This is a genomic window from Streptomyces phyllanthi (assembly GCF_009377205.1).
Taxonomy (GTDB): domain Bacteria; phylum Actinomycetota; class Actinomycetes; order Streptomycetales; family Streptomycetaceae; genus Streptomyces; species Streptomyces phyllanthi.
Genome location: NZ_VJZE01000004.1, coordinates 1 through 56384 on the forward strand (window position 1 = coordinate 1; position 56384 = coordinate 56384).

Here is a 56384-nt window from a genome sequence, read left to right on the forward strand (position 1 = left end):
CCCCTCCCCCCTCGAAGGAGACCCATGACCCACGACACCGCCTCACCACCCGCCCCGGGCGCGCTGCTGGTGATCAGCGCGCATGCCGGTGACTTCGTCTGGCGGGCCGGCGGCGCCATCGCGCTGGCCGCCGAACGCGGTCGGCGGGCGAAGGTGCTGTGCCTCAGCTTCGGCGAGCGCGGGGAGTCCGCACGCGCCTGGCGGGACGGCCTCGCCCTGGACGAGATCAAGGAGCTGCGCCGCACGGAGGCCACGAACGCCGCGGCGGCGCTGGGCGCCGAGATCGAGTTCCTGGACGCCGGTGACTACCCCCTCCTGGAGACACCGGAGCTGGTGGACCGCATCGTCCGGGTCCACCGCGAGGTGGATCCGGCGGTCGTGCTCACCCACCCGCCCGCCGACCCGTACAACGGCGACCACCCGGCGGCCTCCCGGATGGCGCTCCAGGCACGCGTGCTCGCCCAGGCGATCGGCTACGACGCCCCCGGTGAACCGCTCGGCGCTCCCCCGGTGTTCTTCTTCGAACCGCACCAGCCGGAGCAGTGCGACTTCAAGCCGAACGTCCTGCTGGACATCACCCCCGTCTTCGACAGGAAGCGCAAGGCCATGGAGTGCCTGGCCGCGCAGCAGCACATGTGGGACTACTACACCGACCTCGCCAGGCGCCGCGGCGTCCAGCTGAAGCGCAACGCCGGCCCGAACCTGGGCCTGTCGCACGGCACCATGGCCGAGGCGTACGTACGGCTCTATCCGCAGACCACGACGGAGCTGGCGTGACGGTGGAGCGGCACGGGGTGACCCGTATCTGGGTCCCCTTCCGGGGCACCTCCCTCTACGTGGACCTCCCGGGCGGCCCCGACCGGGTGCCCGAGCAGCGGGCCCTGCTGGCCGGTGCCGTGGCGTACGGGGAGATCACCCGTGACGCCCGCTACGGCGAGCCGATGTGGCGGCTCGACGCGGGCAACCTGCACGCCGTGGTGGAGGCCCTGTGGAGCACCGAGCAACCGGTGCGCATCCACCTCGACCAGGCCCCCGAAAGCCCGGCAAGGGCACCGGACGCGCGACGGATGACGTAGGCCGGGCACGACCTTGTGCCGTCCGGGTCCGGTCATCCGGGCGAAGCCCGGGACCTGCGGCGACGCATAGCGTCGAGCACGTCGACCACCCCCACCGGCAGTGCCGAGGAGATGAGCTCTGTGACCGACCCTTCAGCCGACACCCTCGTCGTCCTGTCCCGGCGGAACGTGGCCGACGGAGTCGTTTCCCTCGAACTCGGTCCGCGCCCCGGCGAACCGCCGCTGCCCCACTGGGAGCCGGGAGCGCACATCGACGTCGTCCTGCCCACGGGCGTCACCCGGCAGTACTCGCTCTGCGGGCCGACGGACGACACGACCCGCTGGCGCGTCGCGGTGCTGTACGAGCCCGACGGGCGCGGCGGGTCGCGGTGGATCCACGACAACGTCCGCGAAGGCGGCGAACTTCGGGTGCGCGGTCCCCGCAACAACTTCCCGCTGCGGCCGGCGGCGCGGTACCGGTTCATCGGCGGCGGTATCGGCATCACCCCGCTGCTTCCGATGATCGCCGAGGCCGAGGCGGAGGGTGCCGACTGGTCCCTGCTCCACGGCGGCCGAACGCGCTCGTCCATGGCCTTCCTATCGGAACTGGAGTGCTACGGCGAGCGCGTGACCGTACGCCCGCAGGACGAGTACGGGCTGCTCGACCTCGCCGCCTTCCTCGGCGATCCCGACCCCTCCGAGCTGGTGTACTGCTGCGGCCCGGCGGGCCTGATCGACGCGGTCGAGGCACACTGCGCGAGCCGGCCGGCGGGATCCCTGCACGTGGAGCGGTTCGCCGCGGTGGCACAGGGCGATTCCACCGACGGTACGGCCGAGCAGCCGGTCGAGGTGGAGCTGCGGGCCTCCGGGGTGACGCTGACCGTGCCGCCGGAGTTGTCGGTCCTCAAGGCCCTGGAGAAGGCGGGCGTCACCGTCCTGTCCTCCTGCGAGGAAGGCATCTGCGGTTCGTGCGAGACCGCCGTCCTCGAGGGCGAGGTCGACCACCGCGACTCCCTGCTCACCGACGACGAACGCGCCGCCAACGACACCATGCTCATCTGCGTCTCCCGCGCACGCGGCGGCCGCCTCGTCCTCGACCTCTGAACGCTCCCGCCCTCAGGAAGCCCTGGAAGCACTCACAAGCCCTCAGGAAGGAAGGAGAACCGCCATGACACCCGCCATGACACCCGCGACGACACCCGCCATGACCCAGCACGTGCGCAACGGCTGGTACCTGGGCGCCTGGTCCGACGAGATCGGCAGGACCCTCAGGCAGCGGTGGATCACGGACATCCCCGTCTGCTTCTACCGGCTGCCCGACGGGACCGCCACCGCCGTCGAGGACCGCTGCCCCCACCGCAGGTACCCGCTGTCGCTGGGGCACCTGGACGGCGACGGCACCCTCCAGTGCGACTACCACGGCTACCGCTTCGACGCCGCGGGCGTGTGCGTCGGGGTCGCCGAGCAGGCCGACCGGCCCAAGGCCGCCCTGCGCCGCTTTCCCCTCGTCGAACGGGACGGTGCCCTGTGGATCTGGCCCGGAGACCCCGACCTGGCCGACGAGAGCCTTCTGCCCGACACGTCGTGGCTGACCGACCCGGGCTGGACCCACGTGCACGGCGTCGTACCGCTGAAGGCCCGGCACCTGCTGCTGGTGGAGAACCTGCTCGACCTCACCCACGAGACGTTCCTGCATCCCACGAGCATCGGCAACGCCGCCGTCGCCGCGACCCCCATCGACGTGACCGTGCACGGAGACCGGGTCGACTTCAGCCGCCGGATGACCGGCATCGAGGCTCCCCCGTTCTACGAGAAGTCCTGCGGGCTGACCTCTCCGGTGGACCGCTGGCAGGACGGCGAGTTCCACCCGCCGGGCATCTTCGTCCTCCACATCCGCATCGCCCCCACCGGAACCGAGGAACCGGAGGGCTTCCACATGCGGGTGCTGTACGGGCTGACGCCGGCACGCGGCAACGAGACGCACGACTTCTACGCCCTGGGGCGCGACTACCTCATCGACGACGAGGAGCTCACGGAGTTCCAGCACAAGCAGCAGCTCGCGGTGATGCAGGAGGACGTGGACGCCCTGGAGGCGCAGGAGGTGATGTACGCGACCGACCCGGGCGGGACGGTCGAGTCGAGCATCAGGTCCGACCTCGCCGCGCTCCGCGGACGCCGCGCGCTGGCGAAGATGCTGGCCCGCGAACAGCGGGCAGGCCACGGGACGGTCTCCGCATGAGCGTCTTCGTCCTGCTCCACGGGGCCTGGCACGGCGGCTGGGTGTGGCAGCGCGTCGCACCGCTGCTGCGCGCGGCCGGGCACGAGGTGCACACCCCCACCCTGACCGGAGTGAGCGACCGCGCCCATCTGCTGAGCCCGCAGACCGGGCTCACCACGCACATCCAGGACGTCGTGGCGCTGATCGAGGCCCACGACGCCAGGGATGTCGTCCTCGTGGGGCACAGTTACGCCGGCCAGGTCGTCACCGGGGTCGCGGACCGTGTCCCGGACCGGCTGGCCAGGCGGGTCCACCTCGACGCCTTCGTCGGCGACGACGGAGAGGCGGCCATCGATCTGCTGCCCGCCCGGATCGCCGGGCACTACCGGGAATCCGTCTCGGGGCCCGGCTTCGGCTGGCTCGTCCCGGTGCGCTCGCTGACCGTGCTCGGGGTCGAGGAGCAGACCGACCTCGACTGGCTCGGCCCCCGGCTGACCCCGCATCCGTGGCTGACCTACACCGAGCCGCTCCGTCTCACCGGCAAGGCCGACCAGGTTCCCGGTGCCTTCGTCGAATGCACCGACTGGATGCGGGTGTTCACCCCGCACGCCGAGCGCGCCGCCGCCCGCGGCTGGCCCGTCCACGAGATCGCCACCGGGCACGAGGCCATGGTCACGGCACCCGGCGAACTGGCCGAACTGCTGCTGCGGATCGCCGCGGCGTGAAGGGACACCCTATGGAATTCCTCGTCCGCACCGAGAACACCCTGCCGCCGGACACCCCGGACGACGTCCGCGAGGAACTGCGTGCCCGGGAGCGCGAACGAGCGATGGAGCTCCGCGCCGCGGGCGTCCTCAGGCGGCTCTGGCGGGTTCCGGGCCGGGGCGCGACCATCGGCCTGTACGAGGCGGCCGATCCGGCGGAACTGCACGACGCGCTGGTCTCGCTGCCGATGTGGAAGTGGATGGACATCACGGTGGAGGCGCTCGCCACCCACCCGCAGGAGAAGGCCCCGTGACCGGCGGCCCGAACGGCCGGGGCCCACGGGTCGCGGTGGTCACGGGCGCCGTCGGCGGGCTCGGCCGGGCCATCGTCCGCGGGCTGGCGGCGGACGGGTTCACCGTCGCCGCGCTGGACATCGCCGAACCGGACGGCACGAGCGAGGTTCCCGGTGTCCGGAACTGGCGCTGCGATGTGAGCGACCAGGACGCGACCCGCCGGACGATGGACGAGGTCGCCCGGACGTACGGCGGTGGCAATATCGATGTGCTCGTCAACAACGCCGGTCTGCTCTCCGGCCGGGCCGGCCTGACGGAGACGACCCCGCAGGAGCTGCACCGCTTCTTCGACGTGAACGCCGTGGGCCCGCTGCTCATGGTGCAGGCGTGCCTGCCCTGGCTGACCAGGAGCGCGTACCGCGGGCGGGTGATCAATATCGCGTCCCGCACCTTCTTCACGGGGTCACCGGGACAGATCGCCTACGTGGCCAGCAAGGGCGCGCTCATCGGAATGACCCGGGTGATGGCGCGGGAACTGGGCGAGCACGGCATCACGGTCAACGCGGCGGCGCCCGCGCAGGTCGCGACCCCGGGGACCAGGGAGCACTCCGGCGACGACGTGTTCGCCGCGTCCATGCGCCGGCAGGCGATCAAGGAGTTCGTCACCCCGGAGCACTTCGCGGGGCTCGTCTCCTATCTGGCCTCACCGGGCGCGGCCATGGTCACCGGCCAGACCTTCGTCTGCGACGGCGGCGGACTCCTGCACTGACCAGTTCGCTGACCAGCACACGGGACGGACCAACGGGACGGGAAGGGAGAAGAACCGGATGTCCACCACACCCCAGGTCCCCGGCACCTACGTCTTCGACACGGCCGAGAGCCGCCGCGGCCGGGCGCTGAACCGGCTCTGCGGCTCGCTGAAGCACGCGGAGAACCGGGCCGGGTTCCAGGCCGACGAGGGCGCCTACTGCGACGCGTACGGTCTCACGGCCGAGCAGCGCGAGGCCGTCCTGACACGGGACTGGAACCGGATGATGGAGCTGGGCGGCTCCATCTTCTACGTGTTCAAACTCGCCATGCTCGACCAGAGGTCCATGCAGTACCTGGGCGGTGTGTTCACCGGCATGACCACCGAGGAGTTCACGGAGGCGCTCAGGGCGGGAGGGCGGAGCTTTGGCTGAGGTGATCTGGGGTCTGGCCACCTCGCACGTGCCGTCGATCGGCGCGGCCATGGACCACGGGAAGACCGCGGACCCCTACTGGAACCCGTTGTTCGACGGGTACGCGCCGGCGCGGGCGTGGATGGCACGGCACACCCCGGATGTCGCGGTGATCGTCTACAACGACCACGCCAACGCCCTGGACCTGACCGTCACCCCCACCTTCGGGATCGGGACGGCCGCCTCGTACCAGGTGGCCGACGAGGGGTGGGGCAGCCGACCCGTACCGGCCGTCACCGGCGCTCCGGCGTTCTCCGACCATCTCGTGGGCAGTCTGATCGACGACTCGTTCGACATCACCGTCTACCAGGACCTCGACGTGGACCACGGCCTGACCGTTCCGCTGTCGGTGTACTGCCCCGACCCCGGGGAGAGCTGGCCGTGCGCGGTGGTTCCCCTCCTCGTGAACGTCATCCAGTACCCGCAGCCGACCGCCGCGCGGTGTCTGGCCCTCGGCCACGCCCTCGGTGCGGCGATCCGGTCCTTCCCCGAGGACCTCAAGGTCGCGGTCTTCGGCACCGGTGGGATGTCCCACCAGCTCGCGGGCGAGCGCGCGGGGCTGATCAACCAGGAATTCGACCGGATGTTCCTCGACGCGATCGAGCACGACCCGGAGAAGCTGGCCTCACTCACGCGCGAGGAGTACATCCGTGAGGCGGGCTCCGAGGGCATCGAACTCATCATGTGGCTGGTCATGCGCGGCGCCCTGGGCCCGCGGATACGCCGCGTGTACGAGACGTACCACGTACCCGCGTCGAACACCGCGGCCGGCATGGTCCTGTTCGAGAACCTGGGCCGCTGAACACGCCGGCCCCCCGGCACCGCGCCGAGCCCGTTCGGTACAGCGTTCCTCCCCCTTACGAGTCACGTGCGTCCACAACAGGTGTCCCACGGGAAGGCAACGGGACACGTCGTCTCAGGACGGGACGAGAGGATGCGCCATGCACCCCACGGGTACGCACCCCACCGGTGCGGGGGAACCCGCCCCCGCGATGCCGTGCGGCGGGGCCGGGCACGACATCGCGGAAGCGGTGCGGCACGAACTGCGCGGGTATCTGGGCGAGCGGCTGGCCCAGGCCGCGATGGACGACACGTTCGCCCGTGAGGTCGCCGAGCGGGTGGTCCGCTTCACCCTCGGCGGCGGCAGGCGGCTGCGGCCCGCCCTGCTGTGGTGGTCGTGGCGTGCCTGCGCGGGACCGGAGCGGGGAGCCGGTGCCGAGGCGGCCCTCCGGATCGCCGCCGCCCTGGAACTCATCCAGAGCTGCGCCCTGGCGCACGACGACGTGATGGACGGATCGGCGCTGCGCCGCGGTGCGGCGTCGATCCACGCCGACTTCGCTCAGCGGCACACCGAGGCCGGGCTGCGCGGCTCGGCCGCGGCGTACGGGCGGGCCGTCGCCGTACTGGCCGGGGATCTGGCCCTCGTGTGGGCCGACGACCTGCTGGCCGACACCGCCCTCGCCGAAAGCACCCGGCGCGCGGTGCACGCCCAGTGGCGTGCCATGCGCACCGAGATGATCGGCGGCCAGTGCCTCGATCTGCACGCCCAGGCCTCCGCCTCCGAGTCGCCGGCGGAGGCCCTGCGCATCGCCTGCCTCAAGAGCGCCCTCTACAGCGTGGCGCGGCCGATGGCCCTGGGAGCCGCGCTGGCGGGTGCCGACGAGCGGACCACCGGTGCCCTGTGCTCGGCCGGGCGACGCGCCGGGATCGCCTTCCAGCTCCGCGACGACCTGCTGGGGGTCTTCGGCGATCCCGGGCAGACCGGCAAGCCCGCGGGTGACGACCTGAGGGAGGGCAAACTCACGTACCTCGTCGCCGTCGCCCGGGTACGGGCGCGCGCCGCGGGCGACCAGGATGCGCTCGGCATCCTCGCGTCCCACCTGGGTGACCCGGGCCTCGGGCCCAGGGACCTGGGCCGCCTGCGCGACGTACTGACGCGGACCGGCGCCCGTGACGCGGTCGAGGCCGAGATCCACCGGCTGGTACGGCACGGCATGCGCTCCCTCGACAGTGCCGTACCCGAATCCGCCGCGCGCCGGGAGCTGGGCCGGCTGCTCGCGCTGGCCGCCGGTACGGACGTTCCCGCACACGACCGCGCACCCTCCCCCGGGCCGTGCGGCCCCCACGCCCGCGTCGCCGCCGCGTCGGAAGGAGTGTGCCGGTGAAGACGGTCAAGGGCCCAACAGAGCATGTGGTGGTCGTCGGTGCCGGGCTGTCGGGGCTCGCCGCCGCACTGCATCTGCTGGGCGCGGGACGCCGGGTCACGGTCGTCGAGCGGGGCCCGGGGCCCGGTGGCCGGGCGGGAGTCCTGGAGCGCGGCGGTTACCGCATGGACACCGGGCCGACCGTACTGACCATGCCCCACCTGGCCGACGAGGCCTTCGCCGCGGTCGGCGACTCACTCGCCGCACGACTGGATCTGGTCGCCCTGCGTCCCGCCTACCGTGCGGAGTTCGCCGACGGCAGCCGGCTCGACGTCCACACCACGGCCGAGGCGATGGAGGCCGAGGTCCACCGCTTCGCGGGGCCCCGCGAAGCGGCCGGCTACCGGCGGCTGCGGCGTTGGCTGACGGATCTGTACACCGTCCAGCTGCGGCGTTTCATCGACGCCAACGTCGACTCGCCGCTCCATCTGCTGCATCCCGACCTCGCCCGGCTCGCCGCGCTGCGCGGCTTCGGGCGGCTCGACACGCAGATCGGCAGGTTCCTGACGGACGAGCGGCTGCGCCGGGTCTTCTCGTTCCAGGCGCTCTACGCGGGGGTGCCGCCCGCCCGTGCCCTGGCCGCCTACGCCGTCATCGCCTACATGGACACCGTCGCCGGGGTGTACTTCCCGCGCGGAGGGATGCACGCCCTGCCGCGCGCGATGGCCGACTCCGCCGCGGAGGCGGGCGCCGTCTTCCACTGGAACGCCGAGGTGACCCGTCTGGAACGGGCCCGGTCCTCGGACCGGATCACCGCCGTGCACACCGCCGAGGGCGAGCGCGTCGCCTGCGACGCGGTCGTCCTCACTCCCGACCTGCCGGTGGTCCACCGGCTCCTCGGGCGGGCTCCTCGGCGCCCGGTCCCGCTGCGCCACGGGCCGTCCGCCGTGATCCTGCACGCGGGCACCGACCGCACCTGGAGCCGGCTGGCGCACCACACCCTGTCCTTCGGGGCCGGCTGGCGCCGCACGTTCCAGGAGATCACCCGGGACGGCTCGCTCATGAGCGATCCCTCGCTGCTGATCACCCGGCCGACCACCCACGATCCCTCGCTCGCGCCCCCGGGACGGCATCTGCACTACATCCTCGCGCCCTGTCCCAACACCGACGTCGGCCCCGGCTCCCGCCGGTGGGAGGACCTGGGCCCCCGCTACCGCGACCGGCTGGTCGCCGTGCTCGAACGCCGGGGCCTGGAGGGCCTCGGCGCTGCCATCGAGGAGGAGTGCCTGGTGACCCCCGCCGACTGGACACGGTGGCAGTACGCGGCCGGTACTCCCTTCTCGGTCGCGCACACCTTCGCCCAGACCGGGCCGTTCCGCCCCCGCAACCTGGTGCGCGGCATCGACAACGCGGTGATCGCCGGGTGCGGCACCACCCCGGGTGTGGGCGTCCCCACCGTCCTGATCTCCGGGAAGCTGGCCGCCGCGCGCATCACGGGGATCCACCGGCCGGCGGCGCTGTTCGCGCCGACCGCCGGAGCCACCGCTTCCGCCGTCCCCGGCGGGCTCGGCTCCCCGAAGTGCGGTGCCCCGTGACCCGCCCGCCCGCCCGGCCCGTGACACAGCCCGTGCGGTGGCCGACGGCACCTCGTACCGGCCGAGGTGCGGCCCCGATCACGGCGGTACGGGAACTCGACGCGGCGGGCATCACCGACCCCGTCCTGCGGGACGCCTACGAACGGTGCCGCCGTATCAACGCCCGCCACGGCAGGACGTACTTCCTCGCCACCCGTCTGCTGCCACCGGCGAGACGGCCCGCCGTGCACGCCCTGTACGGCTTCGCCCGCTGGGCCGACGACATCGTCGACGACCAGGGCGCCCCCGTGCCCCACGACGTGCGCGCCCGGGCGCTGCGCACCCTGTGGAAGCGGCTCGACGCCGGGCTGCGCGACGGAGGCGGCGCCGACGAGCCGGTGGTCCGGGCCCTCGCGCACACCGCCGCGGTGTACGGCATCGAGCACCGCCACTTCCACGACTTCATGGTCTCCATGCACAGCGACCTGGAGGTCACCGGCTACGCGGACTACGACGAGCTGCTGGCGTACATGCACGGCTCCGCCGCCGTCATCGGACTGCAGATGCTGCCCGTCCTCGGCACCGTCGTCCCGCGCGAGGAGGCCGCGCCGTACGCCGCCGCGCTCGGGATCGCCTTCCAGCTGACCAACTTCCTCCGCGACGTCGGCGAGGACCTCGACCGGGGTCGGATCTACCTGCCGGCCGACCTGCTCGCCGCGCACGGTGTCGACCGGGAACTGCTGCGGTGGAGCCGGGACACCGGGGCCCGCGATCCACGGATCCGGGCGGCCCTGGCCGCGGCGGCCCAGCTCACGCGGGGCGTCTACCGGGAGGCCGGCCCCGGCCTCGACATGCTCGACCCGGTCTCCCGGCCGTGCATCAGAACCGCCTTCGTGCTCTACGGAGGCATCCTCGACGCCATCGAGGCCGACGACTACGCCGTACTGCACGGGCGGGCCGTGGTCTCGCGCCGCCGCCGGGCCGCCGTCGCCCTCGACGGCCTGGGGCGCGTGGCCGCGGCACGGCTGCACGCCAGGACCGCGCCACGGGGCTTGGGTGCTGCGGCGGGCCCGGCCGGCAGGCGCGGGACCACCGCCCGGGGGGACCTGGCATGAACGGCGGCACACGGGGACGGGAGCGCTGGCGCCCGCCGTTGCGGCTGCGGCGCACCGCACGCCGGGAGGACCAGGAGCCGACCTGGCGCGAGGCGAGACCCGCCGTGATCGCCGAGGCCCTCAAGCGTGCCGTCGCCCGGCCGTCCGGCAACTGGTACGTCCTCGGGGCGAGCCGGGACGTGCACGGCGCGGCACCGCTGGGGCGCATCGTGGCCGGCACCGAGGTCGTCGTGTGGCGTGGCGGCGACGGGCGGCCGAGGGCGGGACCGGGCGCCTGCCCCCACCTGGGCGCCCCGCTCCGGAACAGCCAGGTCCGCTGCGGCACGCTCGTCTGTCACTGGCACGGCCTCGCCCTCGACGGCTCACCCTTCGCGGGCTGGGAGCCGTATCCCGTGTACGACGACGGAGTGCTGGTGTGGGTACGGCTGGACGCGGTGGGCGGCGAGGAGCCCCTGGACCGGCCCGTCGTACCCGAGCGGCCCGCCCCGGCTGGCTCGGTGGCGGCGGTCTACACGGGCGTCGGCGTCTGCGAGCCCGAGGACGTGGTCGCCAATCGGCTCGACCCGTGGCACGGGGCCTGGTTCCACCCGTACTCGTTCGTCGACCTGTCGGTGGTACGGACCCCCGGGGACGGGTCCGGCCGTGGTGACGACGGCTTCACCGTGGACGTGTCCTTCAAGGTCGCGGGCCGGGCCGTCGTGCCGGTGCGCGCCGAGTTCACCTCGCCCGAGCCCCGTACGGTCGTCATGCGCATCACCGACGGCGAGGGCACCGGCTCCGTGGTGGAGACCCATGCCGTGCCGTTGTCCCCCGCGGCCTCCGGCGCGCCGCGCACCGCCGTCGTGGAAGCGGTCGTCGCCACCTCGCGGCGGCGCGGCTTCGTCCTGGCACGCTCGGCGGCACCGCTGCTCCGGCCCCTGATGCGGGCGGCGGCCGGACGGCTGTGGCGCGACGACCTGGCGTACGCCGAGCGCCGGTGGCAACTGCGCCGCGAGGGCCGCTTCCCGGGCTGAGCTTGTCGTTTAACCCCGTCAGGGGGCGACTACGTCGCCCCCTGACGGGGTTAAACGACAAGCTGACGGCGCCGGGGCCCCGTGGTGCGGCTGTGCGGGAGTCAGGAGCCGCCCAGCCGGGCCAGGGCCCGCAGGGGTGCGCTGCGGCCGTGGGACGGCACCGTCCACAGTGTCTGGCCGCGGACTCCCCAGCGCTCCAGCAGGGCGTTCGCCGCCTGGAAACCGGTTGTCGCGGCGCGTTCCATCAGCGCCACGGGCAGATCGGTGCGCACGTGGTCCCCGGCCAGGGTGACGGCGGGGTCCGGGGTCGGCACCGGCGGCCGGTCGCGGAAGCCGCCCACGGCGAACAGCGGACAGTCGTCGCGCCACTCGTGGCGGACGTCGATCAGCCGGGCGTGCCGTGTCTCCGGGTAGACCCGGCGCAGTTGGGCGAAGAGGAGCTCCTGCTGGGCCAGCCGGTCCGCCTCGGGGGCCACGGCGTAGGCGTGGAGTTCCACCACCGACCCGCCGGTGCGAGCCGCCCAGCGGGCCGCCTCACCCTCCCACCGGTCCGGCACGCTGACGTTGTCCAGCGGACCGAGGCCGCTGGTGCCCAGGAATCCGGGGCGGTCCGCCGCGACCGGCCGGTCCAGCCAGAGCCGGGAGACCAGGAACGGGGGCGTGGTGCGCAGCCGTCCGACGCGGGCGCGCCAGCCCGCGTCCCCGAGCCGCGGCGATTCCTCGACGAGCCGCCGGAGCCCGGCCACGTCCAGCGCCAGCACGGCCGCCTCGTACGGTTCCACCCGTCCCGTGGACGTGACGAGCTCGACGCCGCCCGCCGCGGGCTCCACGCTGCGCACCGGGGACCCGGTGCGCAGGTCCGCCCCGTGGCCGCGCAGATAGCGGGCCAGCGGCTCCCACAGGGCCTGCGGATACGGCTCTGCGGGGACGTCGAAGAGCAGGCCCTCGCTCGATCCCAGGAAGTAGATGTGGAACATCAACGCCAGTTCCGCGGCGGACAGTTCGCGCGGGTCGGCGAAGAAGCTGCGGGAGAACACCTCGAACGCCAGGTGCTGGGCCGCGGAGGGGAAACCGATGGCGTCGAGGAACTCCTGGGCGCTGGTGCCGTCCAGCCGCTCGTACACCTCCGGCACGCGCACGTCGAGCAGGGGCAGTGCCGCGCGGGGGTTCATCCGTGCCAGGTCCGGCCAGCCGAAGGAGGGGCTGAGCGCCACGAAGCCCAGGGCGCTCCAGGGCGGGGTACGGGGTACGTGCGCGAAGCTGTCGCGCAGTCCGCTGCCGTGCTGGAGCGGGTAGTCGGGCAGCGGGACGAGCGCCGAGAGAGACGGGTCGGCCCGTCTGAGCAGGCCGCGCAGGTTGTAGTACTGCCGGAAGAAGGCGTGGAATCCACGGCTCATGGTGACGCGGGAGCCGTCGGCCAGTTCCTCCGGCCATCCGGCGAGCCGTCCCCCCAGGGCGGTTCCCCGCTCGTACAGGGTGACCCGGACACCGCGTTCGGCCAGCGCCGTGGCCGCCGCCAGCCCGGCGATGCCCCCGCCGACGACCGCCACCCGGGGGCCCTCCCCGGTGAACCGGGGCGCCCCGGGCGGGGCCGGCAGCACCCGTGCCCTGCGGTCCCTGCCCCGGCGGGGCGCCGCCGCCCCGCTCGTCCGTGTGCCCGTCACCCGGCCTCCCCCTGCCCGGTGAGCCGCGCGGAAGCCGTACCGTCGGCGGCGCGCCCGAGGACGGTGTGCACGATGCCCGTCTGCCAGCCGGGCATCGGCGCGGTGCGTACCTGATCGAAGCCGGCGCGACGGACCCGGGCCGCGAACTCCCGTGCCGTGTCGAACCCGACGACGCTGCGCCACAGATGCCGGTAGAGCCCGTGGTCGCCGGTGAGGGTGCCCGCGGGCAGGACGACCGCCCGGCACACGGCCGTCCAGACGAGGCGGTCGGACGGCCTGCCGCTCAGCGTGTACTCGTGCACGGCGAGCCGCCCGCCGGGCCGCAACAGGGCCCGCACCGCGGCGAGTACGGCGTCCGGGTCGGAGACGTTGCGGAAGAGGTACGCGGCGAAGGCCGCGTCGTACGGACCGTTCACGCCGGCCGCGCCGAGCCGCTCCACCGGAGCGTGTACGAACCGTACGGTCGGCGGCCAGCGTTTGGCCGCGGCGCGTTCCAGCATGCCCTCCGAGGCGTCGACGGCCGTGATCTCGGCGAGCGGCACGGTCCGCAGCAGTGCCGCCGTCGAGGCGCCGGTGCCGCAGCCGAGATCGAGCAGCCGCAGTCCCGCCCCGGATGCGGGCAGGCGCAGTCTGCGGGCGGAGCGCCGCAGATGGGCGTGGTAGCCGGGGTTGGCGGCCACCAGGCGGTCGTAGCTGCGGGCCGCGTGGTCGAACGCGGCGGCCAGTGCCTCGTCGTGGAGCAGTTCGCCGGTATGCGGCCGGTGCGATGCGCTCGGTTCGTGTGAGGTGGTCCGGGCCGGTGTCATGGGCGCTCCTCCTCGGTCGGTACGGGCAGGGACACGGGTGCGGGGAACGGGCACGACGGGTTCTCGCGGCGCGCCAGCAGCGGGAGTTCGGCGGCGGTGCGCAGCATGGGCAGCACGGGTGTCCGCAGTCCGAGGGCCAGGTCCTCCAGGAGCCGGGACTCCCCGTCGAGGAAGCGCAGCACCAGCTCGGCGGGGCAGTGGCGGAACAGCTCCACGAAGAACCGCGGCCCGTCGATCCGGCCGGTGGCCAGGGCGCGCAGCATGACCGCGTCCATGGCCCGGGCCCGGGCCCCGTGGGCGGGCGGCGGCACCGGGGTGCGGCCGGCACGGCAGGCGTCGGCGATGGCGGCTGCCTGTCTGCGGACGGCGCTGAAGGTGTACCCGGTGGCGGGGCGCGTGGCGCCGCCCGCGGCGCCGATACGGAAGACGGAGGCGCCGGCGCGGCGCGGGAAGACGGCGTCGGTCATCGGGATCACGCCCTGTTCGGCGGCGACGACGCGGGCCGCGCCGATACCGAGCACATCCCGGACGTAACGGCCGAGCAGCCGGTCGTAGGCGGCGTCGCCGATGACCTCGGGCGCGAACTCGGTGTACTCCACCAGGGCTTCCCGGGTTCCCAGCGGGAGGACGTAACCGAAGGAGAGGCCGCGGGCGGGCTGTGGGGTGCGGAAGTCCATGAGCTCGGCGGCGTCCGGGTCGAAGGCGGGACGCTCGGTGCGCAGGAACCAGCCGCGGAAGTGCTGGAGCAGTACGGTGCGCGCGGGCGGCAGCCGACGCGGCGGCCGGGAGTCGAAGACCCAGCGGGCGCGCAGCGTGAGGGCCGCCCCGTCGGCCGTGGTGCACCGTACCTCGGCCCCGCCCGGGACGTCCCGCACCTCTTGGACCGTGGCCTCGGTACCGCGGAAGCCGGGTCTGGCCGACAGCCGTTCCCGCAGCAGTTCCTCGAACCCCGGGGAGCGGATCATCTTGTAGCGCAGCGGGGCGGGCGTGGCCTCCACCACCGTTCCGTCGGGTGCCCGCACCCGCAGCCGCTCCCAGGAGGCGACGACGGCGTCGTCGTAGTCCCCGCCGGTCCGTTCCCAGAAGCACCAGGTGCGTTCGGCGGGGCGCGCGGGGCCCGGCGGGGCGGTGACCAGGAGGACGGAAGGGCCGGGCCGGGGCATGTCCGGGCGGGTCAGCCGATCGGCGAGCGAGAGACCCGCGGCACCCGCGCCGACCACGACGATGTCCGCGTCCTTCACGCCGGGTGCCTCCCGTTGCCGCGCGGGTCGCTGGGACCGCCGGGCCGCCGGGGCTGCTGGATCGCGTCGCGACCGGGGTGGCGGAAGCAGGAGACGACAACGACGAAGGGCCACAGGGACTGAAGGGACGTCACCACGCGTTCCGCGACTCCGATGGCGCCATCCGTCTGCGCTTCGATCAGGAACCATGCCGCCGTGACGCTCATCAGAGCGGTCCCCGCGAGGGCGGGCACGGGCCGCAGTCCCCACGGTGCGGCTTCACCGCGAACGGTGGCCAGGACGGGCCACAGCGCCATGAGAGCGAATCCGACGGCGGCGACCGAGCCGTGGGGCAGGGAGCCCCCGCTGCTCTCTGTCGGGAACAGCGCCACCACCAACGCCGCCACTCCACCGCCGCCCAGCGCCAGACGGCCCGCGAGCGCGGCCGCGCGCAGCCCCCAGGCGGTGAGCAGGTGACAGACCCCGAGGGCGACCAGCGCTCCGGTCATCACCCAGAACCCCGAGGCGCCGACGGCCGCCAGCACGCTGATCGTCTGAGTGGCGGGGTCGTAGGCAGGCCCCTCCAGCACGCCCGCGATCATCCAGCCCGCGGCCAGCAGGACGGGCGCACACCCCGACGAGAGCAAGGCCCACCTAGGCACACGTCGCATCGATCCACCGTAAAACACCCGAAATCATCCTTCGCCGCGCACACGCAGGCGAGGGGGATCCGACGGGGTCGCGATGACGACCGGTCCCGCGAGGAGGCGTGCCGGGTGGGCACCGCCGGGGCGCCGAGACGCGCGTACGGCCGCCGGGACGGACCCGGCGGCCGTACGCTCCGTTCACATGCCGGTGGCGTCCACCACGTCACCGAGATCGACGAACTTGAAGCCGGTCGCCGTGCGGGTTCCGCCCTCCCCGTCCGGTACCGCCGGCGTCTCCTGACCGTCCTGGACGACCAGGAGTCCGTGTGGATAGCGGGCGCCCAGCGGGGCGTTCAGGATGGCGGCGCCGTCGCACTCCTCCACGCCGTCGAGCGTCTCCGACGCCGCGCCGATACGGAACCCGCCCTCGTACTCGTTGTCCTCGCTCACCTCGCGGTCGTACAGGACGAAGGTGTTGTCTCCCTGGCTGGAGGCGAGGAGGTAGCCGTCACCGTCGCTCTCCTGGTGGATGGTCAGGCCCTCGACGTCCGCAGACAGGCGCTCGCCGCCGAAGCCCGGGTCGGTGCCCGCCGTGCACTCCTCGGTCTCCTCGTCGTAGGTTCCGGGGACGCCGTACTCCTTGACCTTGTCCATCAGGACCGGCCTGCCGGTGAGGTCGGCGCGCAGCCGCCAGATGCCGATGTCCTCCTGGCCGGCGTAGAGGGTGCCGGTGGCCGGGTCGACGACCATGCCCTCGACCTGGGGAAGTTCGCCGGGCTCGGCGCAGGGGCTCCAGGTCCTGCCGTCGGGCAGGCGGAAGGAGGACGGGAGGTCGAGTGTGCGCACCTTGCGGTAGCCGACCGTTCCGCCCTCCGTGGGGACGAGTTCGAAGAGGGCGAGGCCGGTGCGTTCGCGTCGGCTGACCAGGGCGTAGGCGCGTCCGGTGCGCCTGTCCGTCCAGGTGGCCAGCCCGTACGCGGTCCGCTGGTCGTTGATCTCGGCCTGGTCGGTGGAGAACACCGGGGCGGCCGAGGGGTCGGTGATGTCGGTCAGCGGACCGTCCGGGTGCGACGGGTCGATGCGGTAGATCCGCAGCCGGTCGTTGCCCCGGTCCGTCACGACCGCCACATCGGCGCGGCCGGACGTCGTACGCAGAGCGGCGACGAGGTCGACGTTGTTGAAGCGGCCCGGCGCGTCGTCCTCCGCCGGCGGCTTCGGCGCGGGCAATGACTGCAGCAGGCGCGCCTCCAGGTCGTAGACGCGCAGCCCGCCCTCCTTGGCGGTGGCGACCACGAGACTGCGGCCGGGGTCGGCGGCGTTCCGCCAGATCGCCGGGTCGTCCGCGTCGGCGTTCCCGCCCGCCTCGTCGTCGTGGAGGGCGGCGGTCTCGCCGGTGGCGGTCACCACCGGAAGACCGGACGCGCCCGCCCCCGCGGGGAACGCGGCCAGGAGCGTGATCAGCACGGTGCCGGAGGCGAGGACAGTGGCTCTACGCGTGGTGCGGGGCCTTCTCACAGACACTTCCCTACCGTCGAGGATGTCAAGGACATGCCGATGGTGCGAGGGAAAGCTTGCGCCCAGGGGGACGCGACCTGTCCATGCCGTCAGAGGCAGTACGGCCGTACGTCCACCGAAGTTCGTCCGAATGTCACCCGGTGCCGCCGAAGATCAGTGCACGCCTCCGTCCTCGGCGAGCATGTGGGCGAGTTCGCGGGCGGCGTCGCGGGCGGCCGCAGGCCGGGCGGCCCGATGCCGATGAGGGCGGCGGAGGCCGGTCCGGTCCGGTCGCACGCCGATCATCGCTACCGAGGTGGCCCGCGTCCTGAGCCGGGCCGCTGCGGGGTTGCCCGGCCCGGCATGAAGACGAGTGTCACCGGCGCCGGCCCCGCCACGGCGCCGACAGCCGCATACACCGGTGAATTCCGGGCCCGCTGCGCAGGCAGCGCGCGGCTGGTCGGACCGCGGAAGGCCGAGTGGCGCTTTCCAGCCGATCACCTGCGCGGGCAGCGCGTTCCGTGAACGATGTACGATCCGCCGTAGTGCGCCAATGACCAGGAGAACAAAGGGTGTTCAGGTCGGGGCACGGCACCGGCCACGTGACATCCATGAGGGGATCTCAGCCATGTCAGATGTTTCGCTGCCCCACGACGAGGGCCCCGCGCGGATCGGCAGACTCCGCACCACCGTGTCGCACTCGGCACGCATCTGGAACTACTGGCTGGGCGGCAAGGACAACTACCCCGTCGACCAGGAAGTCGGCGACCAGATCCTGAGTTTCGTTCCGGGTCTGCCCCGATCCGCCGTGGCGGACCGGCAGTTCCTCACGCGGGCCGTCGAACTCCTCGTCGGCGAGGCGGGCATCGGGCAGTTCCTCGACATCGGCACCGGGCTGCCCACCGCGGACAACACCCACGAGGTCGCCCAACGGGTCGACCCGACCTGCCGGATCGTGTACGTGGACAACGACCCCATCGTGCTCACCCACGCCCACGCCCTGCTCACCAGCAGCCCCGAGGGAGCCACGGCCTACGTCGAGGCCGACGTGCACGACCCGGACACCATCCTGGAACGGGCCGCCGAGACCCTGGACTTCAGCCGGCCCGTGGCCCTCACGCTGCTCGGCGTCCTGAACTTCATCATCGACACCGAGCAGGCACGGGACGTCCTCCACCGGCTCCTGGACGGCGTACCGTCCGGCAGCTACCTGGTGATCTCGCATCCCACAACCGAGGTGGACGGCGAGGCGATGAAGGAAGCGGTGCGCTACTGGAACAGCCAGGGATCGGCACCCATGACGTTGCGCACCCGCGAGGAGCTCGTGGGCTTCTTCGACGGCCTGGACATGCTGGAGCCCGGTGTCGTCTCCTGCTCACGCTGGCGCCCCGTCATTCCGGAGTCCGAGATCGTCGACGTGACGCAGTTCTGCGGCGTGGCCATCAAGCCGTAGCACGTCGCCGCCCCAGTGCCACGCCCGTGGCCCGCACCCAGTGCGGGCCACGGGCGGTCTGTTTCCATCCGGACTCGTCCGCCGGCGGACCCCGCACGAGAAATTGCACGGCTCGGTGGTCGGAGGGAGGCTGGACGAGTCAGCCTCGCGGCGTCCGATCGCGCGACGCCCGAGAGTCCCGGGCCGGAGACGACCTGGTGAAGCGGGTGGCAGCGGGTGATCGAGAGGGCAGCCGCGGAAGGCCGAGCCGGTGGGACGATATCCGCGCCTCCCGAGGAGATCATCATGGACAGGGCGACTTCGGATGCGATGCGGACCACGCTGCGGGGGCCGGTCATGGATCCGCAGAGTCCCGAGTATCTCCGGGCCACCAGCATCTACAACGCGATGATCGACAAACGTCCGGCCGCCGTCGTACGGTGCGCGGACGCCGCGGACGTCATGGACGCGGTCAACTTCATCCGCGACAACGACCTGGAACTCGCCGTCCGGGGCGGCGGGCACAGCGGCGCCGGCCTGTGTCTTGTGGACGACGGCGTGACCGTGGACCTGTCGCCGATGCGCTGGGTACGGGTCGATCCCGCGGCGCGGACCGCTCAGGTGGGCGGCGGCAGCCGGCTCAGCGATCTCGACCACGCCGCCCACGGCTTCGGGCTCGCGACCCCCACCGGCATCGTCTCGATGACGGGCGTCGGCGGCCTGACCCTCGGCGGCGGCCATGGATACCTCACCCGCAAGTACGGCCTGACGGTGGACAACCTGCTGGCCGCGGACGTCGTACTGGCCGACGGCAGCTTCGTCACCGCGAGCAGTACCGAGCACCCGGACCTGTTCTGGGCGCTGCGCGGGGGCGGCGGCAACTTCGGCATCGTGACCTCGTTCACCTACCGGCTGCACCCGGTGGACACCGTGGGGGTCGGAATCACGGTGTGGCCGGTCGACCACACGCGTGAGGTGCTCACCTGGTACCGCGGCTTCCTCCCCCGGGCCCCCGAAGACGTCTACGGCTTCTTCGCGCTCCTCACCATCCCGCCGGGCCCGCCCTTCCCCGAGGAGCTCCACGGCCAGAAGGTGTGCGGCGTCGTGTGGTGTCACACCGGTGCCCCGGACCGCTTCGACGACGCTCTCAGGGCGGTGAACGAGCCCGGGCGGCCCGCCTTCCACTTCACGACGCCGATGCCCTATCCCGCGTTGCAGAGCCTGTTCGACGAGGTGATCCCTCCCGGGTACCAGTGGTACTGGCGCGGTCACTTCTTCGACCGTATTCCGGACGCCGCCGTGGACGTGCACTTCAAGTACGGCGAGAACCTGCCCACGCCGCTCTCGCTGATGCACCTCTATCCGGTCGACGCCGCCGCCCACCGGGTGGGCCCGGAGGAGACCGCGTGGGGCTACCGGGACGCCGTCTGGTCGGGCGTCTTCGCCGGAGTCGATCCCGACCCCGCCAACGCCGAGACCATCAGGCAGTGGTGTGTCGACTACTGGGAGGAGATGCGCCCGTACTCGATGGGCGGCTCGTACGTGAACTTCATGGGGCAGGGCGAGGGGCAGGAGCGGGTCCGGGCCACCTACCGCGACCACTACGACCGGCTGGCGCAGGTCAAGCGGACGTACGACCCGGGCAACCTCTTCCACGCCAACCAGAACATCGAGCCCGCCCAGCCGGCCTGACCACCCGCCCGACAAGCCCGCGTGCTCACATCGTCAGGGTCACACGCAGGAGGTTGTGGTCCGACAGACCGCCGGCGTCCTCGACCACCGCGTCACTGACGGCGGCACCGCGCACGGCCACGTGGTCGATGTGCTGGGACCCGGTGCCCGACGCGCGCGGCCGGGTGGGCAGGCCACCAGGGGGCGGATCCACGACGGTGAACCCCGGGCCGAGGCCGGCCGCCACGGTGGTGCGGTCGGCGTTGAAGTCACCGAGCAACACCACCGGGCCCGGTGTGGTGGCGGCCAGTTCCGCGAGGTGGGCCAGCTGACGGGTCTGCCGCTGGTCGTAGCTGACGTGCGTGGCGACCACGAGCGCCCCGGCGGTCCTGACCGCGAGCAGTCCCTTGCCCGGATCGTCGTCGAAGGCTTCGGCGACTACGAGCTGAGCGGGCCCGTCCACCAGGAGCACGAGGTTCTCACTCGGATCCTGCAGTGGGCACGTCCCATGGCGTGGTCTCGGTACGCGTGGATACCTCAGCGAGTGGACCGTACGGCCGCGGACGCCCCTGTGCAGGCCGGCCAGTTGGTCACCGCTCACTTCCTGCAGGGCGACGACCTGTTCGGTGCGCCCCGCCAGCCGCGCGGTGACCGCGGCGATGCGCTCCGCTTCGTCGGGCCAGTCGCTCAGAACGTCCTCTCCCCAGTTCTCCCCGTGGACGCGGTGCAGGACGTTCCAGGTCGCAGCGGTGATCACAGGCCACATGCTACGGCCACGATGCCGCCCCCTCAGCGTGCGGGATTCTCCGCGGACACCGCCACATCGGCGAGGTCCTTGGCGACTGCCCTGGCCACCGCTTTGGCACCCAGACCCCCGAGGAGCTTGGCGAGCAGGCCGACGAGACCCCCGGAGGGTATGGCGCTGAACGTCATGCGTACCGTCGTCGGACCCGGTCCGCTCCCGGACAGAACGAACTCCGACACGTAGTGGGTGCCCTGCGAGTCGGCCTCGACGACGTACCGCGAGGGCGGCTCGCACGCCGTCACCCGCATCTCCTCGGTCGCCTGCTTGCCGAACATGCGCCGGGTCTCACGCCAGCGGGTCCCCACGCCGAACGGACCCTCGGTCACCACCTCGACCCGGTCCACGCCGCTGAGCACCGAGGACATGCCCTCAAGATCCGTGAGCACCTCCCACACGCGCCCGGCGGATGCCTCGATCCGCCTCTCGACCACAACGCTCGTCCCAGCCACGGCAACCTCCTGCTCTCCATGAGAGCAGAAGCCAGTGACACCCGCCCTCCCGGCAGGGCTCCGCGTTGGGCAAAGGGTTGTCTGTTGTCCGGCGGCGCCCGAAGATGTGCCCAGCGTCAAAAGGGGGCAACTGTACGCATCCGGAATGCGGTTCTGGCAGGCACCAATCTCGCAGCGCTCACCCTGCTGACCGGCTGCACCGTGCCGCCGGCGGGCAGCACCGGCATCTCGGTCACCGAGGACGGGCGACCGCTCGGCGTGATCGTCGTCTGCCACGATCACATCGACGGCGCGACGCTGTACACCCATACCGATGACGGCAAGGAGAAGACGCTCGCGCGCTGGAGTCACGCGGACCCCGTCAAGGGGTTCACCACATGGCCGCTCGAAACCGGAGGCCAGGGCTGGAAGGTCGACAGGGCAATGCCGACGACCCTCGATCGGCGTCGCACCTACACCCTCTACGGATGGACCAGCGACAACTCGTCGTCGGCGAACCACGTGTCCTTCACCCTCGCGCAGCTGGCCGGGCTCAAGCCCGGGCAGGTGCGCTACGACGCGGGCGACGAAGCCGACGGTGCCGATCGGAACCGCTACAGGACCGCGTCCTTCGACGACTTCCGAACCGAAGCCTGCGAAGACGAGTGACCTTCCTCGATCTTCCTCTCGTGATCACCGAAGCTCTCAACTCCCTTACCAAATAGCTGGTTTGGGAGCGCGTCCGTGAATGGGTAGATGGGTACGAAGACCGCGTGGATGCTCGGCCCGAGGCTGTTGAAGGTGGTGCGACATGTCCCTCGCGAACCAGCACCGGATGTCGGTGCTGCACATCGACCGCGACGCCGACCTGCCGTTGATGTACCTCTATCTGCCGGAACAGAACATGTTCCGGACCATGGGATACGTCCGCCTCAGGGGTGTCACCGTCCGGGACGGCATGAGCCGTGTCGGACCCGACACGGACGGCGAGCGCGACGCGTTCCTGCTGGAGGTCCTGACCGCGTTGCTGGTCCCGTCGCGCGAAGCCCGGCGCATCGTACGCACGGCCACCCACATCGCGGGCAGAGACGGACCGGTCGCGGCCGATGACCGGTCCGCGGCCGCCGGTCCGGGTCCCTTCCTCCACGCGCCGCGCGGTGTTCCGTCGCCCGCGGCAGGCCGACAGGAGATGGGCGGCACGCACCTGGTCGGACCCGGCGCCGTCGTGGGGCTGGTGTGCGGCCTGCTCGTCGGCCTGCTCCTCGCGGGCTGGAACGGCGCGGCGATCGGGGCGTTCGTCGGCATGTCGACGTTCCCCCACCTGTTCATGGGCGGATGGCAGGCCGTACACGCGCGCAGCCCCCGCAACTACGTGGAGATCCACGACACGGTGGCCCTGCTGCTCGTCGCGGCCGGTACGGTCGCGGGGGCCGTCCTCGGCCATGCACTCGGAAGCGAGGGCTTCGCCCGGGCACGCGGGGTCTTTCTCGGCATGGCGCTGGCGGCGTTCGCGCTCGGTCTGCTGGCCACGGCCTTCAGCATGGTGCCGTTCCGGCAGCGGTCGATGACCTGGCTGGGGCCACTCGTCGTGGGCGGCTTCGCCTGGGGTGCCCACTCCCTGTGGAGCAGCCCGGTGGCACTGGCACTGGGGATCGTCCTGGGGGTGCCCGTCGCGGGCGCCCTGACGCGCCGGGTCAGTGGTGTCGGCTGAGGTGCGTACGTCGGTGGAGTACGGAACGCGTTCAGGTGCCCGGCGACCGGTCCTCGATCCGTGCGCGCCCGGTGTCGGTGGGAGCGATGTCCCACGACCGGGACGCGGCGTCGTAGGAGATCTCGAAGGTGCCGTCGGCCTCCTCCAGCGTGGCCACCACGTCCCGCAGATCCCGGGCGGCCTCCACGGGCAGCCGCTTGGGCATCCTGATCACCAGCCGGCCGTCCCGTGCGGCGATCTCGAGGAGTTCGGCCTCGGCGAGGCCCTGGCCGACCTCCTCCCGCCGACCGGGGCGGAGCAGGTCGGCGATCTTGGGCCAGACCTCCTCGCCGGCCTTGCTCGCGATGGCCTGGACGAAGGGCTGCACCGCAGCGGTGATCACGACCATCGTCACCAGGTCCAGGAACCCGACGCGCTCGCCGGCACCGCGCAGATCGCATTCCCAGCAGCGCGCGGCCGTTCGCCGGTGGCCGCAGACCGGGCACCGGAACTTCGACACGTCGCCTGTCATCCTCACCTCGCACAGGTGGCCACCGGTGGGCCGTCGCGTCAGAGTGCACCGAAGGCCGTGTCACCGCAAGCCGACACCACGGACAACAAGCGGCTTGCCGAGCAAGGGGGTTGAGTGGTCGACCAGCTGATGAAACACAATCAGCTCGCGCGCCGCGCGCTCTGGCTGCTCCAACGCGCCCACCGGCGGCGCAGTGTCAGAAAGCTGAAGGCCGCGCGCCGGGCGTTCGAGAACGTCCTGGAGCTCATGTCGCCCCACCACCCCGACCGGCCGGCGTGCCTCAGCAACCTGAGCACGGCCCTGCGGCTCCAGTACGAGTGGATGTCGGACACCACCGCCCTCGATCGGCTCGTGGAGGTCAACGAGCTGATCACCCAGGACCTTTCCGAGGATCATCCGCAGCGGAACATCCACCGGCACAACCTGCGGAACATCGTGGCGGAGCTCGTGACCGGACCCCGCCGGCCCGGTCTGCTCGCCCGAGCGGTTCCCCTCGCGAGGGAGGCGGCGGCCGACCCCGCCCACCGGGCTGTGTTCCTGGAAGCCCTGATCGCCTGTCTGGACGAGCTGTTCGAGCACACCGAGGACGCGGTCGTGATGCTGGAACTCATCGCGCTGGACCGGGAACGACTGGCCTCCGTCCCCGACGACGATCCCGAAGCAGGTGCTCTCCTTGGCGACCTGGGGGCGAGCCTGCGGACGCTCGCCCTGCTGCGGGGGCAGCCGGAGGACCTCGCGGAAGCCGTCGCCGTCGGACGGCAGGCTGTCGAGAGGTGTCCGTCCGACCATGAGCATCGGGCGACCTGCCTCACCCTTCTCTGCAACTCGCTGCACGCCCTCTTCGTTCATCAGGACCGTTCGATGGAGACACTGCTCGAGTCGGTCGCCGTCGGGCGGCAGGCCGTCGCGGCGGCCCCGGCCGGGCACCCGCACCGCTCGTCCAGCCTGAACGGTCTCGGCATCGCCCTGCGCACACTGTTCGAGGAGACCCGGGATCTCGACGCGCTCCACGAGGCGGTGCGGGTCTGCCGGGAAGCCGTCGCCAAGGTCGGACCGGACGACGCCAGGCGCGCCCGGTATCTCGGCAATCTGAGCGCCGTGGACCAGGAACTGTTCAAGCGGACCGGGGACAGGCAGGCGATCCTGGAAGCCGTGGCGGCCTCCCGCGAGGCCGTGGAGCTGAGTCCGGGCGACACCCCCCAGCGGGCCAACCGGCTGAGTGACCTCGGCAACGCGCTGCACATCCTGTCCGGGGACCTGTATGTCGCGTCCCCGGACGACGGCTCCGCGCCAACCGAGGCTCCGGGAGCGGCGGACGGCGCGCCGCGGATCGGCGGCGTACCCGCCCTGCGGGAAGCGGTACGGGTCGCCAGGGCCGCGGTGGCGGCGGGTCCACGGGACGACGCGGACCGCGGCGGACGGCTGAGCAACCTCAGCGTGGCCGCCCGCACCCTCTTCGAACTCACCGGCGACACAGCTGTGTTGGAGGAGGCGGTCCAGGCCGCCCGTAACGGCGTCGCCGCGGCGACGGCGGACACGACGACCCGTGCGACGGCCCTGGTGGCCCTGGTCCGGGCGCTCGCGCGATGCCCCGCCGAGCCGGACGTCCTGCGGGAGATGCACGGGTTGTGCGCGGAACTCGCGACCGCCGCGACGACCCCGCGGAGCCGCGTCATCGCGCACCTGCACCTGGGCCGGGCGGCGATGTCGGCCGATCCGCCCGAGGCCGGGACCGCGCTGGCGGCGTACGAGAAGGCCATCGCCTGGCTGCCGGAGATCGCGCCGCGGCACCTGCTGCGCCCCGACCGCGAGTACGGGCTGGGTGAGCTGGCGGGCCTTCCGGCCGAGGCCGCGTCGGCCGCGCTGCACCTCGGCCGGCCCGAGCACGCGCTGCTGTTGCTGGAACATGCGCGCGGCCTGCTGCTGCGCGAGGGAATGGGCGGCCGCGACGACCTCGGCGAGCTGCGCCGGGCCGACCCGGAAGCAGCCGAGGAGTTCGTCCGGCTCAGGGACCTGCTCAACGCCTCCGACCAGGCCGGTGCCGACCTCTTCCACGGGAACCGCGGAAACCCCGGAAATCCCCGAAAGCCCAGGGACTCCGGGAGCGTCCCGGCGGCGGCCCGGCACAGCGGCCGGGCGCAGCGGCACCGGGAGCTCGCCGAGCGGTGGGAGAGCCTGCTGGACCGTGTCCGCGCGCTTCCCGGCCTGGGGGGCTTCCTGCTGCCGCCGACGATCGAGTCCCTGCGCCGACGCCCTGCGGGCGGCCCGGTCGTGCTGGTCAACGCCAGTCCGTTCCGGTGTGACGCGCTGATCCTCACATCCGGCTCCCCCGTCCGCGCCCTGCGGCTGGACTGCGACTACCTCGAACTCCGCGAGCGGGCCAGGGACTTCCAGCGGCTGCCGCTCGCCGCACCCCACACGTCCACCGATCCGTCCCGGCCGGACGAGGCACGGCTCCTCGTCCACCTGGCCTGGCTGTGGGACCGCATCGGCCGACCGGTCCTGGCCGAGCTCGGCCTGCTGTCCCCCTCGCCGGTCCCGGCCGGCGAGGCCCCCCGGATCTGGTGGTGCCCGATCGGGGTGGCGGCGTTCCTGCCGCTGCACGCCGCGGGCCGGCACATCGACGCGGCCCCGGACAGCGCCTCGACGGTCATGGACCATGTGGTCTCCTCGTACACCTCGACGGTGCACGCCCTCCCGCCCGACGACGCCCGCCGCGCCACCGGGGCGGGCACACCCGGCCGTGACACGCTCCTGATCGTCGAGGTGAGCGAGGCGCCCGGGGCGCCTTCGCTGCCGGGCGCCCGCTTCGAGGCCGACCGCCTGGCCGAGCTCGTGCCCGACTCGACGGTGCTCTCCGGTGCGCGGGCCACCCGGGACGCCGTACTGGGGGCGCTGCCCGGACACGGCGTCGCCCACTTCGCCTGCCACGCCGTCACCGACCCCCGGTCGCCGTCCCTCAACCGGCTGCTGCTGCACGACCACACGTCGGCTCCGCTGACGGCGATCGAGCTGTCGGCACTCAACGTTCCGCACGGCACACTGGCCTACCTGTCGGCCTGCGAGACGGCGAAGTCGAACGAGAGACTCGCCGACGAGGCCGTGCACATCGCCACGGCCTTCCAGCTCGCCGGTTACCGCCATGTCGTCGGTACACTCTGGCCGGTCGGCGACAGCGCCGCCGGACGCGTCGCGGACGACTTCTACACCGGCCTGGCCCCGTCCTCCGGGTCCGGGTCCTTCGACTCCGACCACGCGGCCAGGATCCTCCACCGCGCGGTGCACGCCCTCCGCGAGGACGTGCCGGACGAGCCGTCACGCTGGGCCGCGCACATCCATCTCGGCCCGTAGGGATCCCCGGTACGGCCGGGAGCGCCCACCGCGCCCTACCGGTTACCGGTGGCGCGGCCTCCCACGTTTGCCGCCTCGGGCACCCCCGGAGCCGCCGGAACCGCCCCGTGGCTTCTTGCCGGTCGTCTTCCCCGCCGCGGGCTTCCGCCGTGCGCCGGCCGCGTCGGGGCGCTGGCGCTGGCGCTCCGGTTGTGCCGCGGCTGTCGGGCGTCCCCGTGTGCTGTTGACCGTCCGGCCACGGACGATCCCGATGAAGTCCTCCACCAGGTCGGTGGTCGCGTCCTCGGGCCATGCCAGAGCGACGGCCGACTGGGGGGCGTCCACGAGCGGCCGGTAGGTGAGATCCCTGCGGTGGTGCAGGCGGGCCAGCGACTGAGGGACGACGAGGAGACCCACGCCCGCCGCCACGAGTTCGATGGCGTCGGCCGTCGTGGCGGGGCGCTCGACGGCGGGCCGCCCCGGAGGCTGCTCCCATCCGAGTACGTCGTCGAGCGGGTGGAACACGACGTCGTCGGCGAGGTCCTCGGCCGACACCTCGTCCACCGCCGTCGCGAGGTGGTCCTTGGGAACGACGACCACCGTCGTCTCGGTGTAGAGGGGAATCGCGCTGAAGACCGTACGGTCGACCGGCAGCCGTACGAGCGCCGCGTCGGCCCCCTCGCTCCGCAGCACGTCAGCCGCTTCCGCGGCCGGGACGGGGACGAGGGTCAGGGGAATGTCGGGCAGGCGCTCGTTCCAGATCCGCACCCACTTGGCGGGCGTTGCCCCCGGGACGTACGCGAGCCGGAACGAAGGGGAAACATCCGAACCTGTCACTCCTCCAGGCTACCGGTCGCGGGCGGAGGTCTCGCAGGCAGAGGTCCCGTACACGGCCGATAGTCTGGACACCATGAAGTCCCATCAGACCACCCAGACGATGAAGCCCGCGACCGCGGCGAAGAAGCTGGGTGTGTACCTCGAGGCCACCCCGGCCGAGTTCCAGGCCGGTGTCGTCTCACGCACCGAGTTGAACGAGCTCCAGGCCAATCCCCCCGAGTGGCTCCGTGAGCTCCGGCGGAACGGCCCCCACCCCCGCCCGGTGGTCGCGGCGAAACTGGGCGTCTCCATCTCCGGCCTCGCCCGCGGTGGAATCACGGACCCGCTCACCACCGACCAGATCGAGACGCTGCTGACGGACCGGCCCGAGTGGCTGCAGAAGGAGCGCGCCACCCAGGCCGAGGTCCGCAGGGAAACGGCACGCGTCAAGAAGAAGAACGCCGAGCTCGACGAGCAGAAGCGTGGATCGCGCGCCTGACGCCTGCCCCTGGCGACCGGAGCGTGAGCGGTGAGGCGTGCTACCGGGCCGTGGCGAAGTCCTGGGTCCAGTAGTTGCCTGGCTGGGCGAGGCCGATACCGATCTCCTTGAACGCGCAGTTCAGAATGTTGCGCTTGTGGCCGGGACTGGACATCCAGCCGGCCATGACGCTCTTGGCGGTGGTGTAGCCGTAGGCGACGTTCTCTCCGTAGGTGCTCCAGGCGTAGCCGGCACGGGTGAGCCGCTCACCGGCGGACGATCCGTCGGAGCCCGAGTGCGACATGGTCCGGTGATCGGCCATGTCCTCGCTGTGCTTCTGAGCGGCCTTGGTGAGCACCGCGTCCACGGTCACCGGGGCACACCCCGCCTTGCCGCGCTCGCTGTTGACCAGGTCCACCACCGCCTTGGTGACGGAGGTCGTAGCGGCTGAGGCGGTCGGCGCCGTGGAAGGGGAGGGCTTCGCGGAGGGGGTCTGCGTGGCGGCCTTCTTCGCGGCCTTCTTCTTCGTGGCCTTCTTTTTCGCGGCCTTTTTCGTGGAGGGGGCCTTCGTGGAGGGGGCCTTCGTGGAGGCGGTCGGAGCGCTCGAAGCCGTGGAGCGGGACTCGGACGCCGTGGGAGTCGGTTTCGGGCTCGACGTGGTTTCGTCCCACCAGTGATCGTGGGAGGCGTCTCGGTTCCAGCGATGCTGGGACTCGTCGCGCCAGTCGTACTGCCGGTCCCCGCAGGCCATGGCGACGGAGGGCACGCCAACGGCGGTCAGTGCGACGGCGGCGATGGCTATCTTCCGGTAGTGCGTCGTTCTGCGGTGCTTGCTCATGGTGACCTCGTTGAACGGATCCAGGACGCCGCAGGGCCGCCCCGCGCGCAGTCGGCTCTGCACGGGAAACCGCGCCTGAGCTGCCAGGGCGACCTGCGGTCCGGACATCTTCAGGAGTGCCGTGAGCAGGCACAACAAGCGTTCGAAACTAAGCAGGATCGTAGAACGAACGCCCCTTGCCACCTCCGGCGGACGGTGCTCTCCCATTCCGGGAGCCGCTCGTCGGAACCCTTCGCTCCGTCAGATCCCTTCCACCGACGTCTTTGCGACCGGGAAGCGTGGAGCGAGAAGCTCACACTCGCTACGACATTGAGGGAATTTCCACTTCACTGCTTGAATGTCCTGTTTGACCATCGAGCCTCGTGTACTAAGCGGTGCCGTTGACGGCGGCTGCGGGGTGACGTATGTCACTCACCGCAGGTCAAGCGGTGTTTTCCGGGGTGTAGATCAGGGGACGCCACCCAGTACAGGACCGTTCGGTCCTCAGGCCACTCGGTACCCTGCCGCCCGGCTCCTCGAAGGAGCCCCGTCTCACCAGGGGCTCCCCGCGCACCTCGGCTGCCGCGAGGACCTCCGGTTCCGCCGGCTCGGCCCGGATCTGCCCATCCACATCCCCCATGGCGGCGAGCCCGCCCACTCGGGCCGGGGGCAGCCGGAGGGCAGCCGATCACCGTGCGCCGGATCAGCGCTCGCCCGCACACTGCCCTTGTTGGGGTGGACGCATGAGTTACGTCCTCTACCTCTGACAGGGCCACAGGCTCCGCCCCTCACACCGCGGTTGAGGCGCAGGGAGCCGTGAGGCAACGCGACATCCGCACCTGGCCCCATCTCGCCCTGACGCGCTCCGTGCCACGGCAGGCTGCGCGCACCATCGGAGGATGACCCCTGGAGGATGACCCCTGTTCGAAGGGCCCTGCCACCAGGGCCCTTCGACGGGCTCGCCGGCCGCTCCGGCGCGGCCGGCGAACAGCCGGGCCTCCGCCACGCGGCACCCTGGGGCCTTGCGGTCACCGACCGCACTCTCCCGGGGTCGGCTTGTCACCGCCCTTCGGTGGGCACTACTGTCACCACGCCTTGGTGAACGGGAAATCCGGTGTGATGCCGGTGCGGCCCTCGCCACTGTGATCGGGAAGTCCGGCTCCAGCCCTCAAAAGGCAGCCACTGGGTCCTCGGACCCGGGAAGGCGGAGCACGGGCGGTGGTACCCGTCAGCCAGGAGACCGGCCAAGGCGCGTCAACCATCCACGAGGTGCTGGAGAGGGTCTGCTGAACCATGCACATAGCCGAGGGTTTTCTGCCTCCGGCGCACGCGGTCGCCTGGGGCGTCGCGTCCGCGCCGTTCGTCGTCCACGGAGTACGGTCACTCACCCGTGAGGTCAAGGAGCACCCCGAGAGCACGCTGCTGCTCGGTGCCTCCGGGGCCTTCACGTTCGTTCTGTCCGCGCTGAAGCTGCCGTCGGTGACCGGGAGCTGTTCCCACCCCACCGGTACGGGGCTGGGCGCCATCCTGTTCCGGCCGCCGATCATGGCGGTACTGGGCACCATCACCCTGCTCTTCCAGGCGCTGCTGCTCGCGCACGGCGGCCTGACCACGCTCGGCGCCAACGTCTTCTCGATGGCCGTCGTCGGACCATGGGCCGGATACGCGATCTACCGCCTGCTACGGCGGTACGGCGTGCCGCTGATGGTCGCGGTGTTCTTCGGCGCCTTCCTCGCCGACCTGTCCACCTACTGCGTGACCACCGTGCAGCTGGCGCTCGCGTTCCCCGACCCGAGCAGCGGATTCCTGGGCGCGCTCGGCAAGTTCGGCTCCATCTTCGCCGTCACCCAGATCCCGCTCGCGGTGAGCGAGGGGCTCCTGACGGTGTTCGTGATGCGGCTGCTGGTGCAGTCCAGCAAGGGTGAGCTGACCCGGCTCGGCGTCCTTGTGGCCGGCAAGCAGGCCGCGACCGGGGCCGGAACCGAGGCGGTTGCCCGATGAGCCGTAACGCGAAGATCAACGCCCTGCTGCTGCTCGTCGTGGCCGCGCTCGCCGTGCTCCCGCTGGCCCTCGGGCTCGGCGACCACAAGGAGGAGCCGTTCACGGGCGCCGACGGTGAGGCGGAGACGGCGATCACCGAGATCGAACCGGACTACGAGCCGTGGTTCTCTCCCCTGTACGAGCCGCCGTCCGGTGAGATCGAGTCGGCGCTGTTCTCCCTCCAGGCAGCCATCGGAGCGGGCGTCCTCGCCTACTACTTCGGGCTGCACCGGGGGCGCCGCCAGGGCGAGGCGCGGGCGCTCGCGCAGCGGGACGCCGAGGCCGCTGCCCAGGACGTCCCGGGTTCCGGGAGCGCCTCCGGCAAGTCCACCGCCGAACAGGACTGACCGCTCGTGCTGCCGATCGACGCGGCGGCGCACAGCAACCGCTGGCGCCATCGCCATCCCGTGGACAAGGCCGTGCTCGGGCTGGGTCTCACCGTGCTCGCGATCTCGCTGCCGCCCTGGCCGGGCGCTGCCCTGGTGCTGGTGACCGCGCTCGCCGTGCTGCTGGGCCCGGCGGGCGTACCAGGCCGCCGGCTGTGGCGCGCCTACCGGGTACCGCTCGGCTTCTGCGTGACCGGAGCGATTCCCCTGCTCGTCCAGGTCGGCGGGCCCGGCGGGTTCGTCACCCTCGCCGAGGGCGGGCCGGTCCGCGCCGGGGAACTGCTGCTGCGGACCTCGGGCGCCTCCCTCGGCGTCCTCCTGTTCGCCTTCACCACCCCCATGTCCGACCTGCTGCCCCGCCTGGTCAAGGCCGGGGTGCCCGCCCCCGTCGTCGACGTCGCCCTGGTGACGTACCGCATGAGCTTCCTGCTGCTCGACTCCGTGCGCCGCATCCGGCAGGCACAGGCCGCCCGGCTCGGGCACACCACCCGGGCCGCCACCTGGCGTTCCCTGGCCGGGCTCGGCGCCACCGCGTTCGTGCGGGCCTTCGACCGGGCCGCGCGGCTCCAGGCCGGGCTCGCCGGGCGCGGTTACGACGGCACCCTCCACGTCCTGGTGCCGGAGGCCCGCGTCTCCGTCCGGTTCACGGCCGCCGGCGCCGCGCTCCTCGTGGCCGTGGCCGCCCTCACCTTCGTACTGGAAAGGCCGCTGTCATGAGCGAGCCCGTGCTGGTCGCCCTGCGGGGCGCGTCCTTCGCGTACGAGGACGGCCCCACCGTGCTCAGCGGCCTGGACTTCGACGTGCGCGAAGGACGTGCGCTCGCCCTGCTCGGCCGCAACGGCAGCGGCAAGACCACGCTGATGCGGCTGCTCAGCGGCGGATTGCGCCCGCACGCGGGTGAGTTGACCGTCGAGGGGCTCCCCGTCGCCTACGGCCGGAAGGGGCTGACCCGGCTGCGGACGACCGTCCAGCTGGTCGTGCAGGACCCGGACGACCAGTTGTTCGCCGCGTCCGTCGCCCAGGACGTGTCGTTCGGGCCGCTCAACCTCGGACTGCCCGACGCGGAGGTGCGGGCCCGGGTGGACGAGGCGCTCGCAGCCCTGGACATCACCGCGCTCGCCGACCGGCCCACCCACCTCCTCTCCTACGGCCAGCGCAAACGGACCGCCATCGCCGGCGCCGTCGCGATGCGGCCCCGCGTCCTGATCCTCGACGAGCCGACCGCCGGGCTCGACCCCGACGGCCAGGAGCGGCTGCTCGCCACGCTCGACGGGCTGCGCGCATCCGGCACCACCGTGGTGATGGCCACGCACGACGTCGACCTGGCCCTGCGCTGGGCCGATGACGCCGCGCTGCTCACCCCCTCCGGGGCACTCACCGGCCCCGTGGCCACGATGCTGGCGCGTACGGACCTCCTCCAGCAGGCCGGGCTGCGGCTGCCGTGGGGCATCGCCGCCACCCAACTGCTCCGCGCTCACGGGCTGTTGGACGACACGGCACCCGGTCCACGAAGTCCGGACGAACTGGCCGCCCTGGCGACAGCGCACACCACTCCCCCGGTACCGGCCGATGGCTGACGAGCCGAAAGCACGGCCGGAAGTAACCGCGCTGGTTACCCTTTTGGAGTTCTTCGACTGATATCGTCCCCGGTTCACAAGTCCCCGCCGAAGGCAGGGCGAAGGGGTGCTGCGCTGTGCGAGTCCTCATGGTCGGAGCGGGTGGCGTGGGCACCGCCATCACCCGTATCGCTGCCCGTCGTTCGTTCTTCGAGCACATGGTCGTCGCCGACCACGACCGGTCTCGCGCGGAGTCCGCCGTCGCCCGCCTCGGTAAGGACGAGCGCAGGTTCACGGCGGCGCGGCTCGACGCCTCCGACGCGGCCGGCGTACGGGCCGCCCTGGCGGAGCACGGCTGCGACCTCCTGCTCAACGCCACCGATCCCCGTTTCGTCCTGCCGCTGTTCGACGCGGCGCTCAGGCACCGCGCACATTACGTGGACATGGCCATGTCGCTGTCCCGGCCGCATCCGTCCCGCCCCTACGAGGAGTGCGGGGTCAAGCTGGGAGACGCCCAGTTCGAACGGGCCGCCGAGTGGGAGGCGGCGGGCCGGCTGGCGCTGGTCGGCATGGGGGTGGAGCCGGGACTCTCGGACGTCTTCGCCCGTTACGCCGCCGACGAGCTCTTCGACGAGATCGAGGAGATCGGCATCCGGGACGGCGCAGACCTGGTCGTGGACGGCCACGGCTTCGCCCCGTCCTTCAGCATCTGGACGACCATCGAGGAGTGCCTGAACCCACCGGTCGTCTACGAGGAGGGGCGGGGCTGGTTCACCACGCCGCCCTTCAGTGAGCCGGAGGTGTTCGACTTCCCGGAGGGCATCGGACCGGTGGAGTGCGTGAACGTCGAGCACGAGGAAGTGCTGCTGATTCCCCGGTGGTTGAAGGCCGGGCGCGTCACCTTCAAGTACGGTCTCGGCGACGAGTTCATCGGTGTCCTGCGGACCCTGCACCAGCTGGGGCTCGATCGGACGGATCCGGTCACCGTGAACGGTGGGGCAGGTGAGGTCGCGGTCTCCCCACGGGACGTCGTGGCCGCCTGCCTGCCCGACCCGGCCGGCCTCGGGGACCGTATGCACGGCAGGACCTGCGCGGGCACCTGGGTCAGGGGCACCAAGGACGGCGGCCCCCGGGAGGTGTACCTGTACCACGTGGTCGACAACCAGTGGTCGATGCGGGAGTACGGCTCACAGGCCGTGGTCTGGCAGACCGCGATCAACCCAGTGGCCGCCCTGGAACTGATCGCCTCCGGAGCCTGGCACGGCAGCGGAGTGCTCGGCCCCGAGGCACTGCCGCCGCGGCCGTTCCTCGACCTGCTCACCGAGTACGGCTCGCCGTGGTCCATGCGCGAGGAGGTGCCCGCACCCGGGCGGAAGACCGGTGCCCCCGGCTGACCACGGGGCCCGCCGTTCCGGACCGACGCTTCGCTCGTGCACGAGTAACCCGGGGGCGGGCCCGCTCGGTTCGGCTTCACCCGCCGAACGCTGGAGGGGACGCCCCGGGCGGCATGTTGTACGGCGTGACCACCTGGATCGCCGAGGGCAGGGCGGGGCCTTCGTCGGGGAGGGCCTTGTGGGCGCGCATGATGGTCTGGCAGGCGCGGCGCATGTCCTGGCGCAGGTCGTGGTGAAGGACCGCGGAGAGCCGGCGCTCGCGCAGGAGCCGCGTGTTGTCGTGGTCCAGGTCGTGGGCGATGAACACCGCGCACTCCCGTCCGAGGCTGTCGAATGCGTCGAGGGTCGCGGTGTTGCCGCCGCCGGCCGAATAGACGGCCACGATGTCCTCGTCCCGTTTGAGGGCCTCCAGTACGAGGTCGCGCTGAGTGGCGTCCAGGCCGTCGCTGTCGGTGACCTCGACCAGTTGTCGTTGCGCGGGTGCGCTGCGCATCGTGCTGCGAAAGCCCATCTCGCGCTCCTCCTCACCGCGGAAGGAGCCCCGGCTGATGGTGGTGAGCACATTGCCCGGGCGGTCGCCGAGCCACTGACCCATGAGGTAGGCGGCGGTGGCGCCGGCCGCGCGGTTGTCGATGCCGACATAGGCCATGCGCGCGCTGCCGGGCAGGTCGGTCACGAGGGTGACGACAGGGATGCCTGCCGCGACCAGCCGGCCGACGGCGGCACCGACCTCCGGCAGGTCCGGGGCTTTGAGGATCACTCCCTGCGATCCCCGTTTGGCGATCTTGTCCATGGTCGCGATCTGCTCCGAGGCGGGCCCGGTCTCCCGGAAGTGGAAGCGCGAGCGCACGACGGCGGGGTGCAGGGACGGCAGTTCGGCTTCGAGCGCGTCGCGTACGGCGGTCGAGAACCGTTCCGGCGCCTGCATCACGATATCGATCATGAAGGTACGGCCCCCGATGCGCACCTGTGTCCGCTGCCGGTCCAGGTCCTTGATCGCCTGGTACACCTCCATCACCGTGCTCTCACGCACGCCGCCCCGGGCGTTGAGCACCCGGTCGACGGTGGCCTCGCTCAGTCCCGCCTGACGAGCGATCTCCCTGATCGGATAAGGGTGTCGCATGAGTGTTCCCGAAGGTGATGATGGGCTTCTGACGGACTGCTGCGGATTCCATGACGGGTGCGTTCACCACACTGGCAGAAGAGCACGGGCTGCGAAAGGACCCGGGTGTCCCCCTCGGCGACGGTGCGGCTGGGGCGCCCGTACGTCGGGACGTGCTGTCAGCAGATGGGCGTGCCGCAGCGGATGGGCCAGTGCCGCCGGTGCGGCGATGGCGTTGACCGCGACGGCCTCGGCTTGTGGGCCGGTACCGGTCAGTGCGCTCAGGGAGGGGCGGACCGTCCGGGGCGAGGTGAGGGCCGTTCGGCCCCGGGCGGCACGGCCTCCTCCCCGAGGCTCAGTGTCCGTCCTGCTTCAACCGGTCCTGGGCCTGGCTCGCGATGACGGCGGCCTGGACGCGGCGCTCCACGCCGAGCTTGGCCAGGAGCCGGGAGATGTGGTTCTTCACCGTCTTCTCGGCGAGGTAGAGCCGCTGGCCGATCTGGCGGTTGGTCAGCCCCTCCCCGATCAGGGCCAGGATCTCCCGCTCCCGGTCGGTCAGGTCCGGCAGACCGTCCTCGGGTTCCGGCTCCTTGGTCTGCTCACCGCGCAGCCGGGCCATCAGCCTGGTGGTGGCGCGGGGGTCGAGCAGGGACTGGCCGGCGGCCACCGTGCGGACCGCCGAGACCAGGTCCGAGCCCTGGATCTGCTTCAGCACGTACCCGGACGCACCCGCCATGATCGAGTCCAGCAGCGCCTCCTCGTCGTCGAACGAGGTCAGCATCAGGCAGGCAAGCTCCGGCATGCGCGAACGCAGCTCCCGGCACACGCTCACGCCGTCTCCGTCGGGCAGACGCACATCGAGCACCGCCACGTCGGGGCGCACCGCGGGAACGCGTACCAGGGCCTGCTCGACGGTCCCGGCCTCGCCGATCACGCTGATGTCCGGCTCGTCGTTCAGCAGGTCGCGCACCCCGCGCCGTACCACCTCGTGGTCGTCCAGCAGGAAGACCCGGATCGGGCTCTCGGGGGTGGCCTGCGCACTGTCCGCCATCGACGGCTCCTGTACCTGCGTCGTCTGTCTCCCGCACGCACCGGCATTCTCCCGGTGGACGTCACCGGTCCGTCACCGGCCCGTACCTCTCGAAGATCCTGCGTCATCCCGAACCCGACGGCCAGGGCCGATCGGCCCTCTTCCACCAGGCCCTCCGGTCTTCTCAAGGGCTGCCGGCTTCCGTCACCTGCCCGGCACGACCGCCACCGGACGCGGCGGGCCTGCTCAGGCCGGGCGGGCGGCCAGGGCCGGGCCGTCCCGCCGAGCCAGCCGACGAGCTCGACGTCGCCGGCGCCGCGGGCCGGTTCCTCGCGAGTTGAGGGCCGAACGGCCCTACCGCGGCCGAGCACCGACGCGTTCGAATGTTGATCGAGCATCGCCCGAAATCAGACAGCCGTAAGCGAAGAACATCCGTACGGAAGCCCACCATGACTCTCGACAACGCACGGCCGGTCCCCCCGGGACCCCGCCAGAGCATCGAGCTCGACAGCGACGAAGCCCTGCGGCTGCTCGGCAGCGTGTCCCTGGGGAGGATCGTCTTCACCCGGCACGCGCTGCCGACCATCCGCCCCGTCAACCACATCCTGGACGACGGCGACATCATCATCCGCACCCACGAGGGCGCCGCCCTGACCTCGCACACCCGGCAGACCGACGGCCCGGGCGTGGTCGTGGCCTACGAGGCCGACGCCATCGATCCGGACACCCACCTCGGCTGGAGCGTGGTCGTCACCGGCTACGCCCACCTGGTGACCGACCCGAACGAACTGGCCCGCTACCGGGCACTGCTCCACCCCTGGGTACAGCAGACCATGGACTACGCGGTGCGCATTCGCCCCGACCTGACCACCGGTGTGCTTCTGACCGACCTCACCGACGTCGGCCGGCCCGCGGGTGTCTGACCCGTACCGCCGGCCCCCGTCCGGCACAGGACCTGGGCGGGCTCTCACGTGTACCGGGCGGCCCCCACCATGGGGCCGAGTGGCCCATGGCTCGGATGCGGGCACGTGAAGACGCTGGAGGTGACAGGTCCGTACGTCCGTACCGGAGGCACCTCATGAACGTTCCCCCTACTCCCAGCATGCTGCGGGCGCTGCCCGCCGCACACCGGCAGCGGCTGATGCGCGGCGCCCGGGAGGTGTCGTTCCCCCAGGGCACCCGGCTCTTCGAGGAGGGGGGCCGCGCAGACCGGTTCTGGATCATCCGCACCGGCACCGTCGATCTGGACATGCGCGTGCCGGGCCGGCGCGCTGCCGTCATCGAGACCCTCGGGCACAACGAACTCATCGGCTGGTCCTGGCTGTTCGCCCCGCACACCTGGCACCTGGGCGCCGAGGCGACCAGCCCGGTGCGCGCCTACGAGTTCGACGCCACCGCGGTCCGCTCGATGTGCCAGGACGATCCCGCGCTCGGTGTGACCGTCGCCCAGTGGGTGGGCGACATCCTCGCCCACCGACTGCGTTCGGCCCGCACCCGGCTGCTGGACCTGTACGCGCCCTATGGCAGCGGCAGCCTCCTGTGACGGCACCCGCGCACCCGCGCACGGAAACGACGGAGGAGGCATGATGCACGGCACCCCGCACATCGTCAGCGACGTGATGACTCACACCGTCGCCGCCGTCGGCCGCGACGCCACCTTCAGGGAGATCGTGCGGATGATGCACGACTGGAAGGTCAGCGCCCTGCCCGTCCTGGAGGGCGAGGGCCGCGTCGTCGGGGTCGTGTCCGAGGCCGACCTGCTGCCCAAGGAGGAGTTCCGCGACAGCGACCCCGACCGGCACACGCAGCTCCGGCGCCTGTCCGATCTCGCCAAGGCCGGCGCCGTGACCGCCGGGGAGCTGATGACCTCCCCGGCCCTCACCGTCCTCGCGGACGCGACGCTCGCCCAGGCCGCGAGCACCATGGCACGCGCCAGGGTCAAACGACTTCCCGTCGTCGACCGGCTGGGCATGCTGCAGGGTGTCGTCAGCCGCGCCGACCTGCTGAAGGTGTTCCTGCGCGACGAGGAGGAGATCGCGGAGGAGGTCCGCCGCGAGGTGGTGTCGTATCTCTTCCCCGCGCCGGAGTCCGCCGTACGCGTGGCGGTACGGGGCGGAGTCGTCAAGCTCAGCGGCCGTATGCGGGACACGTCGCTCGTTCCCGTCGCCGCACGCCTCGTACGGGCTGTCGAGGGCGTCGTGGACGTCGAGTTCGACCTCTCCTGGGACGGCCGTTCCTCCGGGTCCAGCGCCCTCGCGTCGGGTGACACCCGGCCCGCCTCACCGTCGTGACGCGCCCCGGTGCCCTTACGACGCAGCGCCCACGAACTCGGCCGCGACATGGGCTGCCCACGCCTGGATGGCGGTGAAGTCCCGGAAGTCGCCGCCCTTGCCGGAACGGAGGATCATCCGGGCGACCCATCCCTTCGCGCCCTCCTCCAGCCGGCCCCCGAAGGTGACGTGCTCCCTTGCGTCGAGCCGGACCATCACCTTCTTCACGCCGGGTACGGGCGGGATGTCCCGCTCCGAGGCCGAGGGGTCGAGCGGTCCGCTGCTGAACAGCCACAGCGGGCGTTCGGCGAGTTCGTGGCGGTGGCGGCGGACGAAGCGGCGGGCGTCCTTGTGCCAGCGCCCGGCGTACAGTGCGCCTCCGACCACCACGGCGTCGTACGGCGCCACGCTCTCCACGGACCGGGCCGGGAGTGCCTCGGCCGTGAGTCCCTCCTTGTCCAGGATCTCCGCGACGGCTTCCGCTATCTGCGCGGTCGACCCGTTCGTCGTTCCATAGGCGACCAGCACTCTGGTGGGCATGGTGGTCCGCCTCCTCTCGGAAAACTGCCGCGTCACGAGCGAGGAAGTTCCGTCCTCGACGCGGACGGCTCCAGTGCCATCCCGGAGCCCGCTTTGTTGTGCTTCATAGCCATTTTCCCTCTCGGCGGCGTCGGCCACCCGATGTCGCGGGTGTCGTTCGAGACCACCACGATGCGCGGCCCCCGGCCGGACAGTACGGTGCTGTTCAGGTGCGCGCCCCAGGCACTGTCCACCACCGCAGGTCGTCGAGCAGGGAGGCGGTATGGCCGGTAACGAGGCGACGGTGCCGCGGAAGGTGTACGAGCCTGAACTGCTACGACTGCAGACGGAGTTGGTGAAGCTGCAGGAGTGGGTGCGGGCGGAGGGCGCACGGCTTGTCGTCGTCTTCGAGGGACGGGACGCGGCGGGCAAGGGCGGCACCATCAAACGGGTCGCCGAGCACCTCAATCCGCGGGTGGCCCGGATCGTGGCCCTGCCGAAACCGACCGAGCGCGAACGCACCCAGTGGTACTTCCAGCGGTACATCGAGCATCTGCCGGCCGCCGGGGAGATCGTGCTGTTCGACCGCAGCTGGTACAACCGCGCCGGGGTCGAGCACGTGATGGGTTTCTGCACGAAGGAGGAGCACCAGCGTTTTCTGCGCCAGTGCCCGATCTTCGAACGGATGCTGGTGGAGGACGGGATCCTGCTGCGCAAGTACTGGTTCTCGGTGAGCGACGACGTGCAGCAGGAGCGGTTCCGGCAGCGGCTGGACGATCCGACGAAACGCTGGAAGCTCTCGCCCATGGATCTGGAGTCGATCACGCGCTGGGAGGCGTACTCCCGGGCCAAGGACGAGATGATGGTGCACACGGACATCGCCGAGGCACCGTGGTACGTCGTGGAGAGCGACAACAAGCGGCGGGCCCGGCTGAACATGATCGCGCATCTGCTGAGCACGGTGCCGTACCGCGACGTGCTGCCGCCCGTGCTCGATCTGCCGCCGCGCCCACCGTCGACCGGCTACGAACGGCCGCCGCGCGATCTGCAGACCTACGTCCCCGACCACGCGGCCGGCCTCTGAGCCGGCCCGCGCGTCATGGCTGCTGCGGCACGACGGCGACCGGGCGGTCGGAGTGGTGCAGCACCGTGTGGGCGACGCGGCCCAGCTGGAACCCGAGGGTCCCCTCCGGCGAAAGGGGCGAGGCGCTCCCGAGCCTCGGGCCGGCCCGCCGGGTTCGACGTCAGCAGGTCTGACGGAGGTAGTCGCTCGCGCCCTTGGGCACGACATCCTGGTCGCGGCGAATGATGCTCAGCCTGCCGCTCCAGCCGGAGCACGCGTTCGACAGGCCCTTCGCCGTGTACTCGACCACGAACACGTTGTCGTCGAACGCCTCGGCGAACTCACCGCACTCGTCCCACTCGCCGCACTCCTCCACCACGGCGAAGTCCAGGCCCACGGAGGCACGCACGGGCAAGAGTTCCAGGGTGTTCTTCTGGGCGATGGCCAGGCCCTTCTCGTGGGCGTGCACCGACAGCAGCTTCATGAACGACTTGGCCTGGTCGGCCGTGAGGTACTTCGGGAAGCGGGTGAAGGTGTCGTAGTTGTCGGGCTCCACGGCCTGGTACCCCTTGGCAGCGCACTCGTCGATCCAGGTGTTCACCTCGGCCGCGACGCGCTTCCGCTTGGCGGCCGTACGGATGTCCAGGACCGCCTCGTCCCAGTCCTCGTCGTAGACGACATCCCCACCGGCGTCGCGCAGCAGCAGGTCGGAGTCCCAGTCGCCCTCCGCGTCCGGCTGTACCTGGAAGGCGTTGAGATGGCAGATGTTGTACACACCGGACGCGGGCGCGTCCTCGTAGCTGCGACTGACCACCCGCACACCGGCCGGCGGGGTGTACGTGCCGCCGATCTGGTAGTCCCACCGCACGTGCTTCGGCGGGAGCGCCACCGTCGAGGCGGCGGAGGCAGAGGCGGAGGCGGGCGCCGACGCGGTGGGCGGCTGGGAAGCGCCGTCCTCGGACGACCCCAGTTTCACTGCCGTGACGCTCAGCCCGGTGACGACCAGGGCTGCGCCGAGGCCGATGAGAACGAGCTGCCCGCGACGTCTGTGACCGGTTCGGGTGCGGTCCGCTCCCCGCTTGCGCCTGGGGGCGGCCGGGCCTGCTGGAACGGGGCGCGTAGCGGGAACCTGGCGTCTGGTCTCCGCCGAGTCGGCCACTTGGCGAGCGACTGGCACGACCCGAGCGACCGGCACGGCCGACGTGGTGGAATCCGGCAGTGCCAGGAGCATGCCGTGCAGCTCGGCCAGATCGGGCCGGGCAGCCGGGTCCTTGTCCAGGCAGCGTTCGGCGATGCTCCGGAGGGGTTCGGCGACTCCGTTCAGGACCGGCGCCTCGTACATCACCTGGTAGCCCGTCAGATAAGGGCTGGCGCCGTCGAACGGACGGTTGCCGGTGGCCGCGTACACCAGCAGCGACCCGAGAGAAAACACGTCCGAGGCCGCGGTGACGTCCCTCGGCGCGGCGAACTGCTCCGGAGACATGAAGGGCGGGGTGCCGATCAACCGCCCGGTCACGGTGAGGGCCTCGTTGTCGACGGCGTGCGAGATGCCGAAGTCGATGACGCGGGGTCCGTCATCGGCCATCAGGACGTTGCTCGGCTTCAGATCACGGTGGACCACACCCGCCCGGTGGATGTCCCGCAGCGCCTCGACAAGGCCCAGCGCGAGCGTGCGCAACTTCGGTCCGCGCAGCGGGCCGTCCTTGGCCACGATGTCCGACAGCGTGCGGCCCGGCACGTACAGCGTCGCCATCCACGGCCGTTCGGCGTCCGGATCGGCGTCCACCACCGGGGCCGTGAACGCCCCGCTCACCCGGCGGGCCGCCGCGACCTCCTGTCTGAAGCGCGTACGGAACTCATCGTCCTGCGCGTACTGCGCGTGCACGACCTTGACCGCGACCCGTCGTCCCGAAGCCGAGCGGCCCAGATAGACGACGCCCATACCACCACTGCCGAGTCGGTCGACCAGCTCATAGCCGCCTATGGACTCCGAATCGCCGGGGCTGAGCGACATCGCCGGTGACCTTTCCCCTGTGCCGTGCTTCGAGAAGCTGTTGAGGGGGCTCAGACTAATACTGAGACCTGTCAGCTAGATCACCACGGCCCTTATCACCGATCTTACCTTTCGGTCCCCGGCACGCGGAGAGGGAGAAAAGACCTTGTGGGCGTGTGGTCCGCGATGAATGCTGACGGCATGACACTTACCGGCGGAAGCGATGCCGCGTAGACGCCCGGCAGCCGTCCGGGCCTCGGTGACCGGACGGGCCGGGCATGGGGCCGAGTTGGTGCGGGGCCTGTCCGGGGCGGCCTCCGAGGCGGTTGCCAGGCTGGAGGCACGGGCCTTCGGCGCGGGTGCCGTGGGACAGGCCTTCTCCACCTGGATGCGGTCGGTACAAGGACCTGCCCGGCGCATGCGGTTCAGTGACGACTACTGCGGCCTCGACGAGTGCTGCCGCCCCCACCTTGCCGCACGCGACCTTCTGGAGTCCGCCGCGCTACGGCTGCCGGCCCGGGCCGCCGGCGAACTCCGGGACCTGCTCAAGCCCTACGACGAGATCTTCGAGTCGCGGTCACTGGCTGATCCGGGAGCGCCGGCGTCGGCGTGGTGGTGGAGGCGCAGATTCGTTCCCTGATGTTCGATGTTCCGGACCGGCAGCCGGCACCTGCTTCACAGCCGAGCCGTCAAGCGTCGGCAGACGGTCAGAGAAGCAGCGCCTGCCAGTACGTCCAGAACCGCGTAGCGACGAGCATCCCGATGACCAGGTACCAGGTCACGGGCACCGCCCAGTGGAACTCCCGTGCCGCCGCGACGAGTCCACGCGGTGCCCGGATGACGCCGTGCCGGAGGTTGTGCACGGTCGTGTACCAGAACATGACGATGGTGGCGGCCCACACGAGCATGCACCACAGGCACAGCGCGCCGATCTCGTAGAGCGCCTGCGTCATGAGCCACATGCAGAAGACGGCGCCGCCGAGGGTCCCGAGGTTCAGACCGAGCCAGTACCAGCGGCGGTAGCGGGCCCCGGCCAGCAGGCCGAACCCTATGGCGGTCACGGCGCCGAAGGCGATGAGGCCGATCACCGGGTTCGGGAAACCGAACACCGCCGCCTGCGCGCTGCGCATCACACTGGTGCAGGACACGACCGGGCTCAGGCTGCACGAGGGCACGTACGCCGCGTTCTCCAGGAGCCTGAACTTGTCGACGGTGATGACGAAGGAGCCGAGGACACCGAGGGCTCCCGTGATCACCAGGAGCCAGGAGAAGGCGGGTCCGGCTCCCGTTCGGGAGTCGTTGCCGTACCGCCGTGGGCCGCGGTCGGACGTGAGGCTGCTCGTACTCACCGTCACCCGCCTCTCGTGGCGCAGGTGTCGGCCCGGCGGGCCGCCTCGCCGCGGCTGCTCGACGCCTTCGGCTCGCGAGCGCCGCCCGCGGGCCACACGACCTCGACCGGTATGCCCTGGGCGCGGGCGTACGCCACGAGATGAGCGGTGGCGTCCGTGCCGTCGGACGGTGAACCGTCCCAGACCGCGAGGACCTTCCGGCTCCCCGCGACGATGCGCTCGTCGGCGCTGATGCGGGCGTGTCGGTCTGCGGGGTCGAATCCCAGCAGCCGGACCTCCGCGGCCAGGCTCAGCAGTTCCGCGGCGCCCGACCGGTCGGGCTCGGGCAGGACGGCGGGCACAGCGTGCTGCGTGGGCAGCAGCACCACGAGCTTCCTTCCCGCCGCCCGCACCACTCGCCCGAACACGACGGGCAGTCCCGCGCCGGCACGTACGAGACCGGCGGCACCGTCCGTCAGACGCTCCAGGCGTTCCCTCAGCTCGGCCTCCACCAACTCCAGCGTGGCCGCGGTCAGATCCGCGTGCCCCACCGCGACGATCACCGCACCACCGCCGGGGCCGTCCTGCTGCCGAACATGCTTGACCTCCTGCCTCGCGAACTGTCGAACGCAGTGAACCCCGGAGTCCTCGTCCGCCGGTAGGGCCGTTGGTCCCCCATGAAGGGCGCATCGGGGAGCTGCGGAGCCAGGGAGAACGTCGTGACGTACTCGACCGGGCACAGGCCTGTTCGGGCTGTTGGAGGACCTGCGGGAGCAGGTCAAGCGGGTGCCGACGAGGGCGCCGTCGCGCAGTTCATCATGCGCTGACATGGTCAGCTTGATCAGCTCTCGACACGAAGCTCCCGTGCCCGGACCTCCCGCCAGAAGGCGTCGACCCTCGCGTTGAAGGTGTCGGGGACCTCCTGGAAGGGTTGATGGGCCTCGCCGGGCAGCACCTCGAACCGCGCCCCGGGGATCCTCTCGGCGACCTCACGACCGAGGCGCTGTGGTGCGGCGATGTCCAGTTCACCGGCCAGTACGAGTGTCGGCGCGGTGATCTCGGACAGGCGGTCGAGCGTGTCGTGCGTCCTGAACGGTTCCAGCTGGCGCTGGAAGGCTTCGACGGACTGCGGATACGGGAAGGCCAGCGTCTCCTCGACGATCCGGTCGACGGTGCCGTCGGCGTGTGCCCGCGGCGTGTAGATCCACAGGAAGAACGCCTCGAGCATCGCGCGCTCGTCCGGCGCCCGCTCGGCCATCCAGTGCCAGAAGCCCGTCATCGCGCGGAAGTAGGCGTCGGTACGGGCAAAGGTGCTCATCAGGACGAGGCTGCGGACGAGCCGGGGATGGCCGAGGGCCAGTTCCTGTGCGATGCAGCTGCCTCCCGAGAAGCCCATGACATGGGCGGCCGGGATCTCCAGGGCGCGCAGGACCGCGGCCGCGTCCTCCGCCATCCCGGGCACCGACATGGGTCCCTCGGGCAACGGCGTACGCCCCGTGCCGCGGTTGTCGTAGGCGGTGACACGGTAGCGGTCGGAGAGCCCGTCGAGCTGCGCCTGCCACGCCTCGGCAGGGTCACTGAGCCCCGCCACGAGCAGGACGTCGGGGCCCTCGCCCCGGCGCTCCACCCAGATCCCGCCGACATCGGTTTGGATCATGTCGCCCATGCCCGGCCACCTGGAACCCTTCCGCGGAGAGCCACGCCCGTTCCCCCCGGACTCACACCGTCCCACAGGTCCCGGCCGGCCGCATGGCCGAAACCGCCGCCGCTGTCTGTGCCGGCGCCCACGCCCTCGCACCGGCTCGAACCGGGGCAGCCGTACCCGGGGGCCTGGCCGGCACCGACCGTGTGGGCAGCACCCGGGCGCCGGGTCCCCGCGCCTTATTCGGCTGCGTTCGGGCGGGCGAGCCCCAGGTCGTAGGCGGTGATGACGGCCTGGATGCGGTCGCGGGCTCCCAGCTTCGCCAGGACGCGGCCGACATACGTCTTCACGGTGGACTCCGACAGCACCAGCCGCTCGGCGATCTCGCCGTTGGTCCAGCCCTGGCCGATGGCGACGAAGATCTCGCGCTCGCGCTCGGTCAGCGAACGGAATCTGGGGTCGTCCTCCGGTGTGCGGCTCGGCGACGCCTGGGGCAGGTGCTGGGCGTAGGCGTCGAGCAGTCGGCGGGTGAGTGCGGGGGCGATGACGGCGTCGCCTCCCGCGACCGCGCGGATACCGGCGAGGAGTTCGTCCGGTTGGGCGTCCTTGAGGAGGAAGCCGCTGGCTCCGGCGCGCAGGGCGGCGTGAGCGTACTCGTCCAGGTCGAAGGTGGTCAGGACGAGGACGCGGGAGCGGCCGCCGGAGGCGACGATGCGGCGGGTGGCCTCGATGCCGTCCGTGCCGGGCATCCGGATGTCCATGAGGATCACGTCCGGGCGGAGTTCGGCGGCCATGCGGACGGCCTCGCCGCCGTGTTCCGCCTCACCGACGACCTCCGTGTCGGGCGAGCTCTCCAGGAGCATGCGGAAGCCGAAGCGTTGCAGTGGCTGGTCGTCCACGATGAGCACGGTGGTCACGCCGCACCGCCCGCGCGGGCAGGGCTGGGAAGACCGTTGAGAGGGGTGAGGTCGAGGACCGCCCGCACCGTCCATCCTCCGCCGGGAGCGGGTCCCGCGGTGACGGTCCCGTTGTACAGGGCTGCGCGTTCTCTCATACCGGTGAGACCTTGTCCTTGGCCGTCGGACGGTTCGGGCCGGGCGGCTCCCGGACCCGGGCCGGTGTCCTGGACGTCGATGCGCAGTTCCCTGTCCTCAGCGGTCACCGCGAGGTCGATCCGCGTGTCGCGACCAGCGTGTTTGAGGGCGTTGGTGAGCGCCTCCTGGACGATACGGTAGACGGTCAGCTGGACACCACGGTCCGGGCTGTCCAGGTCGCCGCTGGTGCGGTAGACGACCTGCGGACCCGCGGCGCGGATACGGGCGCACAGGGCATTGATGTCCACGATGCGCGGCTGCGGGCTGAGCTGGGTGGCGTCGGGAGTGTCGTGATGGTCGCGCAGCACGCCCAGCGTGCGGCGCAGTTCCCCCAGTGCCTGGCGTCCCGTGTCACCGATCATGAGCAGAGCCTGCTTGCCGCGTTCGGGGGTGTTGTCGGCCGCCCGTGCGCCGCCGTCCGCGAGGGTGATGATGACGGAGAGGTTGTGGCCGACGATGTCGTGCATCTCGCGGGCGACCCGGGCACGCTCGGCGGCCGCGGCCAGCCGGCTGCGCTGGTCGCGTTCGATCTCCAGGCGGGCCGCGCGGTCGTGCAGGGCCGCGAGCTGGGCCCGCCGCACGCGTACGGCGAGGCCCAGCGCGACCGCGGCGATGATGGTGGTGCACAGGAAGAACAGCCCGTCCACGATCGACACGTCGCCCCGCAGCCGCAGGGCGACCAGTCCGAGTGCGACCGCCAGCACGGCGCAGGCCACGGGCAGATGGCGCGGCCGCCCGCGCAGGGCGAGGTTGTAGAGGGCGATCAGCGCGGCCACGCCTGCGCGCAGCCAGACGCCCAGAGCGCACTGGACGAGGAGCACCGCGGCGATCACGGTGAACGTCAGGGCCGGTCTTCTGCGCCGCCACAGCAAGGGCAGCAGCAGTCCCGCCTGCAGGGTGATCGTCCACGGCCAGGGCAGGCTGACGAAGGCGATGTCGATTTTCTGCGGGCGTTCCCCGGACATCAGGTCGGGCACGCACAGCACGGGGATCAGAGCGACGACCAGACCTGCGTCCAGCAGCCATGGATGGTTCCGGTCGGTCTGTCTGAAGCGCCGGCCGATGCCGGCCATCCGCCTGACCAGCGGGTGGTCCCACATGGCCGCTGTTTCTGCAGATGACAGGCGGGGGTCGGTCCCCGGCGGGGCGGTGTAGTCGGTGCTCATGGGTGTCACCTGTCCATCGTGGTTCACAACGGCCGGGCGGCACGGCAACCGACCAGGTCGGTACCGCACCGCCCGCGAGCAGGGGCCGTATCACGCATCCTTGCGCACCAGACGGTACGCGGCGCCCGCCAGTGCGAGCGCGGTCCAGCCGAGGAGGACCAGGAGCCCGGCGGTGGGCGAGAGGCTCGCCGCGTCGTGGGTCAGCGAGTACATCGACTCACCCGCGTTGCTGGGCAGGTACTTGCTGACGTCGTCCTGCCACGAGTTGGGCAGCAGCGAGGTCAGGCCGGGCACCAGCATCAGCGTGCCGACCAGGACGGCGATACCGCCCGCGACGGAGCGGAACAGCGCGCCCAGCGCGGTGCCGATCACGGCGATCAGACCGAGGTACAGGCCTGCGCCCAGCAGGCCGCGTACGACCCCGGAGTCGGACAGCGAGAGCTCCGCCGCCGTGCCGGACACCAGTTCGTTCGCGATCGGGAAGGCGATGAAGGCGCCGATGGCACCGAGGGCGAAAGCGACGAGGCCGAACACCGCCGACTTCGACCACAGCACCGGCAGTCGGCGCGGGACCGCGGCGAGCGTGGAGCGGATCATGCCGGTGGAGTACTCGCCGGCGGTGACCAGCACGCCCAGGACGCCGAACGCCATCTGTGCCAGTGAGATGCCGAACAGGGAGAGGCTGAGCGCCGTGCCGTTGCTCAGATCCCCGTTGGGACCGCTGCCGTCCGGGCCGCCTCCGGACTCGTACTGCCAGGCGGCGATGACGCCGAACGCGATCAGGAACACCAGGCCCAGGCCCAGGGTGATCCAGGTGGAGCGGAGCGTCCACAGTTTGGACCACTCCGAGCGCAGGACCCTCAGGCCGGTGACCTTGTACCGCGGACCTGACCGCTGTGCGGCCGCGGGCGGCGGCGCGGGGGTGGCGCTGTGGGTCTCGGTCATCGTGGTCATGCCGCCCTCCCGGAGGTGTCGACGGTGCCGGCGCCGTGGTACTCGACGGCGTCGTGGGTCAGTTCCATGAAGGCCTGCTCCAGGGAGACGGTCCTGGAGCTGAGCTCGAACAGGGCGATGCCGTGCTCGGCGGCCTTGAGTCCGATGGCGCGCGCGGACAGTCCGGTCACGTGCAGGTGCTCGGAGCCGACCTCGCCGCTGATCTCGACGCCGGGGCCGGAGAGGATCTCCCGCAGGCGGGCGGGCTGGTCGCTGGCCACGGTCACCGCGTCCCCGCCGTGCATGCGCACCAGCTCCCGCACGGTGGTGTCGGCCAGCAGACGTCCGCGCCCGACGATGATCAGGTGGTCGGCGACCAGTGCCATCTCGCTCATGAGGTGGGACGAGACGAAGACCGTGCGGCCCTCTTCGGCAAGTCCGGTGAGCAGGTTGCGGATCCACAGGACTCCGTCGGGGTCCAGCCCGTTGACCGGTTCGTCGAGCATGACGGTGGCCGGGTCACCCAGGAGTGCCGCGGCGATGCCCAGGCGCTGGCCCATACCGAGGGAGAAGGCACCGGCCCGCTTCCTGGCCACCGCCTGCAGGCCGGTCAGTTCGATGACCTCCTCCACCCGGCGGCGCGGAATGCCGTGGGTGTGGGCCTGCACCATCAGGTGGTCGAACGCGGACCGGCCCGGGTGGATCGACCTGGCCTCCAACAGCGCGCCGATCTCCTGCAACGGCGCGGAGTGCTGGGCATAGCGCTTGCCGTTGACCTTCACACTGCCGCTGGTCGGTGCGTCCAGTCCCACGATCATGCGCATGGTGGTGGACTTGCCGGCACCGTTCGGGCCGAGGAATCCGGTGACGGTGCCAGGCCTGACGACGAAGTCCAGGCGGTCGACCGCCGTCTTCTCGCCGTACCGCTTCGTCAGCTGCTGTACCTCGATCACGGTCACTCCCTCACGTCTGGCCACTGGCCTCTACCGGGCTTCGTTCACCGGTAACGCTAGGAGTCCGGGAACCGGAGACCTTGGTACCCAGGAGAGCAATGACGGGGAGGCGGTGGTACCGCGGTACCACCTGGAACGTCCGTACCGTGCCCCCGGGTTCGGTGGACGGAACGCGCGATGTCAGTGGCCGTGGCCCGCGACGCACGCCCGACGCACGGCCGCGTACGAGCACCGCTGGAACCGCTTCGAACCGCTCCCCGCAGCGCAGGCCTTCCCGGCCGCGTCCCCCTCAGTGGCGGCACCCCGAAGCCGGCGCCGAGGCGGGGTGCCCGCGAACCGTTTACTCGACGGCTGTCAGACGCGCGCTGATCCTGCGTGCGTCAGCCCTGCGCGCCACCGGATCGGCGTGACGGTACCGACCGTCCTTGTCGTCGGCCCCGGCCGGCTCCGCCCGGGACTATGAGCGCTCCATCACATGCTTGAGCCTGATCAGGTCGGCGAACACGGCCTCCGCATCGCGTTCGAAGTCCACGTCACTCGTCCCCGGCTGCCGGCGAAGAGTGAACACGACCTCGCACCCGGCGCCGTCGACGGTCACCCGCACCGGATTGTGGAAGGTCTCACCCGTGGGCAACGTGACGTCGTGGTCGAGTACGCCGAACTCGTTCCTGGCCGCGAAGGCGACCACGGCCCGCCCCATGGGTGACTCCACGATCCATTGCCCATCGACCCTTTCGACGGAGCTACACAGCCCGGGAGCCCACTCAGGCAGGTTGGACGGGTTCGACGCGTAGTCGTACACCTCCTCGGCGAGCCGATCGATATGTGTGCTGATGTGCCGGGAGTCCGAAACCTCGGTGTCCATGGCCGCGACGCTATCGGGCCGCTGCCGACGCCGTCTTGAACAGATCGGTCACGGCAGGCAGGTGGTCGGTCGAGGATGAGGACCCGCCCGAAGGAGGCGTACACCACCCGCAGCAGCGTCGACTCCGGATCGGTGCCGTGGAGCGGCACCGCCACCGGGATGAGCGCCCGACGGGATCGGGTCCAGGCACTCGACGGTGGAGGCGGTCACCGCCCACGGCACGGGGACGGAGCCGATCACCACACCCGGGGACACCACCCCCAGGACCACCACCAGACCAGCCGGACCGGCGAGCCCGCGCAGCGCGGTGACGGCGCCCGGGCCGCGCCGACCGGGGCCCCGCCGGGACCGGTACCGGTCCCGGCGGACTCCCCCTTCACGGACGCGATGACCGACGGTGTCACGGGAACAGCGCCTCCAGGTCGGGCTTCTTGTCACCGAAGAGTCCGTCCTGCTCACCGAGCGAGGCCAGCTTCTCCAGCGAGGCCATGTCGTACTCCGCGGGCCACGACGGCAGCGTCAGGTTCTTCAGCACCTCGCCGTCGATCTTCGTGTAGGTGGTGAGGATCTGCCGCGCCTCGTCCGGGTGTGCGGAGGCGTACGTGAGCGACTCGGTCATCGCCTCGGCGAACTTCTTCACCAGGTCGGGGTTTTCCTTCGTCAGCCGGGTCGAGGTGAAGTAGGTCGCCAGCGTGAGCTTGGGGTCGGTCTCGGCGAACGGCGACGTGACGACCCGGGCTCCCTGGGACTTCGCGATGGTCAGCGCCGGCTCGGCCATCCAGGCCGCGTCCACCTGGCCGCCGTCGAGGGCGGCCGGCATCTGATCGAAGGCCAGTTCGACGAACTCCACCTTGGAGGGATCACCGCCGTCCTTGCGGACCGCCTCGCGCACCGTGGTGTCACCGATGTTCTGCAGGGTGTTGACCGCAACCGTTTTTCCGGCGAGGTCCTTGGCCGACTTGACCGGGCTGCTCTTCTTGACCGCCACGCCGCTGACGTCCGCCTCGGTGTCGCCGGTGGTGGCCGAGCCGTTGGCCACCGACGTCACCGGAACTCCCTTGGTCTGGGCGATCATCAGCGACGTGGTGTTGCTGAAGCCGAACTGGAACTGTCCGCTCACCACACCGGGAATGATCGCGGCGCCACCCTGGGCGCTCTCCATCTTCAGATCGATGCCGCGGCTGCTGAAGAAGCCCTTCTTCCGGCCCAGATAGAGCGGTGCCACATCACCGATCGGAACGATGCCGACCTTGACCTCGGTGGCCTTGCCGCTACCCGAAGGCAAGGAACCACTCGTCCCGCCGGACGAGGATCCGCATCCGGCCGTACCGGCGACCGTGACCACTGCTATCGCAAGCCCGAGAATGCGCCGTCGCATAGGGCTCCTCCTGACGGAAGCACGAAAGGGAAATGGTGCGCATTTTGCGCATTTATGAACTGAATTGAGCGAGTTGGGCGGACGCTATGCCGTTGCCGGACAAGTCGTCAATGGAGGCTCTGGGGAATTTTCAGTGGACTTGCCCGGCGCTTCCGTCGGCACGCGACGAGGGGCGCCGTTTCATCGCGCGGGGCAGCTCGCCGGCCACGAGGGCCCCGGCTGATGTTGTGCAGCTTCTTGACGCGCGCAATCTACACGCCTACCTTCGCGGTGTCATTCCCCCGGACGAAGAAGACCGCGAAGGCCTGATCCAGCCGCCGGGCCGGGCTCATACAGAACGACCGCACAGGTCGATCCGTGGAGCGGCCCGCTTTCCGGTGGCCGCGCTCGTCGGACAAGGAGGCCTCTCCCGCGCTCCTGCCAGGAGCGCGGGCGGGTCCGACCGCGGACCGCACCGCCGTCACTCCCGGACCATCCAGGTTCGCGGCCGGTCCCGGACGGGACGCCGAACAAGTCGCACTGCGCCCGCCCCCTCTCCTCGCCAGGAAAAAGGAGCTCGCTTCGTGAAGTCCCGCATCCTCAGACGTACGCTCGTCGCCCTGGCGGCGCTGCTGCTCGCCGCGCCCCTCACTTCGGCTGCGCAGGCGGCAGGGACCGGCGCCCATCTCGAAGGCACGCTGCCCTCCGGTGCGACCTACGTGATGGACAGGCCGGAAGCCTGGAACGGCACGGTCCTGTTGTACAGCCATGGCTACAACCCGGCCGGGCTGCCCAATCCCGCGCGGAACGCCCCCGACGACTCCACCAAGTCCCTTCTGCTGAAGGAGGGTTACGCGCTCATCGGCTCTTCCTACGCGAGCAACGGCTGGGCGGTGAGCGACGCGATACCGGACCAGCTCGCCACACTCGACGCCTTCACCTCGCACTTCGGCCCGGCCCGGCGCACCATCGCCTGGGGCACCTCCTACGGCGGGCTGGTGACCTCGCTGATCGCCGAGCGCCACCCTGCACGCATCAGCGGATCGCTGTCCATGTGCGGCCTGCTCCAGGGCGGCGTGGCCAACTGGAACAACACCCTCGACGCGGTCTTCGCGCTGAAGACACTGCTCGCCCCCGGAGCGGACATCCGCCTGACCGGTCTGGAGAGCCAGGCGGCCGCCGCCGAGGCGTCCGCCACTCTGGCCGGCGCCGTCACCGAGGCCCAGAACACGGCCTCGGGCCGGGCCCGTATCGCGCTGGCCGCCGCCCTTCAGGACATCCCCGGCTGGAACGACCCCTCCCAGACTCGGCCGGGACCGACCGACTGGGACGCCCAGCAGGCCAACCAGTACCAGGCGCTCATGCTGCAGGTGAGGTTCCCGGCCTTCTCCTGGCGGCAGGAGGCCGAAAGCCGGGTCGGGGGCAACATGTCCTGGAACACCGGCGTCGACTACGCCACGATGCTCCACCGCTCCCCGCTGTACAAGGAGGTCGGCGAGCTCTACTCCAAGGCCGGTCTGTCCCTGCACGGGGACCTCGCCACGCTGAACCGCGCACCCCGGATCGCCGCCGACGCCGAGGCCGTCGAACGGATGGCCCGCACAAGCTCCTTCAGCGGCCGGCTGACCAAGCCACAACTGACCGTGCACACCACGGGTGACGGCCTCATCCCGGTACCGGCGGAGAACGCATACCGCAGGGCGGTCACCGCCGCGGGCTCCGCCCCCTTGCTGCGCCAGGCCTACGTCGACAACGCGGGCCACTGCACGTTCAGCAGTGCCGAGCAGGCCGCCGCCCTGCAGGCCCTGGAGACCCGTATCGCCACGGGCAACTGGCAGGGCGTCGGTCCCGCCGCCCTCAACGCCCGCGCCACGCGGGCCGATCCGTCCGTACCCGCGCGCTACGTCGGCTACCGCCCGGCACCGTTCCCGCGCCCCTACGACCTGGCCCACCCCGCCGACCGGTACCGGCCCTGAGTCAGCGCCGCCCGCCGTGCCCACGGCGGGCGGCCGTCCCCTTGCCGACGAGACGCTCCCCCGGGTGAGCCGCTCCGGCGGGGACGGCGTTGCACCCCCGCGCCGCCCAGGACTCCCCGAGTGGCCCCCCGGCTGCGCCCCAGTCGCCTGTCACTTCCCGGCCGCGTGCCCGACGACGGAGGCGACGTACTCGAAGGCCGTGGCCTCGAGGAGTTCACGCAGTTCCCTGGCGAGTTCCTGGGCGGCCTCGCCGTGCCAGCCCGTCGGCAGCAGTTGTGCCGGCAACCCCGGATCCAGGTAGGGAAAGCGCATCCACTGCTCCAGGGCCAGGGTGTGGACGGCGAAGGCGTCGCCGGGTTCGGAGATACCGCCCGGTTCCCTGACGGCCGTCAGCACCGGGGACCAGGAGCCCAGGTACTTGTCGTACGAGGCGGCGAGTTCTTCCAGGTTCCAGGCGCGGCGGGCGAGCTCGGCGGTGTCGCCGAGACCTTCGTGGCGGGCGGTGAAGGCGTCGACGTACTGTTCCAGCCCGAGCCTGCGCACCCATTTCAGAACAGCGGGAAGGACACGGGCGGGAGCGATCCACAGGCCGCTGTCGAGCTGGCCCATACCGAGCCACACGAGTCGTTTGCGCAGGGTGTACCGCTTCTCCCGCTCGGCTTCGGGGACCGAGAAGGACACGATGGCCCAGCCGTCCTCCAGGCGGGCCGGCGACAGCGGGGCGTAGACGACCTCGTCGCCCTCCTCGAAGATGAGCTGCGCCTTGGCGGTCGCGGCATAGCCGCGGACCGTGCCGCGCCGCTGCGGCGCCAGCAGGTCGCGGCGGGTCATCCGGGTCACCGCCGAGCGCGTGGCCTGGGCCGGTACTCCCAGCCGCTCCATGAGCGTGATCAGGTCGGCCACCGAGCACCAGCCCCGCACCAGCGGCGAGTAGCGCCCGTAGACGGCCAGGACCAGCAGCTGGGTGCTGTTCTTCGCCTCGTCCTGCGGTAGATCCACACCCAGCTTCATACCTCATCTCGCTCCCCGGCTTCACACACCCCCGGTTTTATGTCGCACTGCTTCCGGTCGCGCGTTATCCGACATACCCTGTGCCCGTTCCACACCGCCACGGCGGAGGTACCACCGAGGAGACACCACCCGTATGAAGCGCGAGATCTACGACACTGAGCACGAGGACTTCCGGGCCATGGTCCGGGCCTTCACCGCCAAAGAGGTCACCCCGCACCTCGCCTCCTGGGAGGCCGCCGGCCAGGTCGACCGTTCTCTGTACCGGGCCGCGGGCTCCGCCGGACTGCTCGGACTGGGCGTGGAGGAGGAGTACGGAGGAAGCGGCGTGGACGACTTCCGCTACAACGCGGTGCTCAACGAGGAGCTGTGCCGTGCGGGCGCCACCTCGGTCGCCATGAACATCAACGGCTTCACCGATCTGATCGCCCCCTACTTCCGCGAGCTCGCCACCCCTGAGCAGAAGGCTCGCTGGCTGCCGGGGCTCACCGAGGGCACCCTGGTCGCGGCCATCGCGATGACCGAGCCCGGCGCCGGCAGCGATCTGCGTGGGATACGTACGCGTGCCGAACGGACGGCGGACGGTTACCTGCTGAACGGCACGAAGACCTTCATCAGCAACGGCGTCCTCGCCGACCTCGTGATCGTCGTGGCCCGTACGACCGCCGAGGACGGGCAGGAAGCGCTCAGCCTCCTGGTGGTGGAGCGGGGCATGCCCGGGTTCGAACGCGGCCGCAAGCTCGACAAGATCGGCCTGTCCGCCCAGGACACCGCCGAACTGTCCTTCACCGACGTCCCCGTTCCGGCCGCCAACCTGCTCGGCGAGGACGGACACGGCATGGCGTACCTGAAGCGGAACCTCCCACAGGAGCGCGTCAGCGTCACCGTGATGGCCGCCGCCACCATGCGCCGCGTCCTGGAGGAGACCATCGCCTACACCCGGGACCGCATCGTCTTCGGACGCCCGCTCTCGTCCCTCCAGGCAACCCGCTTCACCCTGGCCGAACTGGCGACCGAGACCGAGATCGCCCAGACCTTCACGGACCGCTGCATCGGCGAACTAGCCGCCGGCCGCCTGACGGACACCGAGGCCGCCATGGCCAAATGGTGGGTGACCGAACGCCAGCAGCACCTCGTCTCCCGCTGCCTGCAACTGCACGGCGGCTACGGCTACATGACGGAGTATCCGATCGCCAGGGACTTCGTCGACACACGCGCCACCACCCTGTTCGCCGGCGCGACAGAAGTCATGAAAGAGATCATCGGCAAGTCGCTGCTCCGCTGACGGTGCGGCACAGGCCGCACGCCGGACCCGGCGGCCGCAGCCGCCCCTCATTTCCCCTCCCTCTCAGGCCTCTCGCCGCCACTCCTCTTGACACACCCTCAGAGAGGCCTCTAGCGTCTGGCCGAATTTCCGAACATTGTTCTAAATCCCGAACAAACTGGGCCAATGGCCTTCCTGCGGCCAATGACCTTCCTGCGCCTCCCCCGTCGCCGACGGAACGCGACGACTTCCGAGCACACCGCACGGCACGCCACGTC

56 protein-coding genes and 1 riboswitch are annotated in these 56384 nt (G+C 71.4%); of the genes, 31 read left to right on the forward strand and 25 right to left on the reverse strand.

Features of this window, described 5'->3' with window-relative positions; all coding sequences use genetic code 11:
* Window positions 1-24: 24 nt before the first annotated feature.
* From FNH04_RS01305 to FNH04_RS01365, 13 genes are all read left to right on the forward strand, one after another.
* Entirely contained in the window at window positions 25-777 is a 753-nt protein-coding gene (locus tag FNH04_RS01305; protein ID WP_152779436.1) for a PIG-L deacetylase family protein, read from the forward strand.
* Entirely contained in the window at window positions 774-1076 is a 303-nt protein-coding gene (locus FNH04_RS01310; RefSeq protein ID WP_194236501.1) for a hypothetical protein, read from the forward strand. The genes FNH04_RS01305 and FNH04_RS01310 overlap by 4 nt, the downstream gene beginning before the upstream one ends.
* A 111-nt stretch (window positions 1077-1187) precedes the next feature.
* Window positions 1188-2159: a PDR/VanB family oxidoreductase gene (locus tag FNH04_RS01315; RefSeq protein ID WP_152779439.1), complete on the forward strand. Its 972-nt coding sequence runs from the start codon at window positions 1188-1190 to the stop codon at window positions 2157-2159.
* Window positions 2160-2223: 64 nt separating this feature from the next.
* A complete protein-coding gene (locus FNH04_RS01320; RefSeq protein ID WP_228030960.1) occupies window positions 2224-3294 on the forward strand; it encodes an aromatic ring-hydroxylating dioxygenase subunit alpha in 1071 nt (356 codons plus the stop codon).
* On the forward strand, window positions 3291-3998 hold the full coding sequence (locus FNH04_RS01325; protein WP_152779441.1) for an alpha/beta hydrolase: 708 nt from the start codon (window positions 3291-3293) through the stop codon (window positions 3996-3998). Before FNH04_RS01320 ends, FNH04_RS01325 begins: the two co-directional genes overlap by 4 nt.
* A gap of 11 nt (window positions 3999-4009) precedes the next feature.
* Window positions 4010-4291 (forward strand): muconolactone Delta-isomerase family protein, encoded by a 282-nt coding sequence (locus tag FNH04_RS01330; protein ID WP_152779443.1) that lies wholly within the window; start codon window positions 4010-4012, stop codon window positions 4289-4291.
* Entirely contained in the window at window positions 4288-5040 is a 753-nt protein-coding gene (locus FNH04_RS01335) for an SDR family NAD(P)-dependent oxidoreductase (protein WP_322722314.1), read from the forward strand. Before FNH04_RS01330 ends, FNH04_RS01335 begins: the two co-directional genes overlap by 4 nt.
* 58 nt (window positions 5041-5098) lie before the next feature.
* Window positions 5099-5452 (forward strand): protocatechuate 4,5-dioxygenase subunit alpha, encoded by a 354-nt coding sequence (ligA, locus tag FNH04_RS01340; protein ID WP_152779445.1) that lies wholly within the window; start codon window positions 5099-5101, stop codon window positions 5450-5452.
* Between the two features lies 1 nt (window position 5453).
* The gene (locus tag FNH04_RS01345; protein WP_322722376.1) at window positions 5454-6293 is read left to right on the forward strand and encodes a class III extradiol dioxygenase subunit beta; all 840 of its coding nucleotides are present in this window, start codon (window positions 5454-5456) and stop codon (window positions 6291-6293) included.
* 139 nt (window positions 6294-6432) lie between these two features.
* The gene (locus FNH04_RS01350; protein ID WP_152779449.1) at window positions 6433-7656 is read left to right on the forward strand and encodes a polyprenyl synthetase family protein; all 1224 of its coding nucleotides are present in this window, start codon (window positions 6433-6435) and stop codon (window positions 7654-7656) included.
* Window positions 7653-9230, forward strand: coding sequence for a phytoene desaturase family protein (gene crtI, locus FNH04_RS01355; protein WP_322722317.1), 1578 nt, complete (start codon window positions 7653-7655; stop codon window positions 9228-9230). The genes FNH04_RS01350 and crtI overlap by 4 nt, the downstream gene beginning before the upstream one ends.
* 77 nt (window positions 9231-9307) lie before the next feature.
* Window positions 9308-10324: a phytoene/squalene synthase family protein gene (locus FNH04_RS01360; protein WP_322722378.1), complete on the forward strand. Its 1017-nt coding sequence runs from the start codon at window positions 9308-9310 to the stop codon at window positions 10322-10324.
* The gene (locus FNH04_RS01365) at window positions 10321-11337 is read left to right on the forward strand and encodes a DUF5914 domain-containing protein (RefSeq protein ID WP_152779451.1); all 1017 of its coding nucleotides are present in this window, start codon (window positions 10321-10323) and stop codon (window positions 11335-11337) included. The genes FNH04_RS01360 and FNH04_RS01365 overlap by 4 nt, the downstream gene beginning before the upstream one ends.
* 101 nt (window positions 11338-11438) lie before the next feature.
* On the opposite strand, the gene FNH04_RS01370 is transcribed toward FNH04_RS01365, so the two are convergent.
* The 6 genes from FNH04_RS01370 to FNH04_RS48495 form a co-directional block, all read right to left on the reverse strand.
* Window positions 11439-13001 (reverse strand): FAD-dependent oxidoreductase, encoded by a 1563-nt coding sequence (locus FNH04_RS01370; protein WP_322722319.1) that lies wholly within the window; start codon window positions 12999-13001, stop codon window positions 11439-11441.
* The gene (locus tag FNH04_RS01375) at window positions 12998-13807 is read right to left on the reverse strand and encodes a methyltransferase domain-containing protein (protein WP_152779453.1); all 810 of its coding nucleotides are present in this window, start codon (window positions 13805-13807) and stop codon (window positions 12998-13000) included. The genes FNH04_RS01370 and FNH04_RS01375 overlap by 4 nt, the downstream gene beginning before the upstream one ends.
* Window positions 13804-15048 (reverse strand): lycopene cyclase family protein, encoded by a 1245-nt coding sequence (locus FNH04_RS01380; protein WP_322722321.1) that lies wholly within the window; start codon window positions 15046-15048, stop codon window positions 13804-13806. The genes FNH04_RS01375 and FNH04_RS01380 overlap by 4 nt, the downstream gene beginning before the upstream one ends.
* Window positions 15045-15698, reverse strand: a complete 654-nt coding sequence (locus FNH04_RS01385) for a DUF998 domain-containing protein (protein WP_152779455.1) — start codon at window positions 15696-15698, stop codon at window positions 15045-15047. Before FNH04_RS01385 ends, FNH04_RS01380 begins: the two co-directional genes overlap by 4 nt.
* A gap of 174 nt (window positions 15699-15872) precedes the next feature.
* Complete coding sequence (locus FNH04_RS01390; protein ID WP_322722324.1) at window positions 15873-17189, reverse strand: phytase; 1317 nt, start codon at window positions 17187-17189, stop codon at window positions 15873-15875.
* Between the two features lie 153 nt (window positions 17190-17342).
* The gene (locus tag FNH04_RS48495; RefSeq protein WP_265579988.1) at window positions 17343-17474 is read right to left on the reverse strand and encodes a hypothetical protein; all 132 of its coding nucleotides are present in this window, start codon (window positions 17472-17474) and stop codon (window positions 17343-17345) included.
* A gap of 322 nt (window positions 17475-17796) precedes the next feature.
* Here FNH04_RS48495 and FNH04_RS01395 point away from each other — a divergent pair, with 322 nt between their 5' ends.
* Complete coding sequence (locus FNH04_RS01395) at window positions 17797-18621, forward strand: SAM-dependent methyltransferase (protein WP_152779457.1); 825 nt, start codon at window positions 17797-17799, stop codon at window positions 18619-18621.
* A 285-nt stretch (window positions 18622-18906) separates the two neighbouring features.
* Window positions 18907-20292 (forward strand): FAD-binding oxidoreductase, encoded by a 1386-nt coding sequence (locus FNH04_RS01400; RefSeq protein ID WP_152779459.1) that lies wholly within the window; start codon window positions 18907-18909, stop codon window positions 20290-20292.
* A gap of 25 nt (window positions 20293-20317) precedes the next feature.
* On the opposite strand, the gene FNH04_RS01405 is transcribed toward FNH04_RS01400, so the two are convergent.
* Both FNH04_RS01405 and FNH04_RS01410 read right to left on the reverse strand, forming a co-directional pair.
* The gene (locus FNH04_RS01405) at window positions 20318-21028 is read right to left on the reverse strand and encodes an endonuclease/exonuclease/phosphatase family protein (protein ID WP_322722327.1); all 711 of its coding nucleotides are present in this window, start codon (window positions 21026-21028) and stop codon (window positions 20318-20320) included.
* A 32-nt stretch (window positions 21029-21060) separates the two neighbouring features.
* Window positions 21061-21525, reverse strand: coding sequence for an SRPBCC family protein (locus FNH04_RS01410; protein ID WP_322722328.1), 465 nt, complete (start codon window positions 21523-21525; stop codon window positions 21061-21063).
* 84 nt (window positions 21526-21609) lie between these two features.
* On the opposite strand from FNH04_RS01410, the gene FNH04_RS01415 reads away from it, so the two are divergent.
* Both FNH04_RS01415 and FNH04_RS01420 read left to right on the forward strand, forming a co-directional pair.
* Window positions 21610-22173: a hypothetical protein gene (locus tag FNH04_RS01415; RefSeq protein ID WP_228030961.1), complete on the forward strand. Its 564-nt coding sequence runs from the start codon at window positions 21610-21612 to the stop codon at window positions 22171-22173.
* 142 nt (window positions 22174-22315) lie between these two features.
* Complete coding sequence (locus FNH04_RS01420) at window positions 22316-23215, forward strand: hypothetical protein (RefSeq protein ID WP_152779463.1); 900 nt, start codon at window positions 22316-22318, stop codon at window positions 23213-23215.
* A gap of 31 nt (window positions 23216-23246) precedes the next feature.
* On the opposite strand, the gene FNH04_RS01425 is transcribed toward FNH04_RS01420, so the two are convergent.
* Window positions 23247-23726 carry a hypothetical protein gene (locus FNH04_RS01425; protein WP_152779465.1) on the reverse strand — a complete coding sequence of 160 codons (480 nt, stop codon included), beginning with the start codon at window positions 23724-23726 and terminating at the stop codon, window positions 23247-23249.
* Window positions 23727-23855: 129 nt separating this feature from the next.
* On the opposite strand from FNH04_RS01425, the gene FNH04_RS01430 reads away from it, so the two are divergent.
* On the forward strand, window positions 23856-27077 hold the full coding sequence (locus FNH04_RS01430) for a CHAT domain-containing protein (protein ID WP_152779467.1): 3222 nt from the start codon (window positions 23856-23858) through the stop codon (window positions 27075-27077).
* Between the two features lie 42 nt (window positions 27078-27119).
* Here FNH04_RS01430 and FNH04_RS01435 read toward each other — a convergent pair whose 3' ends face one another.
* Window positions 27120-27893, reverse strand: a complete 774-nt coding sequence (locus FNH04_RS01435; protein WP_322722332.1) for a LysR family substrate-binding domain-containing protein — start codon at window positions 27891-27893, stop codon at window positions 27120-27122.
* Between the two features lie 73 nt (window positions 27894-27966).
* Between FNH04_RS01435 and FNH04_RS01440 the strand changes: the two genes are divergently transcribed.
* On the forward strand, window positions 27967-28371 hold the full coding sequence (locus FNH04_RS01440; RefSeq protein WP_152779469.1) for a DUF5997 family protein: 405 nt from the start codon (window positions 27967-27969) through the stop codon (window positions 28369-28371).
* Between the two features lie 40 nt (window positions 28372-28411).
* On the opposite strand, the gene FNH04_RS01445 is transcribed toward FNH04_RS01440, so the two are convergent.
* The gene (locus FNH04_RS01445) at window positions 28412-29188 is read right to left on the reverse strand and encodes a CAP domain-containing protein (RefSeq protein WP_152779559.1); all 777 of its coding nucleotides are present in this window, start codon (window positions 29186-29188) and stop codon (window positions 28412-28414) included.
* 1058 nt (window positions 29189-30246) lie between these two features.
* Window positions 30247-30430: riboswitch (cobalamin riboswitch) on the forward strand.
* A gap of 30 nt (window positions 30431-30460) precedes the next feature.
* Here FNH04_RS01445 and FNH04_RS01450 point away from each other — a divergent pair.
* The 5 genes from FNH04_RS01450 to FNH04_RS01470 all read left to right on the forward strand — a co-directional run bounded on the left by FNH04_RS01450 (window position 30461) and on the right by FNH04_RS01470 (window position 34543).
* On the forward strand, window positions 30461-31168 hold the full coding sequence (locus FNH04_RS01450) for an energy-coupling factor ABC transporter permease (protein WP_152779471.1): 708 nt from the start codon (window positions 30461-30463) through the stop codon (window positions 31166-31168).
* Entirely contained in the window at window positions 31165-31554 is a 390-nt protein-coding gene (locus FNH04_RS01455; RefSeq protein ID WP_152779473.1) for an energy-coupling factor ABC transporter substrate-binding protein, read from the forward strand. The genes FNH04_RS01450 and FNH04_RS01455 overlap by 4 nt, the downstream gene beginning before the upstream one ends.
* Window positions 31555-31560: 6 nt before the next feature.
* Window positions 31561-32310, forward strand: a complete 750-nt coding sequence (gene cbiQ / locus FNH04_RS01460) for a cobalt ECF transporter T component CbiQ (protein WP_322722339.1) — start codon at window positions 31561-31563, stop codon at window positions 32308-32310.
* Entirely contained in the window at window positions 32307-33170 is an 864-nt protein-coding gene (locus tag FNH04_RS01465) for an energy-coupling factor ABC transporter ATP-binding protein (protein WP_152779475.1), read from the forward strand. The genes cbiQ and FNH04_RS01465 overlap by 4 nt, the downstream gene beginning before the upstream one ends.
* Window positions 33171-33286: 116 nt before the next feature.
* Window positions 33287-34543 carry a saccharopine dehydrogenase family protein gene (locus FNH04_RS01470; RefSeq protein WP_322722342.1) on the forward strand — a complete coding sequence of 419 codons (1257 nt, stop codon included), beginning with the start codon at window positions 33287-33289 and terminating at the stop codon, window positions 34541-34543.
* Window positions 34544-34619: 76 nt separating this feature from the next.
* Here FNH04_RS01470 and FNH04_RS01475 read toward each other — a convergent pair whose 3' ends face one another.
* Together FNH04_RS01475 and FNH04_RS01480 are read right to left on the reverse strand one after the other, a co-directional pair.
* Window positions 34620-35666, reverse strand: coding sequence for a LacI family DNA-binding transcriptional regulator (locus FNH04_RS01475; RefSeq protein ID WP_152779477.1), 1047 nt, complete (start codon window positions 35664-35666; stop codon window positions 34620-34622).
* A 334-nt stretch (window positions 35667-36000) separates the two neighbouring features.
* Window positions 36001-36696, reverse strand: coding sequence for a response regulator (locus FNH04_RS01480; protein ID WP_152779479.1), 696 nt, complete (start codon window positions 36694-36696; stop codon window positions 36001-36003).
* Between the two features lie 428 nt (window positions 36697-37124).
* On the opposite strand from FNH04_RS01480, the gene FNH04_RS01485 reads away from it, so the two are divergent.
* The 3 genes from FNH04_RS01485 to FNH04_RS01495 all read left to right on the forward strand — a co-directional run bounded on the left by FNH04_RS01485 (window position 37125) and on the right by FNH04_RS01495 (window position 38966).
* Window positions 37125-37598 carry a pyridoxamine 5'-phosphate oxidase family protein gene (locus FNH04_RS01485; protein ID WP_152779482.1) on the forward strand — a complete coding sequence of 158 codons (474 nt, stop codon included), beginning with the start codon at window positions 37125-37127 and terminating at the stop codon, window positions 37596-37598.
* A gap of 155 nt (window positions 37599-37753) precedes the next feature.
* Window positions 37754-38218 carry a Crp/Fnr family transcriptional regulator gene (locus FNH04_RS01490; RefSeq protein WP_152779484.1) on the forward strand — a complete coding sequence of 155 codons (465 nt, stop codon included), beginning with the start codon at window positions 37754-37756 and terminating at the stop codon, window positions 38216-38218.
* A gap of 43 nt (window positions 38219-38261) precedes the next feature.
* The gene (locus FNH04_RS01495; protein ID WP_152779565.1) at window positions 38262-38966 is read left to right on the forward strand and encodes a CBS domain-containing protein; all 705 of its coding nucleotides are present in this window, start codon (window positions 38262-38264) and stop codon (window positions 38964-38966) included.
* Between the two features lie 15 nt (window positions 38967-38981).
* On the opposite strand, the gene FNH04_RS01500 is transcribed toward FNH04_RS01495, so the two are convergent.
* Complete coding sequence (locus tag FNH04_RS01500; RefSeq protein ID WP_152779486.1) at window positions 38982-39485, reverse strand: flavodoxin domain-containing protein; 504 nt, start codon at window positions 39483-39485, stop codon at window positions 38982-38984.
* A 262-nt stretch (window positions 39486-39747) separates the two neighbouring features.
* Between FNH04_RS01500 and ppk2 the strand changes: the two genes are divergently transcribed.
* Entirely contained in the window at window positions 39748-40548 is an 801-nt protein-coding gene (gene ppk2 / locus FNH04_RS01505) for a polyphosphate kinase 2 (protein ID WP_152779488.1), read from the forward strand.
* Window positions 40549-40708: 160 nt separating this feature from the next.
* Here the strand turns inward: ppk2 and FNH04_RS01510 are convergent, their stop codons facing one another.
* Window positions 40709-42541 carry an endo alpha-1,4 polygalactosaminidase gene (locus FNH04_RS01510; protein WP_152779490.1) on the reverse strand — a complete coding sequence of 611 codons (1833 nt, stop codon included), beginning with the start codon at window positions 42539-42541 and terminating at the stop codon, window positions 40709-40711.
* A 202-nt stretch (window positions 42542-42743) separates the two neighbouring features.
* Here FNH04_RS01510 and FNH04_RS01515 point away from each other — a divergent pair, with 202 nt between their 5' ends.
* Complete coding sequence (locus FNH04_RS01515; RefSeq protein WP_152779492.1) at window positions 42744-43160, forward strand: hypothetical protein; 417 nt, start codon at window positions 42744-42746, stop codon at window positions 43158-43160.
* A 67-nt stretch (window positions 43161-43227) separates the two neighbouring features.
* On the opposite strand, the gene FNH04_RS01520 is transcribed toward FNH04_RS01515, so the two are convergent.
* The 9 genes from FNH04_RS01520 to FNH04_RS01565 all read right to left on the reverse strand — a co-directional run bounded on the left by FNH04_RS01520 (window position 43228) and on the right by FNH04_RS01565 (window position 51879).
* A complete protein-coding gene (locus FNH04_RS01520) occupies window positions 43228-43869 on the reverse strand; it encodes a vitamin K epoxide reductase family protein (protein ID WP_322722347.1) in 642 nt (213 codons plus the stop codon).
* 2 nt (window positions 43870-43871) lie between these two features.
* Complete coding sequence (locus FNH04_RS01525) at window positions 43872-44411, reverse strand: hypothetical protein (RefSeq protein ID WP_386574514.1); 540 nt, start codon at window positions 44409-44411, stop codon at window positions 43872-43874.
* A 278-nt stretch (window positions 44412-44689) separates the two neighbouring features.
* The gene (locus FNH04_RS01530; protein ID WP_152779494.1) at window positions 44690-45514 is read right to left on the reverse strand and encodes an alpha/beta fold hydrolase; all 825 of its coding nucleotides are present in this window, start codon (window positions 45512-45514) and stop codon (window positions 44690-44692) included.
* Between the two features lie 215 nt (window positions 45515-45729).
* Window positions 45730-46407, reverse strand: coding sequence for a response regulator transcription factor (locus tag FNH04_RS01535; protein ID WP_322722349.1), 678 nt, complete (start codon window positions 46405-46407; stop codon window positions 45730-45732).
* Window positions 46404-47750 carry a sensor histidine kinase gene (locus FNH04_RS01540; protein ID WP_152779498.1) on the reverse strand — a complete coding sequence of 449 codons (1347 nt, stop codon included), beginning with the start codon at window positions 47748-47750 and terminating at the stop codon, window positions 46404-46406. Before FNH04_RS01540 ends, FNH04_RS01535 begins: the two co-directional genes overlap by 4 nt.
* 90 nt (window positions 47751-47840) lie before the next feature.
* Entirely contained in the window at window positions 47841-48704 is an 864-nt protein-coding gene (locus FNH04_RS01545) for an ABC transporter permease (protein ID WP_152779500.1), read from the reverse strand.
* Window positions 48701-49636 (reverse strand): ABC transporter ATP-binding protein, encoded by a 936-nt coding sequence (locus tag FNH04_RS01550; RefSeq protein ID WP_322722352.1) that lies wholly within the window; start codon window positions 49634-49636, stop codon window positions 48701-48703. Before FNH04_RS01550 ends, FNH04_RS01545 begins: the two co-directional genes overlap by 4 nt.
* Window positions 49637-50093: 457 nt before the next feature.
* A complete protein-coding gene (locus tag FNH04_RS01555; protein ID WP_152779502.1) occupies window positions 50094-50501 on the reverse strand; it encodes an SRPBCC family protein in 408 nt (135 codons plus the stop codon).
* Window positions 50502-50901: 400 nt separating this feature from the next.
* Complete coding sequence (locus FNH04_RS01565; protein ID WP_152779504.1) at window positions 50902-51879, reverse strand: ABC transporter substrate-binding protein; 978 nt, start codon at window positions 51877-51879, stop codon at window positions 50902-50904.
* Window positions 51880-52442: 563 nt separating this feature from the next.
* Here FNH04_RS01565 and FNH04_RS01570 point away from each other — a divergent pair.
* Window positions 52443-53834, forward strand: coding sequence for an alpha/beta hydrolase family protein (locus FNH04_RS01570; protein WP_386574518.1), 1392 nt, complete (start codon window positions 52443-52445; stop codon window positions 53832-53834).
* Window positions 53835-53984: 150 nt separating this feature from the next.
* Here FNH04_RS01570 and FNH04_RS01575 read toward each other — a convergent pair whose 3' ends face one another.
* Entirely contained in the window at window positions 53985-54845 is an 861-nt protein-coding gene (locus tag FNH04_RS01575; protein WP_152779506.1) for a PaaX family transcriptional regulator, read from the reverse strand.
* A 133-nt stretch (window positions 54846-54978) separates the two neighbouring features.
* Here FNH04_RS01575 and FNH04_RS01580 point away from each other — a divergent pair, with 133 nt between their 5' ends.
* Window positions 54979-56127, forward strand: a complete 1149-nt coding sequence (locus FNH04_RS01580; protein ID WP_152779508.1) for an acyl-CoA dehydrogenase family protein — start codon at window positions 54979-54981, stop codon at window positions 56125-56127.
* The last annotated feature ends 257 nt before the right edge of the window (window positions 56128-56384 follow it).

Bases quoted from the DNA above. Each gene is read 5' to 3' on its own strand.
- FNH04_RS01305 (WP_152779436.1), top strand. From the start codon at position 25: ATGACCCACGACACCGCCTCACCACCCGCCCCGGGCGCGCTGCTGGTG.
- FNH04_RS01315 (WP_152779439.1), top strand. From the start codon at position 1,188: ATGAGCTCTGTGACCGACCCTTCAGCCGACACCCTCGTCGTCCTGTCC.
- FNH04_RS01320 (WP_228030960.1), top strand. From the start codon at position 2,224: ATGACACCCGCCATGACACCCGCGACGACACCCGCCATGACCCAGCAC.
- FNH04_RS01325 (WP_152779441.1), top strand. From the start codon at position 3,291: ATGAGCGTCTTCGTCCTGCTCCACGGGGCCTGGCACGGCGGCTGGGTG.
- FNH04_RS01330 (WP_152779443.1), top strand. From the start codon at position 4,010: ATGGAATTCCTCGTCCGCACCGAGAACACCCTGCCGCCGGACACCCCG.
- ligA (WP_152779445.1), top strand. From the start codon at position 5,099: ATGTCCACCACACCCCAGGTCCCCGGCACCTACGTCTTCGACACGGCC.
- FNH04_RS01350 (WP_152779449.1), top strand. From the start codon at position 6,433: ATGCACCCCACGGGTACGCACCCCACCGGTGCGGGGGAACCCGCCCCC.
- FNH04_RS01365 (WP_152779451.1), top strand. From the start codon at position 10,321: ATGAACGGCGGCACACGGGGACGGGAGCGCTGGCGCCCGCCGTTGCGG.
- FNH04_RS01375 (WP_152779453.1), bottom strand. From the start codon at position 13,807: ATGACACCGGCCCGGACCACCTCACACGAACCGAGCGCATCGCACCGG.
- FNH04_RS01385 (WP_152779455.1), bottom strand. From the start codon at position 15,698: ATGCGACGTGTGCCTAGGTGGGCCTTGCTCTCGTCGGGGTGTGCGCCC.
- FNH04_RS48495 (WP_265579988.1), bottom strand. From the start codon at position 17,474: ATGATCGGCGTGCGACCGGACCGGACCGGCCTCCGCCGCCCTCATCGG.
- FNH04_RS01395 (WP_152779457.1), top strand. From the start codon at position 17,797: ATGTCAGATGTTTCGCTGCCCCACGACGAGGGCCCCGCGCGGATCGGC.
- FNH04_RS01400 (WP_152779459.1), top strand. From the start codon at position 18,907: ATGGACAGGGCGACTTCGGATGCGATGCGGACCACGCTGCGGGGGCCG.
- FNH04_RS01420 (WP_152779463.1), top strand. From the start codon at position 22,316: ATGTCCCTCGCGAACCAGCACCGGATGTCGGTGCTGCACATCGACCGC.
- FNH04_RS01425 (WP_152779465.1), bottom strand. From the start codon at position 23,726: ATGACAGGCGACGTGTCGAAGTTCCGGTGCCCGGTCTGCGGCCACCGG.
- FNH04_RS01430 (WP_152779467.1), top strand. From the start codon at position 23,856: ATGAAACACAATCAGCTCGCGCGCCGCGCGCTCTGGCTGCTCCAACGC.
- FNH04_RS01440 (WP_152779469.1), top strand. From the start codon at position 27,967: ATGAAGTCCCATCAGACCACCCAGACGATGAAGCCCGCGACCGCGGCG.
- FNH04_RS01445 (WP_152779559.1), bottom strand. From the start codon at position 29,188: ATGAGCAAGCACCGCAGAACGACGCACTACCGGAAGATAGCCATCGCC.
- FNH04_RS01450 (WP_152779471.1), top strand. From the start codon at position 30,461: ATGCACATAGCCGAGGGTTTTCTGCCTCCGGCGCACGCGGTCGCCTGG.
- FNH04_RS01455 (WP_152779473.1), top strand. From the start codon at position 31,165: ATGAGCCGTAACGCGAAGATCAACGCCCTGCTGCTGCTCGTCGTGGCC.
- FNH04_RS01465 (WP_152779475.1), top strand. From the start codon at position 32,307: ATGAGCGAGCCCGTGCTGGTCGCCCTGCGGGGCGCGTCCTTCGCGTAC.
- FNH04_RS01475 (WP_152779477.1), bottom strand. From the start codon at position 35,666: ATGCGACACCCTTATCCGATCAGGGAGATCGCTCGTCAGGCGGGACTG.
- FNH04_RS01480 (WP_152779479.1), bottom strand. From the start codon at position 36,696: ATGGCGGACAGTGCGCAGGCCACCCCCGAGAGCCCGATCCGGGTCTTC.
- FNH04_RS01485 (WP_152779482.1), top strand. From the start codon at position 37,125: ATGACTCTCGACAACGCACGGCCGGTCCCCCCGGGACCCCGCCAGAGC.
- FNH04_RS01490 (WP_152779484.1), top strand. From the start codon at position 37,754: ATGAACGTTCCCCCTACTCCCAGCATGCTGCGGGCGCTGCCCGCCGCA.
- FNH04_RS01495 (WP_152779565.1), top strand. From the start codon at position 38,262: ATGCACGGCACCCCGCACATCGTCAGCGACGTGATGACTCACACCGTC.
- FNH04_RS01500 (WP_152779486.1), bottom strand. From the start codon at position 39,485: ATGCCCACCAGAGTGCTGGTCGCCTATGGAACGACGAACGGGTCGACC.
- ppk2 (WP_152779488.1), top strand. From the start codon at position 39,748: ATGGCCGGTAACGAGGCGACGGTGCCGCGGAAGGTGTACGAGCCTGAA.
- FNH04_RS01510 (WP_152779490.1), bottom strand. From the start codon at position 42,541: ATGTCGCTCAGCCCCGGCGATTCGGAGTCCATAGGCGGCTATGAGCTG.
- FNH04_RS01515 (WP_152779492.1), top strand. From the start codon at position 42,744: ATGCCGCGTAGACGCCCGGCAGCCGTCCGGGCCTCGGTGACCGGACGG.
- FNH04_RS01530 (WP_152779494.1), bottom strand. From the start codon at position 45,514: ATGGGCGACATGATCCAAACCGATGTCGGCGGGATCTGGGTGGAGCGC.
- FNH04_RS01540 (WP_152779498.1), bottom strand. From the start codon at position 47,750: ATGAGCACCGACTACACCGCCCCGCCGGGGACCGACCCCCGCCTGTCA.
- FNH04_RS01545 (WP_152779500.1), bottom strand. From the start codon at position 48,704: ATGACCACGATGACCGAGACCCACAGCGCCACCCCCGCGCCGCCGCCC.
- FNH04_RS01555 (WP_152779502.1), bottom strand. From the start codon at position 50,501: ATGGACACCGAGGTTTCGGACTCCCGGCACATCAGCACACATATCGAT.
- FNH04_RS01565 (WP_152779504.1), bottom strand. From the start codon at position 51,879: ATGCGACGGCGCATTCTCGGGCTTGCGATAGCAGTGGTCACGGTCGCC.
- FNH04_RS01575 (WP_152779506.1), bottom strand. From the start codon at position 54,845: ATGAAGCTGGGTGTGGATCTACCGCAGGACGAGGCGAAGAACAGCACC.
- FNH04_RS01580 (WP_152779508.1), top strand. From the start codon at position 54,979: ATGAAGCGCGAGATCTACGACACTGAGCACGAGGACTTCCGGGCCATG.